Annotated in this window: 59 protein-coding genes, 1 pseudogene and 1 other annotated feature (2 of these 61 only partly in view); of the genes and pseudogenes, 41 read left to right on the forward strand and 19 right to left on the reverse strand. The window is 56.3% G+C overall.

The features are described 5' to 3' along the window. The 3 genes in view from NLX71_RS06890 to NLX71_RS06900 are tightly spaced (at most 44 nt apart) and all read left to right on the forward strand, a layout consistent with a single transcriptional unit that may run on beyond the window. Positions 1-1,209 carry the 3' portion of a sensor histidine kinase gene (locus tag NLX71_RS06890; RefSeq protein WP_254362752.1) on the forward strand. The gene continues 495 nt to the left of window position 1, outside the view, so only the last 1,209 of its 1,704 coding nucleotides appear in the window; the start codon falls outside the window, past its left edge; it ends in the stop codon at positions 1,207-1,209. 33 nt (positions 1,210-1,242) lie between these two features. Then, complete coding sequence (locus NLX71_RS06895; RefSeq protein ID WP_254362753.1) at positions 1,243-2,838, forward strand: response regulator; 1,596 nt, start codon at positions 1,243-1,245, stop codon at positions 2,836-2,838. A gap of 44 nt (positions 2,839-2,882) precedes the next feature. Then, positions 2,883-4,031 (forward strand): DUF2264 domain-containing protein, encoded by a 1,149-nt coding sequence (locus NLX71_RS06900; protein ID WP_309248924.1) that lies wholly within the window; start codon positions 2,883-2,885, stop codon positions 4,029-4,031. A gap of 107 nt (positions 4,032-4,138) precedes the next feature. Here NLX71_RS06900 and NLX71_RS06905 read toward each other — a convergent pair whose 3' ends face one another. The 5 genes from NLX71_RS06905 to NLX71_RS06925 all read right to left on the reverse strand — a co-directional run bounded on the left by NLX71_RS06905 (position 4,139) and on the right by NLX71_RS06925 (position 7,962). Further along, entirely contained in the window at positions 4,139-5,233 is a 1,095-nt protein-coding gene (locus tag NLX71_RS06905) for an acyltransferase family protein (RefSeq protein WP_254362754.1), read from the reverse strand. A 158-nt stretch (positions 5,234-5,391) separates the two neighbouring features. Next, positions 5,392-5,727, reverse strand: a complete 336-nt coding sequence (locus NLX71_RS06910; protein ID WP_254362755.1) for a L,D-transpeptidase — start codon at positions 5,725-5,727, stop codon at positions 5,392-5,394. Positions 5,728-6,161: 434 nt separating this feature from the next. Beyond that, on the reverse strand, positions 6,162-6,806 hold the full coding sequence (locus tag NLX71_RS06915) for a TVP38/TMEM64 family protein (protein ID WP_254362756.1): 645 nt from the start codon (positions 6,804-6,806) through the stop codon (positions 6,162-6,164). 24 nt (positions 6,807-6,830) lie between these two features. Continuing rightward, positions 6,831-6,968: a hypothetical protein gene (locus NLX71_RS06920; RefSeq protein ID WP_254362757.1), complete on the reverse strand. Its 138-nt coding sequence runs from the start codon at positions 6,966-6,968 to the stop codon at positions 6,831-6,833. Between the two features lie 43 nt (positions 6,969-7,011). Continuing rightward, positions 7,012-7,962: a helix-turn-helix transcriptional regulator gene (locus tag NLX71_RS06925; RefSeq protein ID WP_254362758.1), complete on the reverse strand. Its 951-nt coding sequence runs from the start codon at positions 7,960-7,962 to the stop codon at positions 7,012-7,014. A gap of 212 nt (positions 7,963-8,174) precedes the next feature. On the opposite strand from NLX71_RS06925, the gene modA reads away from it, so the two are divergent. Beyond that, on the forward strand, positions 8,175-9,029 hold the full coding sequence (gene modA, locus NLX71_RS06930; protein ID WP_254362759.1) for a molybdate ABC transporter substrate-binding protein: 855 nt from the start codon (positions 8,175-8,177) through the stop codon (positions 9,027-9,029). Positions 9,030-9,034: 5 nt separating this feature from the next. Further along, the gene (modB, locus tag NLX71_RS06935; RefSeq protein ID WP_254362760.1) at positions 9,035-9,700 is read left to right on the forward strand and encodes a molybdate ABC transporter permease subunit; all 666 of its coding nucleotides are present in this window, start codon (positions 9,035-9,037) and stop codon (positions 9,698-9,700) included. Positions 9,701-9,743: 43 nt separating this feature from the next. Here modB and NLX71_RS06940 read toward each other — a convergent pair whose 3' ends face one another. Further along, a complete protein-coding gene (locus NLX71_RS06940; protein WP_254362761.1) occupies positions 9,744-10,298 on the reverse strand; it encodes a DoxX family protein in 555 nt (184 codons plus the stop codon). Between the two features lie 647 nt (positions 10,299-10,945). On the opposite strand from NLX71_RS06940, the gene NLX71_RS06945 reads away from it, so the two are divergent. The 4 genes from NLX71_RS06945 to NLX71_RS06960 all read left to right on the forward strand — a co-directional run bounded on the left by NLX71_RS06945 (position 10,946) and on the right by NLX71_RS06960 (position 12,676). After that, a complete protein-coding gene (locus tag NLX71_RS06945) occupies positions 10,946-11,047 on the forward strand; it encodes a YjcZ family sporulation protein (protein ID WP_254362762.1) in 102 nt (33 codons plus the stop codon). Positions 11,048-11,231: 184 nt separating this feature from the next. After that, positions 11,232-11,426 carry a hypothetical protein gene (locus tag NLX71_RS06950; protein ID WP_254362763.1) on the forward strand — a complete coding sequence of 65 codons (195 nt, stop codon included), beginning with the start codon at positions 11,232-11,234 and terminating at the stop codon, positions 11,424-11,426. Positions 11,427-11,450: 24 nt separating this feature from the next. Further along, complete coding sequence (locus tag NLX71_RS06955) at positions 11,451-12,269, forward strand: ferric iron reductase (RefSeq protein WP_254362764.1); 819 nt, start codon at positions 11,451-11,453, stop codon at positions 12,267-12,269. 86 nt (positions 12,270-12,355) lie between these two features. Further along, a complete protein-coding gene (locus tag NLX71_RS06960; protein WP_254362765.1) occupies positions 12,356-12,676 on the forward strand; it encodes a DUF2325 domain-containing protein in 321 nt (106 codons plus the stop codon). Positions 12,677-12,736: 60 nt separating this feature from the next. On the opposite strand, the gene NLX71_RS06965 is transcribed toward NLX71_RS06960, so the two are convergent. Next, positions 12,737-13,423 carry a FadR/GntR family transcriptional regulator gene (locus tag NLX71_RS06965; protein ID WP_254362766.1) on the reverse strand — a complete coding sequence of 229 codons (687 nt, stop codon included), beginning with the start codon at positions 13,421-13,423 and terminating at the stop codon, positions 12,737-12,739. Continuing rightward, positions 13,420-13,806, reverse strand: a complete 387-nt coding sequence (locus tag NLX71_RS06970) for a DUF2500 domain-containing protein (RefSeq protein WP_254362767.1) — start codon at positions 13,804-13,806, stop codon at positions 13,420-13,422. The genes NLX71_RS06965 and NLX71_RS06970 overlap by 4 nt, the downstream gene beginning before the upstream one ends. Positions 13,807-14,019: 213 nt before the next feature. Between NLX71_RS06970 and NLX71_RS06975 the strand changes: the two genes are divergently transcribed. The 3 genes from NLX71_RS06975 to NLX71_RS06985 all read left to right on the forward strand — a co-directional run bounded on the left by NLX71_RS06975 (position 14,020) and on the right by NLX71_RS06985 (position 18,996). Further along, positions 14,020-15,546 (forward strand): FAD-binding oxidoreductase, encoded by a 1,527-nt coding sequence (locus NLX71_RS06975; protein ID WP_254362768.1) that lies wholly within the window; start codon positions 14,020-14,022, stop codon positions 15,544-15,546. A gap of 3 nt (positions 15,547-15,549) precedes the next feature. Next, positions 15,550-16,923: a (Fe-S)-binding protein gene (locus NLX71_RS06980; RefSeq protein WP_254362769.1), complete on the forward strand. Its 1,374-nt coding sequence runs from the start codon at positions 15,550-15,552 to the stop codon at positions 16,921-16,923. 378 nt (positions 16,924-17,301) lie between these two features. Beyond that, positions 17,302-18,996 (forward strand): methyl-accepting chemotaxis protein, encoded by a 1,695-nt coding sequence (locus tag NLX71_RS06985; protein ID WP_254362770.1) that lies wholly within the window; start codon positions 17,302-17,304, stop codon positions 18,994-18,996. 93 nt (positions 18,997-19,089) lie between these two features. Here NLX71_RS06985 and NLX71_RS06990 read toward each other — a convergent pair whose 3' ends face one another. The 4 genes from NLX71_RS06990 to NLX71_RS07000 all read right to left on the reverse strand — a co-directional run bounded on the left by NLX71_RS06990 (position 19,090) and on the right by NLX71_RS07000 (position 22,505). Continuing rightward, positions 19,090-20,832, reverse strand: coding sequence for a HAMP domain-containing methyl-accepting chemotaxis protein (locus NLX71_RS06990; protein WP_254362771.1), 1,743 nt, complete (start codon positions 20,830-20,832; stop codon positions 19,090-19,092). Between the two features lie 332 nt (positions 20,833-21,164). Next, entirely contained in the window at positions 21,165-21,290 is a 126-nt protein-coding gene (locus NLX71_RS27000; protein ID WP_375377897.1) for an Imm53 family immunity protein, read from the reverse strand. Positions 21,291-21,423: 133 nt separating this feature from the next. Further along, entirely contained in the window at positions 21,424-21,651 is a 228-nt protein-coding gene (locus tag NLX71_RS06995; RefSeq protein WP_254362772.1) for a hypothetical protein, read from the reverse strand. 476 nt (positions 21,652-22,127) lie between these two features. Beyond that, a complete protein-coding gene (locus tag NLX71_RS07000) occupies positions 22,128-22,505 on the reverse strand; it encodes a cytidine deaminase family protein (RefSeq protein ID WP_254362773.1) in 378 nt (125 codons plus the stop codon). A gap of 640 nt (positions 22,506-23,145) precedes the next feature. Between NLX71_RS07000 and NLX71_RS07005 the strand changes: the two genes are divergently transcribed. The 7 genes from NLX71_RS07005 to NLX71_RS07035 all read left to right on the forward strand — a co-directional run bounded on the left by NLX71_RS07005 (position 23,146) and on the right by NLX71_RS07035 (position 28,632). Continuing rightward, the gene (locus NLX71_RS07005; protein ID WP_254362774.1) at positions 23,146-23,781 is read left to right on the forward strand and encodes a stalk domain-containing protein; all 636 of its coding nucleotides are present in this window, start codon (positions 23,146-23,148) and stop codon (positions 23,779-23,781) included. Between the two features lie 191 nt (positions 23,782-23,972). After that, positions 23,973-24,554, forward strand: a complete 582-nt coding sequence (locus tag NLX71_RS07010) for a spore coat protein (protein WP_254362775.1) — start codon at positions 23,973-23,975, stop codon at positions 24,552-24,554. A gap of 169 nt (positions 24,555-24,723) precedes the next feature. Next, the gene (locus NLX71_RS07015) at positions 24,724-25,086 is read left to right on the forward strand and encodes a response regulator (RefSeq protein WP_254362776.1); all 363 of its coding nucleotides are present in this window, start codon (positions 24,724-24,726) and stop codon (positions 25,084-25,086) included. Positions 25,087-25,280: 194 nt separating this feature from the next. Further along, the gene (locus NLX71_RS07020; RefSeq protein ID WP_254362777.1) at positions 25,281-25,679 is read left to right on the forward strand and encodes a hypothetical protein; all 399 of its coding nucleotides are present in this window, start codon (positions 25,281-25,283) and stop codon (positions 25,677-25,679) included. Positions 25,680-25,739: 60 nt separating this feature from the next. Beyond that, positions 25,740-26,660, forward strand: coding sequence for an alpha/beta fold hydrolase (locus tag NLX71_RS07025; protein WP_254362778.1), 921 nt, complete (start codon positions 25,740-25,742; stop codon positions 26,658-26,660). Positions 26,661-26,770: 110 nt separating this feature from the next. Beyond that, positions 26,771-27,784, forward strand: a complete 1,014-nt coding sequence (locus tag NLX71_RS07030; RefSeq protein WP_254362779.1) for a phosphotransferase family protein — start codon at positions 26,771-26,773, stop codon at positions 27,782-27,784. A 137-nt stretch (positions 27,785-27,921) separates the two neighbouring features. After that, positions 27,922-28,632 (forward strand): HD domain-containing protein, encoded by a 711-nt coding sequence (locus tag NLX71_RS07035; RefSeq protein ID WP_254362780.1) that lies wholly within the window; start codon positions 27,922-27,924, stop codon positions 28,630-28,632. Positions 28,633-28,638: 6 nt separating this feature from the next. On the opposite strand, the gene NLX71_RS07040 is transcribed toward NLX71_RS07035, so the two are convergent. From NLX71_RS07040 to NLX71_RS07065, 6 genes are all read right to left on the reverse strand, one after another. Next, entirely contained in the window at positions 28,639-29,811 is a 1,173-nt protein-coding gene (locus NLX71_RS07040) for an aminotransferase class I/II-fold pyridoxal phosphate-dependent enzyme (protein WP_254362781.1), read from the reverse strand. Positions 29,812-29,878: 67 nt separating this feature from the next. Beyond that, positions 29,879-30,101: a binding site (T-box leader), on the reverse strand. A gap of 97 nt (positions 30,102-30,198) precedes the next feature. Further along, entirely contained in the window at positions 30,199-30,813 is a 615-nt protein-coding gene (locus NLX71_RS07045) for an ABC transporter ATP-binding protein (RefSeq protein ID WP_254362782.1), read from the reverse strand. Then, complete coding sequence (locus NLX71_RS07050; protein ID WP_254362901.1) at positions 30,803-31,744, reverse strand: ABC transporter ATP-binding protein; 942 nt, start codon at positions 31,742-31,744, stop codon at positions 30,803-30,805. The genes NLX71_RS07045 and NLX71_RS07050 overlap by 11 nt, the downstream gene beginning before the upstream one ends. A 58-nt stretch (positions 31,745-31,802) precedes the next feature. Beyond that, positions 31,803-32,672 (reverse strand): ABC transporter permease, encoded by an 870-nt coding sequence (locus NLX71_RS07055; RefSeq protein ID WP_254362783.1) that lies wholly within the window; start codon positions 32,670-32,672, stop codon positions 31,803-31,805. After that, entirely contained in the window at positions 32,669-33,655 is a 987-nt protein-coding gene (locus tag NLX71_RS07060; protein WP_375377898.1) for an ABC transporter permease, read from the reverse strand. Before NLX71_RS07060 ends, NLX71_RS07055 begins: the two co-directional genes overlap by 4 nt. 25 nt (positions 33,656-33,680) lie before the next feature. Next, positions 33,681-35,276 (reverse strand): ABC transporter substrate-binding protein, encoded by a 1,596-nt coding sequence (locus tag NLX71_RS07065; RefSeq protein ID WP_302058115.1) that lies wholly within the window; start codon positions 35,274-35,276, stop codon positions 33,681-33,683. A 276-nt stretch (positions 35,277-35,552) separates the two neighbouring features. Here NLX71_RS07065 and NLX71_RS07070 point away from each other — a divergent pair, with 276 nt between their 5' ends. From NLX71_RS07070 to NLX71_RS07170, 21 genes and pseudogenes are all read left to right on the forward strand, one after another. Continuing rightward, a complete protein-coding gene (locus tag NLX71_RS07070) occupies positions 35,553-35,876 on the forward strand; it encodes a metal-sensitive transcriptional regulator (protein ID WP_254362786.1) in 324 nt (107 codons plus the stop codon). A 13-nt stretch (positions 35,877-35,889) separates the two neighbouring features. After that, positions 35,890-36,090 (forward strand): copper ion binding protein, encoded by a 201-nt coding sequence (locus tag NLX71_RS07075; RefSeq protein WP_010493235.1) that lies wholly within the window; start codon positions 35,890-35,892, stop codon positions 36,088-36,090. A 100-nt stretch (positions 36,091-36,190) separates the two neighbouring features. Continuing rightward, positions 36,191-38,434: a heavy metal translocating P-type ATPase gene (locus NLX71_RS07080; protein WP_254362787.1), complete on the forward strand. Its 2,244-nt coding sequence runs from the start codon at positions 36,191-36,193 to the stop codon at positions 38,432-38,434. A 230-nt stretch (positions 38,435-38,664) separates the two neighbouring features. Next, positions 38,665-39,390 carry a response regulator transcription factor gene (locus NLX71_RS07085; protein WP_254362788.1) on the forward strand — a complete coding sequence of 242 codons (726 nt, stop codon included), beginning with the start codon at positions 38,665-38,667 and terminating at the stop codon, positions 39,388-39,390. Continuing rightward, entirely contained in the window at positions 39,387-40,457 is a 1,071-nt protein-coding gene (locus NLX71_RS07090) for a sensor histidine kinase (protein WP_254362789.1), read from the forward strand. The genes NLX71_RS07085 and NLX71_RS07090 overlap by 4 nt, the downstream gene beginning before the upstream one ends. Before the next feature lie 87 nt (positions 40,458-40,544). Beyond that, positions 40,545-41,402, forward strand: coding sequence for a hypothetical protein (locus NLX71_RS07095; protein ID WP_254362790.1), 858 nt, complete (start codon positions 40,545-40,547; stop codon positions 41,400-41,402). A gap of 456 nt (positions 41,403-41,858) precedes the next feature. Further along, complete coding sequence (locus tag NLX71_RS07100; protein ID WP_254362791.1) at positions 41,859-42,665, forward strand: ABC transporter permease; 807 nt, start codon at positions 41,859-41,861, stop codon at positions 42,663-42,665. Positions 42,666-42,668: 3 nt separating this feature from the next. Then, a complete protein-coding gene (locus NLX71_RS07105; RefSeq protein ID WP_254362792.1) occupies positions 42,669-43,478 on the forward strand; it encodes an ABC transporter permease in 810 nt (269 codons plus the stop codon). A gap of 152 nt (positions 43,479-43,630) precedes the next feature. Beyond that, complete coding sequence (locus NLX71_RS07110; RefSeq protein WP_254362793.1) at positions 43,631-44,749, forward strand: radical SAM/SPASM domain-containing protein; 1,119 nt, start codon at positions 43,631-43,633, stop codon at positions 44,747-44,749. Positions 44,750-44,770: 21 nt separating this feature from the next. Next, entirely contained in the window at positions 44,771-45,766 is a 996-nt protein-coding gene (locus NLX71_RS07115) for a Gfo/Idh/MocA family protein (RefSeq protein ID WP_254362794.1), read from the forward strand. A gap of 47 nt (positions 45,767-45,813) precedes the next feature. Beyond that, positions 45,814-46,089, forward strand: a complete 276-nt coding sequence (locus NLX71_RS07120; RefSeq protein WP_254362795.1) for an acyl carrier protein — start codon at positions 45,814-45,816, stop codon at positions 46,087-46,089. Positions 46,090-46,146: 57 nt separating this feature from the next. Further along, positions 46,147-47,319, forward strand: coding sequence for a radical SAM protein (locus NLX71_RS07125; protein WP_254362796.1), 1,173 nt, complete (start codon positions 46,147-46,149; stop codon positions 47,317-47,319). 38 nt (positions 47,320-47,357) lie between these two features. Further along, positions 47,358-48,341 carry a 3-oxoacyl-[acyl-carrier-protein] synthase III C-terminal domain-containing protein gene (locus NLX71_RS07130; RefSeq protein ID WP_254362797.1) on the forward strand — a complete coding sequence of 328 codons (984 nt, stop codon included), beginning with the start codon at positions 47,358-47,360 and terminating at the stop codon, positions 48,339-48,341. Beyond that, positions 48,338-49,342 carry a hypothetical protein gene (locus NLX71_RS07135; protein WP_254362798.1) on the forward strand — a complete coding sequence of 335 codons (1,005 nt, stop codon included), beginning with the start codon at positions 48,338-48,340 and terminating at the stop codon, positions 49,340-49,342. The genes NLX71_RS07130 and NLX71_RS07135 overlap by 4 nt, the downstream gene beginning before the upstream one ends. Positions 49,343-49,638: 296 nt before the next feature. Further along, complete coding sequence (locus NLX71_RS07140; RefSeq protein WP_254362799.1) at positions 49,639-50,631, forward strand: ABC transporter substrate-binding protein; 993 nt, start codon at positions 49,639-49,641, stop codon at positions 50,629-50,631. A 66-nt stretch (positions 50,632-50,697) separates the two neighbouring features. After that, positions 50,698-51,708 (forward strand): FecCD family ABC transporter permease, encoded by a 1,011-nt coding sequence (locus NLX71_RS07145; RefSeq protein ID WP_254362800.1) that lies wholly within the window; start codon positions 50,698-50,700, stop codon positions 51,706-51,708. Beyond that, entirely contained in the window at positions 51,705-52,745 is a 1,041-nt protein-coding gene (locus NLX71_RS07150) for a FecCD family ABC transporter permease (RefSeq protein ID WP_254362801.1), read from the forward strand. Before NLX71_RS07145 ends, NLX71_RS07150 begins: the two co-directional genes overlap by 4 nt. Beyond that, the gene (locus NLX71_RS07155; protein ID WP_254362802.1) at positions 52,742-53,620 is read left to right on the forward strand and encodes an ABC transporter ATP-binding protein; all 879 of its coding nucleotides are present in this window, start codon (positions 52,742-52,744) and stop codon (positions 53,618-53,620) included. The genes NLX71_RS07150 and NLX71_RS07155 overlap by 4 nt, the downstream gene beginning before the upstream one ends. Then, positions 53,601-54,182 (forward strand): nitroreductase family protein, encoded by a 582-nt coding sequence (locus tag NLX71_RS07160; RefSeq protein WP_254362803.1) that lies wholly within the window; start codon positions 53,601-53,603, stop codon positions 54,180-54,182. The genes NLX71_RS07155 and NLX71_RS07160 overlap by 20 nt, the downstream gene beginning before the upstream one ends. A 95-nt stretch (positions 54,183-54,277) precedes the next feature. After that, complete coding sequence (locus NLX71_RS07165) at positions 54,278-55,819, forward strand: helix-turn-helix domain-containing protein (RefSeq protein WP_254362804.1); 1,542 nt, start codon at positions 54,278-54,280, stop codon at positions 55,817-55,819. A 50-nt stretch (positions 55,820-55,869) separates the two neighbouring features. Then, positions 55,870-56,076 (forward strand): annotated as a pseudogene (locus NLX71_RS07170) (sigma factor-like helix-turn-helix DNA-binding protein); the annotation flags it as partial. A gap of 9 nt (positions 56,077-56,085) precedes the next feature. On the opposite strand, the gene NLX71_RS27005 reads toward NLX71_RS07170, so the two are convergent. Beyond that, positions 56,086-56,232 carry an S-layer homology domain-containing protein gene (locus tag NLX71_RS27005; protein ID WP_375377899.1) on the reverse strand — a complete coding sequence of 49 codons (147 nt, stop codon included), beginning with the start codon at positions 56,230-56,232 and terminating at the stop codon, positions 56,086-56,088. A 148-nt stretch (positions 56,233-56,380) separates the two neighbouring features. Here NLX71_RS27005 and NLX71_RS07175 point away from each other — a divergent pair, with 148 nt between their 5' ends. After that, positions 56,381-56,480, forward strand: partial view of a hypothetical protein gene (locus tag NLX71_RS07175; protein WP_254362805.1) — the 5' end (the start) only. 356 nt of this gene lie beyond the right edge of the window; 100 of the gene's 456 nt are visible here — the first part of the coding sequence; it begins with the start codon at positions 56,381-56,383; its stop codon lies beyond the right edge, outside the window.

Consider the following 56,480-nt stretch of genomic DNA (forward strand, 5'->3'; position numbering starts at 1 on the left):
AGCCGCGTCCAAACCGAAGGAGGCAAGGGGGAGCCGATTTATTACGCGGCCAGGGTCATCCGGGACCCGGCGGACAACGCTTATTTGGCTACGCTCTACATCGGCATTACGAATCCGTACTTCGAGAAGCTGTTCCGGCAGGCGGCCTCCGGCGCTTTTGCGCTATACGACGAGGAAGGTGGGCTAATCGCGGGGGACGCTTCCGTCCTGTTCGGCGGCGGAAGCGCGTCCGACCAAACGCTGCGGAGCGAAGCGGCGCTGTCCAAGACCGGCTGGAAAATGATCTACGAGACGCCCGATCAAGAAGTGGCCGGGCAAATTTATAAAATCTTTTATATCGCGCTGCTGTTCGTTATTCCGTTCTTTGCGCTGTTCTTTATTGTGTCGCTGCTGCTGGCCAAACGGCTGCACCGGCCGATTCGGAAGCTGGACTTCATGGCGAAGCAGTTCAGCCAAGGAAACCGGCTGATCCGGTTTCAGGGCAAGGGCAAGGACGAGATTGCGCAGCTCGGACAGACGTGGAACCGGATGCTCGACGAGATCAACCAGCTCATTACGAACATTGAGCAGGAGCAGGAGCAAAAGCGTGTCATCGAGCTGCAGGCGCTGTTCGCGCAAATCCGGCCGCATTTTTTGATCAATACGCTCAATTCGATCAAATGCAGTCTGATTCTGGACGGCGACCGTCGGCACAGCCGCCAGATTGATGCGCTGATGAGTCTGCTTCGGGCGTACATGAAGGTGAACGAGCCGACCTCCTTGGCCGCGGAATGCAAGCTGCTCGAGCATTATATGGACATTATGCGGTTGCGCAGCGAGCTTCACGTCGAGCTGAAGATCGCATTAGCTCCCGAGACGGCCGAATTCGAGGTGCCGAAGCTGCTGCTGCAGCCGATCGTCGAGAATGCGCTGCTGCACGGGTTCGCCGAGAAGCTGGACGATGCAAGAATCGACATTGACGCCGAGCGGCTGAACTCGCGTCTCGAGATCCGGGTGACGGATAACGGCGAGGGGATGCCGGACGAAGACCGGGAGGCGCTGAACCGGATGCTGGAGGGGCCCGAGACGGACAAGCCGCAGACGTACCGGCGGGTCGGACTGATCAACGTGCTCCAGCGGCTTCGGCTGACATACGGACCGGATGCGACGATGAAGCTTCGGGCGAACCCGTCCGGGGGCTTAACCGTTATTTTGAATATGCGGGCCTGACGAGCGACTATGGACAATGGGAGAGGATTAGTCATGTACAAAGTCCTGATCATCGACGACGATGTGCCGATGCTGAAATATTTGAAGCAGCTGGTCGATTGGAACGCGCTCGACCTGCAGATCGTCGCGGATACGTACTCCAGCGTCAAGGCGCTGCGGCTATTCGATGAGCTCCGGCCGGACCTCGTCGTCTCGGATATCGGTCTGCCGCAGATGGACGGGCTGGAGCTGGCTTCGGAAATGCGGCGGCGGCGGCCGGAGGTGCGGGTCATATTTCTAACTTGCCATGAAGACTTCCACTATGCGCAGAAGGCGCTCAAGCTGAGCGTCGACGACTACCTGATCAAGGACGAGCTGACGGCCGAGCAGTTAACGCAAAGCTTGGAGAAATCCGTGAGGCTTCTTCGCGCGGCGAAAGCGCAAACGGAGCAGCTGACGTACCGCGAGGATTGGAGCCGGCATGCCAATGTGCTGCGGGATTCATTTTTCAGGCAGCTGCTGCGCGGCGGAGAAGCCGCTTACCTGACCGATTCTGCCGGACGGCTCGGCCTCGTCTGGGATCAGCCGTCGTTTTTGCTGGCGCTCGGCTATGTATCGTATTACGACGTGCTCTCGCGCTACGCGCACAAGGACCTGCCGCTCATCCGTTACGGCATCGCGAATATTGCGACCGAGCTGGCGGGCGAGTACGAAGGCATCACGACCTTCAACGACGGCGAAGGGTTGGCCGTGCTGTTCAATTACCGGCCATCCTTGAAGTGGAATGCACAGGAGCATTTGCTGGCATTTCTAGCGAAGCTTCAGGCTAAATGCAAAGAATTTCTCGGCGTAGGCACGACGTTCTTCGTCAGCTCGGGTGCGGACAAGCTGGCGGTTATGGAGATTGGCGCGGCTCATCGCCGCATGGCGGCAGAGCGCTACACCGCTTTCTACACGGGGCATCCGGTGACCGTGCTGCCCGCGGCGGGCCTGCCGCAAGCGTACCATCCGGGAGCCGGGGGGTTCGAGCAGGAGTACGCCGAATTGTCGCAGGCGGTTCGGGATCATGACGAGGCGCTGCTGGAGAAAGCGCTGGCGGATATCCGGCGGTCGGCACTGCAACTGAAGCCGGAACCGACGTCGTTCGTGCATCAGTGCGCGGACAGGCTGCGGCTCGTCGAGCTTCAGTACCGGGCGTTCAGCGGCGAGACGCTGTACGCCTGCCTTCAGCAGACGCTGACGCTCGGCGACGCGCTCGGGCTGACGGGGTTGAAGATACGGCAGATTATGAACAGCCGACGGCTCGGGGAGCCGCAGACGAGCAAGGAGCCGAAGCTGCAGACGATCGATCAGTACATCGCGCAGCATTTGGCGGAGACGATCACCTCGATCGATATTGCGACGCATTTGTACTTGAACCCGAGCTATTTTTCAAGGTACTTTAAGAAGCTCTCCGGCGAAAATTTCACGGACTACGTCCACCGGTACAAGATGAAGATCGCCGCCGATCTGCTGGAGAAGACGAAGGATTCCATCGAGGTCGTCGCGCTGCGCTGCGGCTATTCGGACCGGACGTACTTCTCCAAGGTGTTCAAAAAATACATCGGCGTCACGCCCGGGGAGTACAAGTCGAGGTCCGGCATGATGTAGCGGGGCGCTTGCGAAACAACCATCAAACGAGAGGAAGATCAAACGTGACGACTCATGCCGATGACCGAGACTACTGGCTGCAAACGATGCAGCGCATCGCGAAGCCGGTGCTCGAAGCGCTGTCGCAGCGCAAGCTGAAAGAGCGGATGACGGTGGAGGCGAAGCTGGACGACCGTGAGCTGTACACGTATCTGGAAGCATACGGCCGGCTGCTCGCAGGCATTGCGCCGTGGCTGGAACACGGCCCGAGGACGGGAGCGGAAGGAGAGCTGCGCCGCGAATACGTCCGGCTGGCACAGCTGGCGATGGATGCGGCGACCGATCCGCAGTCGCCGGACCGGATGAACTTCTCCAAGGGCTACCAGCCGATTGTGGATGCGGCCTTTCTGGCCCATGCGATTTTGCGGGCGCCGACGGCATTGTGGAGCGGGCTGGACGACTGCGTCAAGGCGAACGTGAAGGAAGCGCTGCGTGCGACCCGTTCCCGGAAGCCGTGGTTCAACAACTGGCTGCTGTTCGCGGCCATGATCGAAGCGGCGCTCTGCGTCATCGGCGACGACACGTGGGACCCGATGCGGATCGATTACGCGCTGAAGCAGCATGAGCAGTGGTATCTCGGCGACGGCATGTACGGCGACGGACCTCAGTACCATGCGGATTACTACAACAGCTTCGTCATTCAACCGATGCTGCTCGATCTCCTGGATACGGTCGGCGACCGCTATCCCGAATGGGCGAGCCTGCGGGAGCGCGTCCAGCGGAGGGCGGTGCGTTACGCCGCCATACTGGAACGGTCCATTTCGCCGGAAGGAACGTTTCCCGTCGTCGGGCGTTCGCTCGCTTACCGCTTCGGCGCGTTCCAACTGCTGGCCCAGATGGCACTGCGGGAGCAGCTGCCAGACGATGTCGCGCCGGCCCAAGTGCGCTGCGCGCTGACCGCGGTCATGCGCCGCATGATCGAAGCGCCGGGCACGTTCGATGCGGACGGCTGGCTGACGATCGGCTTCTGCGGGCATCAGCCGGAGATCGGAGAGCCGTACATTTCCACCGGCAGCTTGTACTTGTGCGCCACCGTTTTCCTGCCGCTCGGGCTTTCGGTGGACCGCCCGTTCTGGCAGGGTGAAGCGGCGGACTGGACGTCGCGCAAAGCATGGTCGGGCGGGTATACCCCGGCAGACCATGCGCTGGAATAAACTCGGCTGTCGCCGGGAGCCGTTCCAAGCGTGGCCGCAACAACCTAAAAAAGCCGTATTCCATAAGGAGGGGCTCCCCTCCTCTTATGGAATACGGCTTTTCGAGTCTACGTGGCGCGCGAATAGGCTTCCTGGGTTTTGCGCTTCCGTGCTTGCACGGCTTTTTTGGTCAGCGCGTTCAGCGGTCTTTCGACCCAACGGTACACCGTAAGGCAGAGGAGCAGTCCCGACAGGAAGCAAAGCGTGACCGTCAGCGCTGGACCGATCCGTTCCACCGCATGCGCGGCCCGCGCCAGCTTGAAGGTGACCGACATCATCGGCAGACTGGCGAGCAGGATCGAATATGAGGCGTTCCCGCACAGCGCGAGCGGCTTAAGCCAGCGGTACGCCGGACCTTTCCACGTCGTTACCCCGATCAACACCAACGCCGATCCGAGCGTATGCAGCAGATCCGTGTAGTGCAGACCGCTCTCCTCAAACCGCAGCACCCAGAGAATCGCGTAGACGGCGGCGCCTCCCGCGATCCACCATAGGCTGCGGCCGAGCTGGTGTTTGCGGACGAGATAGGCGACGAGCATGCCGGAGAAAAACTCCAAGTGCGCCTCGTTAAACAAAAATTGCCCCAGCAATCCCTCTTTCACCTGAATCCATCCGATGGCATGGAGGGCAATGATCGTCAGCCACCCCGAGTAAATCGCGGCGACGGTTTTTTCTTTCAAGAGAAATCCCAGGGAGAACATCAGATAAAACCACACGACGTACGTCAGCGACCAAGCGACGCCCAGAATGGGCGCTTGAGCCTGCGGCCACAGCAGCATCGATTTGAAAATGACCGCGGGATCACGCTCATAGCCGAAGCCGAACGATGGCATCAGAAAATATATCGGGACGATGACGGCCATGATGACCCAGTATAACGGATAAATGCGGTAGAACCGTTTCAGCAGAAACGTTCTGAACAGCTCCGTCCTTCCGAATTGTTCGCGGTACAGCGTGAACATTAAATAACCGGTCAAAGCGAAAAAAAACGTATACGCCCCTGAGCGTCCCATTTCGCTGATCCGGAGGTAATTGTATCCGAAATAATGCTGGCCCGTTTGCGAAGCGTGAAATAGCATGACCAGCAGAACGGCAACGCCGCGGGCCGCTTGAATATAAAAAAAATTGTGTTTCCGCTCCATTCCGCCCAGCCTTTCATGCATAGAATGCCTGCTTTTGTATAGCATTATGGCAGACAAGTATGAAGAAATCATGACATGAACCTGAATGCAAGCTGAAAATGGTTCGGACAAGAGAGGATAACTTTTAAAGCGGTAAGCAAAATCTTACTGGGCGGGGAAGTTCCTGCCATGTACGGCAGCTACCGACGGATCGTGACCCGCGTGCCGATGGGGACAAGGCGGGCAAGCGCCAGCACGTCCTCGTTGTACATGCGGATGCACCCATGGGAGACGGCGTGACCGATGGACGAAGGGTTATTCGTACCGTGGATGCCGTAATGCGGGCGAGACAGTCCCATCCAGAAGGCGCCGAACGGCCCGCCCGGATGGGGCGCCTTGTTGATAATCCTGTACTCGCCCACGGGCGACTGTGTCAGTATTTTGCCGATAGCGATCGGATACGAACGGATCACGCGGCTGCCTTCCAGCAGATGAAGCATCCGCTGTGACAAATCGACGATAATGCGGTATGGCATGGGGAGCAGCTCCTTCGCAGAAGTTTCGCAAATATGCTACTACCATATGCACGGGAGCCTATCGGGGCGACGAAAAGAAAGCCCTTACCTTTAGGCATGGGATGAATCGGCTTGGGATAAGGGCTGTCTTTAGACACTCGTCCGCGGACACGTTCCGCATCGGCAACATCGGGGATGTGCATGCGGATGATATCGGGCGGCTGCTGGAGGCGGTCGGGCGCAACCGGTGTGGTTGAACTGGCGAAGAATTTTCGTATCAACAGGATGTGGATTGAACAAAGGTCTAAACAAGATAGGAGGGAACTAAGCTGTCGAATCAACGACGTGAATAGCATCAGCAGCATGGCCGATCTGGAGAAAGTTTGCGATTAAACGGTTTGCGGCCGTCCCCCCCAAGGGGGAGGGTATGGCCTCTGGCGCGTTCCGCGGGGAATTCATCCGCTTCCCCGCCCGTCGCCGTCCAGACCTCGTTGCTCCTCTTTGGCCGCAGCCACTCTTGTAAAATGCGCCTCGATTTTTTTGCTGAGAAACAGCGAACCCCCGATAAACAACACCACATAGAGCAGCTGAAACGGCTCACGGACGAATCGCTCCAGATCGTGCCCGATGTACGAGACAGTGAAGATCATGATCGCTTTGCCGGCAGCTACAGCGATCAGAAACGTATGCAAGCGCATGCGCGCGGCCGCAGCCGCCATATTGACAAGCACAAACGGACCGACCGGAAACACGCTCAGCAGAAACACATAGCTGAACCCGTTGTGGCGGACCCACCGCATGCTTTTTTCGACTTTGGGCTTGCGCTTCCACCGCTCGAAGTATGGATGGTCGGCCGCTTTGCGAATGATGAGGAAGGTCGTCAGGCAGCCGGTGATCATGCCGATCCACGAATATAGAAAGCCGAGCCATAAGCCGTATACCGCCGCATTGACTCCGACGATAACTAGCGTAGGCAGCGGAGGAACGAACGACTTGGCGAACGTGAGCAGGATGCCGGGCAGCGGCCCCAGGGAACGGTATTGCTCCAGCCAATGCTTGATGTTGTCCTCTGTCAAATGCTGGATGATTGAAAAATCCATGCTGATGCGATCACCCGAGTCCAGTTAGATTTTGTGCCAAGCGTAGCCGCTCAGCCATCGTTCTTGTTCTTCATAAAGATCGTAACGCAGTCTCGGATAGAAGGGAAGGCAGGCCACAATAATGACACAGATGGCGGTCATGATCCATACCCATTTTTTCAAATCCCCCCCTGTCCTGTCGGGCAGCGTGTACGGAAAGCGGGCGTCACGTTTCCAGTAAAACCTTGCCCGTTTCGGTCAAGTCGTATCCGCCGATGGAGCGCAGCTCGCCGAGAAAGACGTCCGATTGCAGGATACGCCGGACCGCTTCGATCCATTCGCGGTTATCCGGCTTTTTCAGCATTACGAGATCGTAACGTTCCCGGATCAGCGGGATAAAATCAACGCCTCCGACGATGCTCGCCGCTTTCTCGATCCCGACCCCGACATCGGCCTCGCCCGCAGCGACTTTACCGGCTACGCCCATATGGCTGGATTCCTCCGCCTCATAGCCGGCAATGCGGCCCGGAGCGATGCCGTGCAGTCGAAGCTGCTCGTCCAGCAGCACACGTGCGCCGGAGCCTTTCTCCCGGTTGGCGATACGCAGGCCGGGCTGTGCGAGATCATCCCAGCTCCGCAGTCCTTTCGGATTGCCCCGCGGCACATAAAGCCCTGCATTCCGGGTAACCAGATGCACGACGATATACGAAAAGCCGACCAGCAGCTTGCGGATATACGGAATATTGTATTCCCCGGTATCGCCATCCAGCAGATGCGTGCTCACGATATCCGATTCGCCGCGGTACATCGAGATCAGGCTGTCCAAGCTGCCGACATACGAGCGGAGCGGGCGGACGCCGGGCGCTTGCTTCTCCAGATGCTTGGCTAACATGTCGAGGCTGATATCCTGCCCTGTGATGACGAGCGGACGGCTGCCCGAAAAAAAAACGGCCTCCGGTCTTGAGGAACCGGACGACGCCGGAGCGGCTGCGGGCGGTATACGGCCTTCGCGGGTTTTGGCTTTATAGGCTTCCAGATCCGCGGCGTCGATACGCATTTGCTTGCCGACGCGATAGGCGGGAAGCTCGCCCTTTTTGATCAAGTCGTACACCGTCAGCTTGGATATTTTCAAAAGCTTCGCGATTTCTTCAGTTGTATAGGAAACGTCGTTGGTCATGACGCTGAAACCTCCCGTCTTGCATTCGTCTTCGCAGGCATCGCCGGTCTTGCTCCCGGCTTGGACACGAAGTCGTCACGTCTATCATACGATGGAAGCGGTAACGATTCAAACCGCTGTTTACAGGCTTCCTTTTTTTCGCTTATAATGAGTTTCGAACTAATTATAGCTAGTTATATCTAAACATAATTAAATAGATAGGAGAGGGTATTATGCGCAAAATCATTGCTTCTTGTTTATTCCTGCTGCTTGCTTTATCTCTAGCCATCGGGCTAACAGGCTGTGGCGGAGCCAAGCCGACTCCGGCAGACGCGCCGAAAGCCGGGCAAGAGAAGAGCCAGGCCAGCCAAGCTGCCCCCGCTGAGAAGGTGGAACTGACCGTATCCGCCGCGGCGAGCTTGACCGACGCGCTCAAGGAAATCCAGACCGCTTATGAAAGCAAGAACGCCAACATCAAGCTGAACTTCAACTTCGGGGCTTCCGGCGCACTGCAGCAGCAGATCGAGCAGGGCGCTCCTGCCGACGTGTTCCTGTCCGCCGCCGCCAAAAATATGAAGGCGCTGGTGGACAAGCAGCTTGTCGATGCGGCGCAGCAGAAAAGCCTGCTCGTCAACGAGCTTGTCGTCGTCGTACCGGAAGGCGGCAAAGCGCAGGTCGGCACGGTGGGCGATTTGGCGAAGCCGGAAGTGAAGCACGTGGCCATCGGGGAGCCGGAATCCGTACCGGCGGGCGGTTATGCCAAGGAAGCGCTGACGAACGCGAAGCAGTGGGACGCTTTGCAGCCGAAGCTCGTCATGGCGAAAGACGTGCGGCAGGTGCTGACCTACGTCGAATCGGGCAACGCGGAAGCGGGCTTCGTCTACAAGACGGATGCGCTCACGTCCAAGAAGGTCAAGATCGCCTTCAACGTCGATCCGAAAACCTACAAGCCGGTCGAATATCCGGCCGGTATCGTCAAAGCGACGAAGCATGCCAAAGAAGCCGAAGCCTTCTACACGTACCTGCAGAGTAAAGAGGCGGCGGACGTGTTCGCGAAGTACGGCTTCGCCGTTCCTGCCGGGAAGTAGCCGGCATGCCTGGCCTCGATTGGAACGCTTTTCTGTCGCCGGTCCTGCTGTCGGTCAAAGTATCGCTGTTTGCTAGCGCGCTGGTGTTCCTCCTCGGGATCGCTGCGGCATGGGGCTTGTCCCGCCGTGCGTTTCCGGGCAAAACGCTGCTGGAAACCGCGCTGATGCTGCCGCTGGTGCTTCCTCCGACCGTGATCGGCTTCATCCTGCTGGTGCTTCTTGGCAAGAAGAGCTGGTTCGGCCGCTGGCTCGAAGAATGGTTTACGGCCCCGCTCATCTTTACTTGGTGGGCCGCCGTCATCGCCTCAGTCGTGGTCGCCTTTCCGCTCGTGTACCAAACGATGAAGGTCGGCTTCGCTTCGGTCGACCGCAACCTGGAGGACGCCGCGCGCTCCGCGGGCGCAGGCGAGTGGCAGGTGCTCCGCTTCATTACGCTGCCGCTGGCCTGGCGCTCCCTCGCTACGGCTTACATTCTGGGCTTCGCCCGGGCGCTCGGCGAATTCGGGGCGACACTGATGATCGCCGGCAACATCTCGGGCAAGACGCAGACGGTTCCGACCGCGATCTATATGGCGGTGGAATCCGGCCGCATGACGCTCGCCTGGTGGTGGACCGGCTCGATCATCGTCATTTCGTTTATGATGATGCTGATTGTGAATAAAAAAAAGTAAGACCACGGAATCTATCCGTGGTCTTCTCTATTGTATGCTTGCGTTACACGCCCATGGGGGCACGGGTGCCGCCGGTGGTTTTGTTGGGATCGTGACCGTCCCCGCCTTTGTTCATCTTACGGAACGCTTTGCGGAGGTAAGGCAACACGTAGTAGTCGCCGCCGAATTTGCCGGCGTTAGCTCCTGCGGCCAAGACGATGAAGCCAAGGAGCACCAGCCAAGGGTTCGTGCTTACGGTTCCGGCGAACAGAAACATGAAGTTCATCATTAATCCGAAGAAGGCGGCCGCTGCCGTCAGCGTCCCGAGAATTAGGCCGAGGCCGACGAGAAACTCACCGAGCGGGATCAGGAAGTTGATCAGCTTCGCGTTAGGTAAAGCGAAGTTTTGCAGGAACGCCGTGAAGGTCGGGTACATCAATTCGTTTGTGGCTTTGTCCATTGCCGGTTTGGCAATAGCGCCCTTCAGGAAGCCGGTGGCGTCGAACCCGCCGGTTAGTTTGTGGAACCCGGCCATAAGCCACGTCCATCCGACGTATACGCGTAATATGAGCAGCAAGCCGGCAGCATACACGTTTTCTCTTAACCATTTCATAATCATCATAATCGCTCCCTTTGTTCTCGATTTGTGTCTAAATTTTGACACATTCATTTTTTTCATTATTGCACATCGCTAAAGAGATGAAGAGGGATAAATTACCATCATTAAGGGATAATATCCATTTAAACTTATAGGATTAAAAGGATCATCTTTGAAATCATTCGACTTTTTTCCAAGACTCGTGAAAATATTCACAAACTTCTACAAGAAAAAATGTTCGCCTGCTTTCCAATAAGGTAAAACTATCTTTTCATACAAGATCGGTTGCTATAGCAGTGTCGGCGGTTGGATCGGGAACGAAGCACCGTGTTCATATCGCATGTTCCTTTCCTTTGATTGATGTCGGGATTTGTTTCCTCCCTACGCCTTTACTATAGCATGTCCGAGAGAAAATTGGTGTGAAAAAAATCACAAAGTCAGTCGAAAAATGGTTGATCCTGTTGTTTCGGTGTTATTATTGTCGAGGATTCGACATGTGCTTCCGGATTCTTTTCGCATTTAAAGTGCTGTAACCTGCCAAAAGAATGGGTTCGTCTCCTTAAATGATCCTCCTCACTCGTCCATACCGATTATTCGTCTTCTGCATACATTGATATTACGAATATCCGATTTGGGGAGTATGGCGGGTATTCAATTTTGTCGAAGGAGTGATCAATGTGGGTGGTTTCGGCGGTTTCACATCGACAGGCGTCATCCTGGTTCTGTTCATTCTGCTTGTGATTGTCAGCTGCAGCGCCTTGTTCATCTGAGCTTCACACGTGAAAACAACGGCAAGCCGGGCGCCTGTGAGGGCCCGGCTCTTTCCAATTGAAGCGGGCTATGAACATTAGGAGAAAAGTGGTAACCCATTGACAACGAGAATGATAACCATTATCATTTGTATTATGCATGTTATTGAGAATCATTATCATATAATAAAAGGAGGAGCCGTCCGTGGGTTTGCTGTATGAGCTGATCAGGCAAAGGAACCTTAGCCTGGCAGGCAGCATTGCGGACCGTTCGATTCCTGTCAGACCACAGTCGCAGCCGGAAGAGCTGGTACGGTTCATACATACAGAGGATATCGGTTCAAATGTTGGAAGACGGAAAGGCTCAGGGGACTTCGCAAGAGCGCCCGAGCGCCAATAACCGAAACGGGAAGGGAGAGCGGCAATGGGGCAGGCAAGGAATGAAGCGCTGGCGGAGCAAGGTCTCGGCGAACTGGAGGCGCAGTTTTTTTTCATACGGGAGCTTCCCGACGAAGGGGAATTATCGGTCAAGCTGTCGCAGCTGTTCGAATGTCGGCATGTGGACATGCTTCTGACGAATTACGGCAAATATATCCGCGCGTTGGATGAGCAAGCGCCAGCCACTTATTTTAGCAGCTGGCTCGGAACCCTGTGCGCGGCGCAGCAGCATATGATCAGCCGGCATGATGCGGCGTTCGATTTTTCGCCGGGCAATCTGACAGCCAATTTGTATCTGAAGGAAGGCCGCCCGATGTTCGGGTTCCGGCTGCATGATGCCAGAACGTTGTCGGTGCCTGAGGGGGACCGGACCGAGTGGAGGCGTCAAGTGCTCTCCGCTTTATACGGAGAGACGCTTCGGCCGCTGCTTGCATCGCTGGCGCAAGCGGCAGGGCTCGATGCGGGGCAATTGTGGGGGCAGATCGCGACCCGGATGTACTATGCGCGGGATATGGCTGTTGCCCAAGCGGACAGCGAAGAGCTTCGGGCTAAGCTGACGGAGGACTTTCAGGCGCTGCTGTCGGACTTGCCGCCGGACGTATTCGGCCGGCCGCGGCATCCGCTCGATGTGAAGTTCCGCTACGTCGACGACCCGCGCAAGCCCGGAGAGCAGCTGCGGATGAAAGTCAGCTGCTGCCTCGCTTACAAGACGGATACGGATCACGGATATTGCTATACCTGTCCGCGGATGAGCAGTGCCGAGCGCGAGGAACGGAAGCTCAAGCTGCTCGCGGGCGCGAAATAACGAGAATCGAAGGCATACGCGATAAAAATACATGCACGGAAGGCTCTCTCAGGAGATAGCCCGTTAACGAAAAGGAGGCTCGAAACATGCCGTCGATTTTGGTCGTAGGAGCGGATCATTTGGGCAATATGCCCGATCATCTGGCGAATATCGGTTTTGACGAAGTGGTGCATATGTCCGGACGTAAATGCCAAATGGTGAAGAAGGGGATTCCGGAAAAGGTGGATGCGGTGCTTGTGTTGACGGATTACGTCAATCACAATTTGACCAAAGCCATCAAGCAGCAAGCGAAGGAACAGGATGTGCCGATTTATTATGCGAAGCGTTCGTGGTGCTCGGTGCAGAAGGCGCTCTGCTCCTGCGCGGAAGACTGTGAATGGTTGAAAAAGGGCGGAGCCGCCCATTAAACGAGGAAAGCCCGCCGGAATATGCCGGCGGGCTTTTTCGGTATGAGCAGCTGTGCGTCGTCAGGCTTCGTAGGTTAAACGGCGGAGCATCTGCTCCACCTTGCGCAAGTGGGAGGCGACGCGTTCCCGGGCAAGGGCTGCGTTCTGCAGCAGGACCGCGTCGATGATGGCCCGGTGCTCTTCGGAGAGCCGGGCCGTCTGGCTCTGCTCCGCAAACAGCCACAGTCGGCGGCTTTCCCGCATCGTCGGACCCATGGTCAGGAAAAGCGTCTCCAGCGTGCGTACGAGCAGCTCGTTGCCGGACGCTCCGGCCAGCTTCAGGTGAAACCGGATATCGCATTGCTCCAGCTTGTCCTCGTCGGTCAGGGAAGCCATCTCGGCGAGGATTCCGTCCAGTTCGTTCAGATGGTCGTTGCTGCGGCGCGCCGCGGCCAGTGCCGCGCCTTCGGTTTCCAGAATGAAGCGCAGCTCAAGCCATTGCCGGAGCTGCTCCACGTTCCCGATCTCGGGCGCTTCGATCTGAAGCGGGCCGCTATTGCGGAGCACGAACGTTCCGCCGCCGTGGCGGACGTCTACCCAGCCGTGCGCTTTGAGCGACATGAGCGCTTCCCGGATCGTGGAGCGGCCGACGCCAAACTTCACGGCAAGCTGCTCGACCGAGTCGATGCGGGAACCGACCGGCCAGACGCCCTGCTCGATTTGCTCGCGAAGGGCGTCGGCGACGATTTCATAGCCTTTGCGGATCATGAATGCTCTTCCTTTCTCATGCGGACAAAATCAATGAAGCGGGTGCCCTGATACGTCAGCTCGCCGAAGTCCCCTTCGACCAGCAGTCCGTATTGGGGACCTTTTAAAGGAAGCTCAACCCGCCCGCCGTCCTCGAATTCGAAGGTCGCGAAATATTTCGTTAACGCGCTCGAATCCCCGGACCCGCCCGACACGCGTTTGGCGACGACCCGGCCGGGGACGGTAAGACGCTCGGACGCATTGTTGGCAGACCAGACGGAGACGGAATAGAAAATTCCGTACAAGACGGCGCCTACGATCAGAACCAGAATAAGCACAAAGAAGAAGATGAAAAAAGGCGGAGGCCCGTCGAAAGGGCTCCATGAAGATGGAAAAAAATCCATGGCATTCCCTCCAGTAGAGACGTATACCAAAATAATACGGCCGCTTATGCAGGACGCGGCAGCGTGCAAGATTTCCCTTATTGTACCATGCTTACCCGGGTGAATCATATCGGCTTGCGGAAAGTCTTTAGCATTGACGGAGGAAGCCGGGTCCTTTTATAATAAAGTCATCAGATGACCTGACTAATTCAGGGACATACGGGAGGGATGGCTTTGCTGGCTGCAACGGTTTGTCAAGAATTAAGAAGCATTGTCGGGGACGCTTGGTTCCGCAACGATACCGAAACACTCGTTTCGTACAGCTACGATGCTACGCCACTGTATCAATCGATGCCGGACGGCGTTATTTTCCCGGCTTCGACGGAAGAAGTGTCGGCGGTGATGCGCGTCTGCGCCCGGCACCGGATTCCGGTGGTCACCCGCGGGGCCGGCAGCAATCTGTGCGCGGGCGTCGTGCCGCTGCACGGCGGGCTGATCATGGTTATGACGCGGATGAACCGGCTTGTGGAGATCGATCAGGACAACCTGACGGCGACGTTCCAGACTGGTCTGAATACAAAGCGCTTTCATACGGCCGTCGAGGAGACAGGGCTGTTTTATCCGCCGGACCCGAGCAGCATGATCATCTGCACGATGGGCGGCAACATCGCCTTGGGCGCAGGCGGGCTGCGCGGACTCAAGTACGGCACGACCAAGGATTACGTCATCGGGCTTGAAGCGGTGCTGGCGAGCGGGGAAGTGCTGCGGACGGGAGGCAAGCTCGTGAAGGATGTCGCGGGCTACGACTTGACGAGGCTGCTCGTAGGGTCCGGGGGCACGCTGGCGATTTTGACGGAAGCGACGGTTAAGCTTGTGCCGAAGCCGGCGTACCGGCGGGCGATGATCGCGGTTTTCGCCGATTTGCCTGCGGCGGCGCGGACGGTGTCGCAGATTATTGCGAACCGGATTACGCCTTGTACGCTTGAGTTTATGGACCAGGCGACGATCGAGGTGGTGGAGGCGTTTGCCAAAATCGGCCTTCCGGTCGATGCACAGGCGATCCTGGCGATCGAGCAGGACGGCGACGAGGCGCAGGTAGAGAAGGATCTGCAGCTGATCGAGACGATCTGCAAACGCGAAGGGGCGATCCAGGTGAAGGTGGCCGAGACTCCGGAGGAAGGGGCCAAAGTGATGGAAGCCCGGCGCAGCGCGCTGGCGGCGCTCTCACGGCTGCGGCCGACAACCATTCTTGAGGACGCGACAGTGCCGCGCTCGAAGATTGCCGATATGGTGCTGGAGGTACAGCGCATTGCGGCAAAGCACAACGTGCGGATCTGTACGTTCGGCCATGCGGGAGACGGCAACTTGCATCCGACGGCGATGACCGATGCGCGGGATACGGAAGAGATTCACCGGGTGGAGCTCGCGTTCGAGGAGATTTTCGACGCGGCGATCCGGCTCGGAGGCACGATCACCGGGGAGCACGGCGTCGGGCATGTCAAAGCGCCGTATCTCGAATGGAAGGTCGGCGCGTCCGGCATCAGCCTGATGAAGCGGCTGAAGCATGCGTTCGACCCGGACGACTTGCTCAATCCCGGCAAGCTGTTCGCAGAGACGCGCAAGCGTATTGTGTTTAAGTCGGAGCCGGGAACTGAAACGAGCGGAAGCGCGGGACAGGAGCAAGCCGACGCCGGGGAAACGGGTTCGCCCGGCGCCCCGCTTGAGGACGGCCGCGGGCCGTCGACGAAAGGCGGTGCGTGACGCATGAGCGCGGAGATCAAACAATTGACCGAGAAGCTGCAGCTTACGCTCGATCCCGATCAGCTTACCAACTGTATGCGCTGCGGCTTTTGCCAGACGGCTTGTCCGACGTTTCAGGAGACGGGGCTGGAGGCGGCGTCGCCGCGGGGCCGGATCGCATTGATGAAGGCCGTCTATGACGGAAAAATGGAGCCGGACGCGGCGTTCCGCTCGCAGATGGACCTGTGTCTCGGCTGCCGCGCTTGCGAGCCGGCCTGCCCGTCGGATGTCAAGTACGGTCAGCTCATCGAACAGGCCCGCGAGTCGATCGCGGCGGTAACCGCCGAGCGATGGCCGGTACGGACGGTGAAGCGGCTGTTCATGGAGCGGCTGTTTCCGCATCACGACCGGATGCGGCTGCTCGGCTCGTCGCTGAAGCTGTACCAGACGAGCGGTTTGCAGAAGCTGGCGCGCGGGCTTGGCGTCATGAAGCTGTTCCCGACTCATATGCGCGAGATGGAAGCGGTGCTGCCGCAAGCGGCCGGCGACGGCGTCATCCGCCGTTGGGAGAAGCTCGGCCTGCCTGCCCGCTGGGAACAGGGGGAAGGCGGACAATCGCTGCTCGTGATCCCGGCCGAAGGCGAACGTCTCGGGCGGGTCGGGATGTTCCGCGGCTGCATCATGGATGTGCTGTTCACGGAGACGAACGTGAACACGATCAAGCTGCTGCGCTTGGCGGGCTACGAGGTCGTTGTCCCGGCCTCGCAGACATGCTGCGGCGCGCTGCACAACCATGCCGGCGAACGGGAGAGCGCCCGCCGTCTGGCCCGGACCAACATCGCCGCCTTCGACGCGGCCCGCGTCGATGCGGTCGTCAGCAACGCTGGCGGCTGCGGCGCCACCTTGAAGGAAGTGGATCACCTCCTTCACGGCGATCCGGGAGAGGCGGGGGCCCGCCGGTTTGCCTCGCAGGTCCGCGACGTGTCGGAGCTGCTCGCCGAAGGGCGTCCGCTGCCGCTGAAGCCGCTCAGGCAAGGGGAGGAACAGGTCACGGTCACGTACCAGGACTCGTGTCATCTGCGCAACGTGATGCGCGTCGCCTCGGCCCCGCGGCAGCTTATCCGGACCGTGCCCGGCGCGAAGCTGCAGGAGCTGCCGGACGCCGACCGCTGCTGCGGCTCCGCCGGAATCTACAATTTGACGCAGCCGGAAATGTCCGCCAGCGTGCTCGACCATAAGATGGAGCAGGTGGAGCACACCCGGGCGCACGTCATTCTGACGGCGAATCCGGGCTGTCTGCTTCAGATGAAATGGGGCGTTCACCGCCACGGGAAAGACAAGACGATGCAAGCGATGCATCTGGTCGATTTTCTCGCCGAATCGGCGGGGCAGAGTTAGTCCGCAGCGTCACCCGACAGCCGGCATATCCTTTAAGGATATGCCGGTTTGTCGTGCCGCCGTCGCAAGGAAGCTGCGAATCGGAACTCCCGCAGCTACGGAGCTTCCACGCTCTATGACTGGACGTTCGCGAAACTTCAACGGAATACTGCGCCTGCTCTCCAAGTAAGGCAGAAGCTTGCCTTTTACGCCTCCTTTTCCTGCAACGAACTCCTCTCCGGGCTGGCTTATTTATGCATAGACATATAAGCCGCTCCCCAATCCCGCACTCCTGATCGACGGCTATTGTAAAATTTTGCGTGTCAAATTTTTGTCTAAAATTGTCGATAAATATGTTGAAAAATGTCGAATAATATCAGGACTTCAGGGGGACTGCGGATGAAGATTTCAAGCTGGTTAAAGGTAATGGGCGCAATTTTATTAGTATTATCGCTGCTCAACTGGTTCAGTGTCAGCAAGCTGGAGAGCGGGATCGCTCAGGAACGGCTGTCGGTACAACGGCAGGCGCAGTTCAAGCAGCTCGGCTTTGACTTGAAGAACGCCTCCGATTACTTGACCGAAGAGATGAGAAGATATGTCCAGTTCGGGGACAAGCGGCACTACGACAATTATTGGAAAGAGGTCAACGAGACCAAGTCGCGCGATAAGGTCGTCGAACAATTGAAAGCGCTTGAAGCGCCGCAGGAAGAGCTGGATTTGATCGAGAAAGCGAAGACCAGCTCCGACACCTTGATCAAAACCGAAGAAGCCGCCATGAAGGCGGTGGAGGAGAAAAATTTCGACAGTGCCCGGAAGCTGATGTTCGGCGAACAATACGATGCGAGCAAGAAAGAAATTATGGGCTATATCGAGCAGTTTCAGACCAAGATGAACACCCGGGCACAGCAGGAAGCGGACGCGGCCCGTCAGACGGCTACCGCCATGATGAGCTTCGCCGTGATCCTGCTGGTGGTGACATTCTTGACCTTGTTCGGCATTTTTATCTTGATCTCTATCAAGCTGCGGCCTTTAAAAACGGTGAATGAGAAAATTGCCGAGCTGGCCAGCAACGGCGGCGATCTGACGGCCAGGCTGACCTCGAATACGAAGGACGAGATCGGCGAAATCGCACGCTCGCTTAACCGGATGCTGGACAGCCTGCACGGCATGATCAAGGAGATTACCGGCACCTCCGAGAAAGTATGGGAGACGTCGGAGAAGCTGATTGCCAATACGAAGCAGACCTCTGCCGCAACCGAAGAAATCGGCAAGCGGATGGCGGTGATCGAGCAGGGGGCCGTCATTTCGGTGCAGAACACGCTGGACGGATCGCGGGCCATCGAAGAAATGGCCAAGGGCGTGCAGCGGGTGGCCGAATCGGCTACCGAGCTGTCCGAGGCCGCCGTGGATACGGAGAAAGAAGCTGTGGACGGCTTCGGACATATGGAGCAGGCCCAACGGCAAATGGATCAGATCGACGAGTCCGTTACCAAATCCGCTCAGATCGTGGCCAAGCTGGACGAACGCTCATCCGACATCGGGCAAATTGCCGATACGATCGCCACGTTGTCCAACCAAACGAATCTGCTTGCGCTCAACGCTTCGATCGAAGCGGCCCGGGCGGGCGAGCATGGCCGGGGCTTCGCGGTCGTGGCGGCGGAAATCCGCAAGCTGGCGGAAGGCTCCGCAGCCTCGGCAGGCCGAATCGCCGAGCTGCTCCAGGAAATTCGCAGCGATTCGACAGAAACGGTCAAAGCGATGCAGCAGGTAAGCGAAGAGGTAGCATTGGGCAGCCACAAGGTGCGAGCTGCCAGCGATTCGTTCCAAAAAATATTGCAGGCCACCAAGGAGGTCTCCGCCCAAATCCAAGAGGTTTCGGCCATTTCTGAGGAGATGGCGGCAGGCTCGGAGGAAATCGCCGCCTCCGTCTCCGATATGGCCGATGTCGCCAGAGAATCCTTGGACGGCGTACAGATCGTCAACGACAAAACCCAAGCGCAAACCGCTTTGGTGCAGGAGGTCTCCTCCTTGTCCGAAGGACTGAGCCGGGAGGCGGAAAATCTGGAGACGCTGGTCCGCAAGTTTAACATATAAGCATGAAACATCGTGCGAAATGGAAAAGGGAGGAAGTCCGCGGCTAAAATGCTGCAGGGACTTCCTCCCTTTTTTTGGACGCTTGGAGCGACCTTACAATTTGAACCGATTGACCAGTTCGGACAAATCCTGCGCCGTGCGGCTTAACGATTCCGCGGACGAAGCGATTTCTTCGGCAGATGCGAGCTGTTCTTCGGTTGTAGCGGCAATCGTCTGCGTCGACTCGGCGGCATGTCTGGCAATTTGGCTCATCTCCGAAGCGGAAGCGGACACCTGCTCCGAGCCTGCCGCCATTTCTTGGACTGCCGCGGCCACTTCCTGAATTTTGCCGGATACGTCATTTGCGGTGCGGGTGATTTGCTGGAACGCGTCATCCGCCTCGGTAACGGCTTGGAGCCCGACTCGCACCTCCGACAAGCTGCGGTTCATCGTGAGTACCGCTTTGGACGTATCGGTTTGAATCTGCGTGATGATGTCCGAAATGCTTTGGACGGCTTCGCCGGACTGCTGGGCAAGCTTCTTCACCTCGTTCGCGACGACGGCGAAGCCTTGCCCATGCTCTCCCGCTCTTGCCGCCTCGATGGAAGCGTTGAGCGCCAGCAGACCGGTTTGCGAAGCGATGTCGTTGATGATCTGCAGAATGCTGCCGACGTTCACGGAATGCGTCTCCAGCGTCTGGATATCGGCGCTTGCGTGCCCGACGGATTCGCTCAGGGCGTTCATTCTGCTTCTCGCCGCTTGAATGGCATCATTGCCATGCTGCGCTTGAATGGCGGATTCTTGAGACAGCTCGGATACGTCCGACGTCGTTTCGGCGATACGTTGAATGCCTGCAGCCATCTCTTCCATCGCTCTTCCGGTTTCGTCCGACCGCATCAGCTGACTTTCCGCACCGGAGGCCATCTCTTGGATGGAGAGCGTAACGGTTTTGGTCGCTGTCGTATTTTGCTCTGAGCTGGCTTGCAGCTCCTCGGACGAAGCGGCAACCGTCGTGGATGCCTCTTGGATTTGTATTACGTTCATTTTTAGTTGGGATACCATTTCGTTCAGGGAAACGACCAGACTTCCGATCTCGTCCTTTTGCTTGACCGCGAGCGGTTCGACCGTCAAGTCGCCGCCGGACACCCGGTGCAGCGTTTCGGATACGAGCTTCACGGGCCTGGATATGATGCGGATCATCACGATGACTAAGGCGATTCCGATCACGACCGAAATGGCGATCATCCCGGTCGTAAGCCCGATATTACTTTGGTAGATTTGTCTGCTTTCCTGCGTCGACTTCTTAGCGCCGTCGTTATTGATTTTGATCATTTTATTCAGCAGCTTCTGCATTTCATCGTATATTTGTTGGGATTGCACCATCAATGCCGTGAGTTCTTTTTCCTGCTTCCCTGCGCCTCGAACCAGGTCGATTTGCTTGCCTAACGCTAAGGTGCGGTCAAAAACTTCTTTATAACTGTTCCATTTTGCCCGAAGCTGCTCCGTATTGATGCGATCTTCGTCGTTGGCGTACGGGTCGCCGTATGAATTCAATTGCTTATCGATCTCTGCAAACGTGGTAGCGGCTTCCTGGGTGTATTGTTGTTTTTGTGAGACATCTGGATTGCTTAAAATTTCATATTGCAGAACAAGAACGTGTTCTGTCAAATAATTGACATTGTTGGCAATTCCCACTCCTGAAAGCCAAATGCTGGAGATTTCCTCCGTCTTGGATTGCATCTTTGCCCCCCGACCCAGTGAGGTGAGGCCGAGGCCGGCCAGCAGCAAGATCAGGAGCAGAAAAGACAAGAACAGCTTTCTCCCGACCGATAACATAAAGCGATGTTTACCCATCATGTTTCTCCCCTTTGTTGTGGTTATCTCCTTTTATCGACAAAATCCGATAAAATCGTTAGGTATCTTCCGGGTAAATTTTTGGCTGCTAAAATGAATTGGAAACATATGGTGTCTATGCGATTTTGTGCTACACTGTAATCGAAAGGGATGATTGTCCAGTGAAAATAAAGTTTTAGACTGAGCAGCTTGATTTAACAGGATTTATGAGGTCAAAAATCGTCAGCTTTCAAATATTAAGTATTAGACTGGCACAAGAAATCAAACAGCGGCGGACCAAGACTGAAAAATAAAGTCTTAGACTGCCGCTGTTGTCGTTCAACTATCGTTCTCCGTTAGTTCAATTCCACCCAGTTTTTAAAAATGGCTATAATCTCCTCCAAATTAGAAGGACCACCAGACCCTTTAAATGAACCCTTGTCTAGCCTACATTGAATCCAATCTTTGAACCGAATCGGAATTGTCTTTCGTTAGCATAGCCATTAGCATTCAAACGACGGGAATGTGAATTTGGAAAGTTGAGCATGAAATGTACCTTCCCATGACTCCCATTGTTGTAACGATACCTGTCCAACAATTTGTAACCCCGAGGGTTCAACTGAAGCATATAAGTAGTTTTGATGACAACCCTTCCTCGCCAAACCACATAGGACAATGAGTCTCTTTAAGGAGATATTGCGGTAATACTGAATACACTTGCTTAAGTTGTTCCCATGTCCCATCACTAAACTCATGGAAATTTAAGCAATACACTCTATCTATAAAAACTATGCTTTGTTCGTTTGTTGCAAGCTCATTATTATCATAAAAACAAATATCCATTAGTCGCTCCTCCTTACTAAGACTGTCTTCTGAAGAATAATTTCAACACACTTAGCGCAATGGAACTGTCGCTTAGATCCCCAGAAGCCTCACGAGGAAAAATGTTTATATGTAAATCGAACTCAATCAATTTCATGAACTATAACATGTTTAATATTCGTGCTCAAATTCTGTAGTTCTGCTCTTGTAAAAGTGGGATATAAGAGAACGTTCTCAAGATCCTCTAGCGCAAACCATTGATAGATCAATTTGTATGGTTGCCCAACCTCTTTGCCGAAGATAATCTTCTCTTTCTCAAATACACTGCTATTCTTGTCCACACATAAATGAATCAAGAAGTAAAAACCCATTTCGTGATATTTTTGATTTTCATGTTCAAAAAAGGTTTCTGCAACCCAAAGTAGTCTTTCCGTTCGTACTTCCATGCAGCACGATCAGCGGGTATCCGTCGCCACGGGTTTCGTAGTATAGATGTCTCATCGCCAATCATATGGCAACAGTTCTTTCAGTGTAACAATCAGCCCATTTTCTACCATAACTTCTGTCTTTAAATTATCATCGTGTATTTGACTTATAAATTCTCTGCACCGTCCACATGGCGGCATAATATTCCCATCACTCCCGATTGCAATCATCTTTAATACTCTATTTTCACCTTGCGTTATCATGGTTGCAGCGGCAGCATGTTCTGCACAAAAACCCATAGAGCAAGCCGTATCGATGCAAACCCCTGTATATATTTTTCCACTTTCAGAAAGGATTGCTGCTCCAACTCCCCCTGCACTTGCATATTCCGATAGCTTTCGTGAATATATTACACTTTTTGCCTTCATGTAGAGTTCATCAAATGTCATTTTGATCCGCCCCTCACTTTTTAATTTTTGAAGAAGACTAAAGGAATGCTTAATCTCCACCAAAGCATTCGATAAAACTCGGCGCCAAATCGTTTCTTAAAAGTATTTGTTGATTTTTTCTGTGCGGGAGAAATCCTTGCTTTTTTACATCTTCGGCAAGCTGCCCCGGATTTTTAAAGCGCTCAAAAAAGGGAAGCGCATATTCGTTTATTTGTTGAGTTATTTCTGCAATGACTCGTTCCCGCTCCGAATAGGCATCAACACTATACAGCGGCCAATCATCGGCTCTTTTTGTTAATCGGGCTAACGAGGTGGAAAACACAACATTCGATAAGAGGCTCAGCTATCCGCTGACAGGTGTATACAAAAATTTCTCTTGGCTTAGTACCTTTGTCAAATTCTCTTTTTTCCAGACTTACTCACTCTCCAATGTAGTATAAACTTGCTAAAAAGCTTGCCCTTGATCCGGTCCCCGCTTGCTACAATGGCGTACTCGCCGCCCCTTTCCCAAACGGAAGAAGTTCTTTCTCCATAAGCTCACCCTCTCGATGAACAATTTTGTAATCTTTTTACATGCTAACCTTGTCTTAACCCTAGTATAATGAATAGGACCACAATAACGAATCCAAGGGAGGTACCCATGAAAAAATTTATACTTGGACTGCTCTGCGGAGCCGTGCTTGCCGCGTCTACCGCCGTTTACGCTTCGGACGAGATCCGGGCGACGCTGTTTCCCGTAAAGCTGCAATTTAATGGAGAGGCTCGCGATACGGGCTCTCGGTTCGCGATTTTGAATTATGACGGTCATACATATGTACCGCTTCGCTTCATGGCCGAAAACTTGGGGGCCGGGGCTGCTTATGACAATGAAGCCCGTACCGTCTCGGTCGTTTCCGAGCCAAAGAGCGCCAGCGACGCACAGAAAAAAATATGGGCGGCAACGTACCGCCTCGAACGCGGTATGGAAGCCAAGGACGTGAAGAGCGTGTTGGGCGAACCGTCTTTCCTGACGCTGATCGACAGCTCCAAGCAGCAGTTGTGGCGCTACGACTTCGGGGCATCAGCCGGCTACAGAAGCGGTGGTCTTAGCGCCGACGCCGACGGCTTGCGCCGCGGCGACTTGGAGGGGCAGTTGTTCATTCGTTGGAACGCAAGCGCACAAGTCGACCGATACGAGCTGTGGACAGTGAAGAAAGCCGCGGACGGCTCTCGTAACGTCTCCACCTTCACCGTATACCCCGACGGCTCCACAAGCGGGTCCGCCGTCGCAAATTAGGCTGGAAGCCGGTTCCTTCGGGGCCGGCTTATTTTTGCGCGGTGGGAGAGACATCGAATACATTAGACGCAGGGTGAATGCTGTTGGTTGCTGGCGTATGCAAAATTTTGGATATGTGGCGCGTATTTGTTTCCAATCCTTGGACATACTATCGGTGTTCCGAAATATCCATTCCAGTTCAGGAGGTTTTTATGCACACGCAGCAACGTTTTGCCGCCCATGAATTTCTGGAAACCCAAGAGGCGGTCCGTACGAAAGGGGCGCACATCGAACTGTACGGTGTTCTGTTCTCGATGGCGCAGGATACGCATTTGAAAGATATTTTGTTCAATCAGCAGCGACGGATGCTGGAAGGCTACGATTACGGCATCGGCCTGCTGAAAGGCAGAGGCATCGCCATGACGCCGCATACGCCGGAGCTGCGCATTTACGAAAGACCGCAAGCCGGACTGCAGCAGCCATCCATGCCGGCGCCGAATCCGAACGCTACGCAGTTGTCCGATGTGTCCATCGCGACCATTGCGCTGAATCTTCATAAAACCGGCTCGGCCGTCGCCATGCTGTGGGCCTGCGAATGCGTAGATCCGCAAATTCGCCAGTACCATGCGACCTCGGCGAACATCTGCCAGGAAATGGCTTGGGAGCTGTTCCAGTACATGAACTACAAGGGCTTCTACCAAGCCCCGCAGCTAGCCGACCATACGATGCGTACTATGATTCAGGCCGTACAGCCTGCGGAGCCGCAGCAGCCTTACCAGACGCATTTTCAATAACAGTTTCCACTGCTTTCGGAAGCCGGGCGTTCTCTTGTTCAGGAGAACCCCGGCTTTTTGGCGCTTGATTATTTGATCGGAAAAACCTTCCTTAACCTAACAGTTTCTTAACAAAGCTCTGTCATAATTAAGGATACAACATCACCTTAGACGGTTGGGGGTTTTGCCTATGGCTAAAGTAATGGTAGTCGATGACGCCGCTTTCATGCGGATGATGCTGCGAACGATGCTGATGGAGGAAGGACACGAAGTGGTGGCGGAAGCGACGAACGGCATGGAGGCGGTTAACGTTTATTTATCCGCCCGGCCCGATCTGGTCACGATGGATATTACGATGCCCGAGCTGGACGGGGTTGGAGCGGTCAAAGAAATCCGCAAGCACGACCCGGACGCGAAGATCATCATGTGCTCCGCCATGGGCCAAAAGGGCATGGTGCTGGAAGCCATTACGGCTGGAGCGAAGGATTTTATCGTCAAGCCGTTTCAAAAAGACCGCGTCATCGAGTCGGTCAACAAGGTGCTCGGCTTGTAAACACGCCCGGCGGCAGCAGGGTTACCGACTGCCGTATTCGTAACGGGCTGGAATCCCATTCCCTTTTTGTAAATGAAAACCGGTCATTTTCGCCGTAGGGCGGAACGGCCGGTTTTTGTGCAAGCGGAGCAACCTTTTCGCGGTTCGTCAGGTCTAATGGATAGAAGTTACATAATTGGCGGGAGGATGGACCGGTGGCAACGATCGTATGGCATAAACCGAGCGGGCGGAAATATCTTTTTCTGGGCCCGGGATTCGGCGCTTACAAAGCGCAAAGAGCGAGTGTGCTTGGAGGCAATTGGTTTCCGCACGAGGAATCGGGCGAAATCATGGTGGCGGCGGTGTGCGACGGGAACGGAAGCATCCGCTGGTTTCCGTCGGAAGAGCTGCAAGTGCTTGAAATCGACGGCAAGCCCGTGAGCAGTTGGTTCGAGAGCTTGGCCGATCCGGACGCACTGCTGCCGTTAGACAAAGACGATCCATGCGGCGCGGAAGCGGGAGCCGTTGAGCAATGCCCGGCCTGTTTGACACGTGTGCGGGCGGAAGAGCGGGAATGTCCGTCCTGCGGACTTACGTTAATCATGGAATCGTGAGCATCCGGGATAGAAAACAGCGGTAGGAACGGGAGTGCATCTTTTGCGAAGGGGAGGGGCATGCTAGGAATTGCATTTACTTCCAATTTGGAAAAGAAAGGCGGTGAAGCGGTCGTGCCCTTCGCCAAGATTAACGGAACGACGCTGTACTACAAAGTGAAAGGCTCCGGCGTTCCGATCGTGTTCATTCATCCTCCGATGCTGACGAGCAGCAATTTTGCGGACCAGATGGAGCAGCTTTCGAGCAGGTACCAGATTATTGCGTTCGATATTCGCGGCCACGGACAGAGCGGGCAGTCCTCGGAGCAGCTTACATACACCCTACTGGCGGAAGACATTTGCGGATTGCTCGACCATTTGGAGCTGAAAAAAGCCTATTTATGCGGGTATTCGACCGGCGGGTCGGTCGCGCTGGAAGCGCTGCTCCGCTATCCCGACCGGTTCTACGGGGCGATTCTGATCAGCGGTATGTCGGAGCTGAGCGACTGGTACCGGCGCAGCGAGGCTTGGGCGGCGGTCGGGCTAATGGGGCTTCGTGCCAAACGGATTGTCGCGGCGGTCATCGCTTGGGGCAACTCGAACAAATGGAAGACGTTCCGGCGTCTTTACCGCACGGCCAAGGAAGGACATCTGCGGAACGTGAACGACTACTTCAAGTGCAGCCTGACGTACAACTGCACGGAGAAGCTGGGGCAGATTCAAACGCCTATCCTGCTCCTCTACGGGGAGAAAGATAAAGAATTTCACCGGTATGCCCATATCCTCCACCGCAGACTGCGCGACAGCACATTGCATTTCTTACCCAAGGTCGGCCATCAGCTTCCGACCAAATCGGCGTCGTTGTTGAATGCGTTAATCCGCCAATGGATCGACGAGCGTCATCCTTGGAAGACGGCGGACAAATCCCGGCAGCCGGCGCCGTCCTTGCCCGCGTTTCTCCCGCCGGATGTGCCGCAGATTGAAGAGACGACAGAGGTGTAGGTGTCCGGCTCGACGATTCGCGCAGGGGGACATGTGCGTTAAGCGCCGAACGGCGAACAACTAAGCGCTCTAAAACGATGACGTTAAACAAGGGAGAGGGGATAGGAAAAGTGGATGTGCAGCTCGCTGAAAAACAAGTGGAGACGTGGGCAAAAGCCAGCGCACGTTCGTTAGGGTTCAAAGGGGCGAAGATCGAAGCGAAGTATATTTGGAATCCGGGAGGATTTGTCAACCAGTCCTATCGCTTATCTGATGGCGAAACGGTTCGGCATCTAAAGCTCGCGCAAGAATATAGAGCCCCGCTTCTGCAGCAGTGGGCCAGGTTGAGCGGGTATTTGACCAGCCATTATCATGCGCCGCGGCTTTTCGAAGAGGTGACTCAAGAAATCATTCCCGGTTATTCGTACGGTTTAGTGTTCGATTATATTCAAGGAACCCCGCTAAGCTCTTGTTCCGATCCAACAGCCGTTGTTGAAAACGTCCTGAAAGCATTGAACCGGCTGCATGCGGATCAAGAGTTCAAGAAGGGAGTCGAAGCCCACACCCGCTCGTATTCGGAAGCGTTTGCCGAGGAGTACATTGTCCGATTCGAGGAGGATCTGGAGACGATCAGGTCTGAACGCCATTTGCTTGACTTCGTGTCAGACGACGCCTTGGATTGGTTTGATTCGGAAGTAAGGACCTTAAAGCGGCTTGTATATCAACTGCCTTCTTTTCAAATGAAAGCTAGGGATACCGTACATAACGATCTAAACTGGCACAACGTATTAGTGGAAGGAGACGGAAGTTATTGGATTATAGACTGGGATGATTTAACCGTGAATGGAGATGCTGCCATGGATTATTCCGTCTTCCTTTGGCCGCTCCACCGCTCCAAGGATTGGCCGTTTTGGGAAAAGCGACTCCGCGATTTGGAAGGCGGTGAACCATTCGAACGGATGGAGGTTTATTTCAGGGCGAAGCTGCTTGACGACGTGATCGATGTTCTTGCCGATTACATTGAAGCGGAGAAGCTGCCCGAGGTGAAGGAACGAACGCAGCAAGAGGCAAAAGAAACGCACCTTCGCGCTTACCCCGAATATCTTGGGCGATATGCCAAGGTGCCGGGGAAATTGCAAGGATGAACCCCGCAGCGTTCCTGATCTTGCCAAATGTATTGCGCCCGGCGGGAATCACTCTGATTGCCACCTTCTTTGCGTGCCGCTCCGAGGCGTAGTACAATGGCGAGACGATACAGAACTCGGAGAGGATGACTACGCTTATGGACCCGATCAAACGAGAAAAGCTGCTGGAGCAGGCGGCCGTTTATGTGAGAGCCGAACTGGAACGAGACAGCAGCGGCCACGACTGGTGGCATATTGTCCGAGTGACCCGCACAGCCAAGCGGCTGGCGGCGGTCGAACGCGCGGACGCGTTCATCTGCGAGCTGGCGGCTCTGCTGCACGACGTAGCCGACGAAAAGCTGAACCCGAGCAAGGAAGCCGGACTGCAAAAGGTGGAGAACTGGCTCGCCGAAGCGGGAACGGACGAAGCGGACCGCACCCATGTCATGGACATCATTTCGACGATGTCCTATGGAGGAGGACACGGCCAGCCGATGCGTACCGCCGAAGGCCGGATTGTGCAGGACGCGGACCGCCTTGATGCGATCGGCGCGATCGGGATCGCCCGCGTGTTCGCCTACGGCGGTTGGAAGGGCCGACCGATGCACGACCCGGAGCTGCCGGTTCGCGAGCATATGACGCCGGAGGAATACCGCAGCCATCCGGGAACGGCGGTCAACCACTTTTACGAGAAGCTGCTGAAGCTCAAGGATTTGATGAACACGGACGCCGCCCGCGCCTTGGCGGAGGAGCGGCACCGCTTTATGGAGCGGTATTTGGAGCAGTTTTATAACGAATGGGACGCGGTAGACGCGGCGTTTGATCCCGCCGGGGAGACGGCTTCTCCGACCGGGACAACGTCCCGCTGATCCGGTTCACTCGAATTGCTTCAGGAAGCGGCCCATCCGCTCGATCGCCTCGGTCAAATTTTCCACCGAAGACGCATAAGAACAGCGGATATGGCCTTCCCCGGCGAAACCGAGAGCGTTGCCGGGCACGACCGCAACCTTCGTCTCCTCCAGCAGCCGCCAGGCGAACGTCTCGGAGGAAAGGCCCGTGTGCCGGATCGACGGGAAGGCGTAGAAGGCTCCCCGGGGCTCGAAGCAGGGCAGGCCGATCTCTTGGAAGCCCTTCAGCACGAGCCGCCGCCGCTGATTGTACGAGTTGACCATCTCCTTCATTTCCTCCGTCCCGTTCCGGAGCGCTTCGATAGCCGCTTTTTGCACCGTGATGGGCGCGCAGATCATCGTGTATTGATGGATTTTCGTCATCGCGGCGATGACTTCGGGATGTCCGCAAGCGTATCCGAGCCGCCAGCCCGTCATGGCGTACGCCTTGGAGAAGCCGTTCAGCAAAATCGTCCGGTCCCGCATCCCCGGCAACGACGCAAAGCACGTATGCTCGCCCTCGTAAGTCAGCTTGTCGTATACCTCGTCGGAAATGACGATCAAGTTATGCTTTTCCACGACTTTGGCAATGTCGAGCAGATCTTCCCGGGGCATCGTCGCGCCGGTCGGATTGTTCGGATAGTTGAACAGCAGCGCCTTGGTTCGCGGCGTGATCGCAGCTTCCACCAGTGCGGCGGTCAGCCGGAAATCGTTGTCTGCCGTCGTGGTCAGCGGAACCGGCACGCCGCCTGCCATCGTGACGCATGGCCCGTACGATACGTAGCACGGCTCGGCGATCAGTACTTCGTCTCCCGTGTGGACGATAGCGCGCAAAGCAAGATCGACCGCTTCACTAACTCCGACCGTAATCAGCACCTCGCTGCGGGGCTCGTAGCGCACGCCGTAAAACCCGTGCAGATGAGCGGCAATTTCCTCCCGCAGCTCCAGCAAGCCTGCGTTGGACGTGTACATCGTGTATCCTTGCCTCAAAGACTGAATCCCCGTTTCCCGGATCGCCCAAGGCGTCACAAAGTCGGGCTCTCCGACGCCGAGCGAAATAATGCCGGTCATCTCCGATGCGAGATCGAAAAACCGCCGGATGCCGGACGGCGGCATATCCCGGATGACGGGGGAGAGTCGTTCGGACCAATTCAAAGTCATAACCATTCACCAGCTTTTCATGGATTTGTTCGTGCACATTTGCAAATAAAAAAGCCCCCGTCCCCAAAAAAGGGACGAGAGCTATGCTCACGCGGTACCACCCTCGTTGACTCCACTACATGCGAAGTCCACTCGGTCCTATAACGGCGGAACACCGGCCAACTCCTACAGCTGCAAGCTTCAGAGGGCGACTCCAGGGTGGCTTTCGGCAGGGTTTCTTTCCCGGGCTCGCACCTTCCCCGGGTCGCTTGGAAATACACCGTGCTTACTTTCCCCATCGTTGTCTTTCACGAAAATAATTAACAGTACTATAGCACGGGTTGTTTTCGGCTGTCAATCGTCTCTTCGGGCAAGCTTCACCGCGACAGCACATTGACCATCCAAAGCTCAGTCCGCGCCCGTAAGCTCGTTCCAATTCACGACGTCGGTGCAGAGATGCCGGATCAAGCCCGGCTCGTGGCTGACGACGAGCACGCCGAGCTGCCGTTGCCGTGCGATCACGAGCACGGCCTGCCATATTTGCGCCTGCGTGATCGCGTCGAGCATCGTCGTCATTTCGTCGGCGATGAGAAACCGCGTTTGCGGCCCGAGCGCCCGCGCGACGCAGAACCGCTGCAGCTCGCCGCCGGACAATTCGCCGGGGCGGCGGCGGAGCCATTCCTGCTCGATGCCCAGCGCCTCCAAGAGCGCCGGATCGGGCGCTCCGCCTTCGCGCAGGACGCGGTGCATCGGCCACTTCGGATTCACCGCCTTCTCCGGGTGCTGGAAGACGAGCTGCACCGGGTGGTAGCCGCTGCGCGGGAGGAGATTGCCGCCTAAAGTAATGCGCCCTTCCGGCGGCTCCTCATACCCGGCCAGCAGCCGGCCGAGCGTCGTCTTGCCGCAGCCGCTCGGACCGACGAGTCCGGTCAATTCCCCCGGCGTTAGCGTCAGATCGACACCCCGGAACAGCCAAACGTCCCGGCCGCGCCGGTACCCAAGACCTCGCGCTTCAAGTCGCATGGATGCACCTCACCGTCCCGCCGCGCAGCTCCCGCATCTCCGGCCGTTCGCGGCTGCAATCCGGGCCGGCCGCGGCGCAGCGCGGCGCGAACAAGCAGCCCGGCGGCAGCGCGGACGGATGCGGCTGGACGCCGGGAATCGGCGTGAAGCCGTTCTGCGGCAGCGCCTGCCAGAGCGCCCGGCTGTACGGATGGCGCAGCCGCGCTCCGTCGCCGGAGAAGTCGGCGGCGGGCGACGTTTCGACCGTCGTCCCGGCATAAAAGACGGCGACGTTGTCCGCGAAGGGAAGCACCGACTCGATGTCGTGAGTGATGAGCAGCACGGCGCAGCCTTCGTCCGCCAGCTCGCGGAAGCGGCTTAGCGTTTCCCGCACCGCCGCGGGGTCGAGGCCGGGCGTCGGCTCATCGGCAATGACAAGCCGCGGGCCGCCGACCGTCGCCGTCGAGACGAGCACCCGCCGCGCCATGCCGCCCGACAGCTGGAACGGGAACAGCCGCTCGGTCCCGGAGGCGAGACGGTAGCGGTCGAAGATGCGGCGGACTGCGGCGACCGCATCGCCCTCGCGGACCGAGCTCCGCACTTGGTCGCCTACCCGCATCAGCGGGTCGAGGAAATTGACCGATTGCGGCACCAGCGCAATCTCCTTGCCGCGCAGCGCCTCCTGCCGGGCAGGGGTCAGCGGTTCGCCCTCGTACCGCAGCGTCCCGGAGACGGCCGCATTGTCCGGCAGGATGCCGAGGATCGCGTGGGCAAGCAGGCTTTTGCCGGAGCCGCTCGATCCGACGACCGCGAGCAGCTCGCCCTGTCCGATCGTGAGATGCAGGCTGCGGATGACCTCGACTGTGGACTGCCGCAGTCCGCGGTCGTACCGCGTGAAAGCAACGGACAAATCGTTCACTTCAAGTACGGGCACATGAATAGGTTCAGGCATAGATTCAGGCACGTTTCGCCAAGCCTCCTCTTTTGGTCATGCTGCGGGGTCGGATGCTTCAATTCTGCGGATTCCGCGGATCGAGCAGCAGACGCAGACTCTCCCCGGCCCGGTCGAACGCCCGGACGACGATCAGCAGGCAGAGGCCGGGGAAGACGGCCAGCCACCACATGCCGGTCGACAAATAGCGCATCGACTCGGACAAAATAATGCCGATCGCTGGCTGGTGTGGCGACAAGCCCAGGCCGATAAACGTCACGCCTGCTTCATGCAGAATGGCATGCGGGAACAAAAGCAGCAGCCCGACGAGCAGCTGCGGCAGCAGGTGGGGCAGCATATGCCGCGTCGCCACTTGCCAGCGGGACTGTCCGAGCCGCCGCGAAATTTGCACGAATTCGGCGCTACGCAGCTGTAGTACTTCCGCACGAATGACCCGCGCCAAGCTCGGCCAGTGTGTCAAGGCGATGCCGATCACGATGCCGCGCATGCCTCCGCCACAGACGAACGCGATCAGAATGAGCGTGACGAGATGCGGCACGCTCAGAAACAAGTCGATCAGCCAAGCGACGATCCGGTCGGCCGTCCGGCCCATCGTCGCGGCAATCAGCCCGAGCGAAGCCGCAATGACGACGCTGGAAAGGGCACCGATCAAGCCTACCTGTACGCTTAATGCAAGGCCTTTGAGGGTGCGGGTAAACATATCTCGCCCAAGCCAGTCGGTGCCGAACGGATGCTGCAGTGACGGCGGCAGATTGCGCCATTCCAGCCGGGTGGACAGATTGTCTGGGCTGAGCAGCAGCCCGATGAACAGGGTTCCCAGAATCAGCACGGCCGCGCCGATCGCCGCAAGCAGCGCCCGATGCCTCCGGCCAAGCCGGGCACGCGGCCGCAAGCGTTCCGTATCGTTGATCGTCCGTAGATTACTCATAGCGCCCGTCCCTCCCGGATTCGCGGATCGACCAAGCGGTAGAGCAAATCCGCGATCAGATTGCCGGTGAACACGAACAGGGCGCTGAACAGCACGATGCCGAGCAGCAGCGGAACGTCGCCCCGCAGCCCTGCTTCGACGGTGGCCTGTCCGAGGCCGGGATAAGAAAATACCTGCTCGGCCAAGACGGCCCCGCCGAATAGCTCGCTGAACGCGGTGAACTGGAGCGACAAGGCGGGCAGCGCGATATTGCGCAGGCCGTGCCGCCGGAACAGCCGGAAGCCGCGCTCGCCGCGGGCCCGGGCGAACAGCACGTAGTCGCTGCCCAGCACGTCGAGCAGCTTTTGCCTCGTATGCAGCGCGATATTCGAGATGCCGACGACGCTTAAGGTCAGCGCGGGCAGAATTATATGCTGCACCCGGTCGCTCCACGTGACCTCCTGCGCCAGCACCCCGGCAGGGACGCCCAGCGCGACCGGAAACCAGCCCAGCCACACCCCGAACAGCAGAAGCAGCAGCAGGCCCATCCAGAACGCGGGCGTGGAGGCCAGCGTATAGCAGTACCATTGGATCAGCCGGTCGATCCACGTATCTTTCTTCATCGCGGCCAAGCTGCCTGCCGCAAAGCCGAGCAGGCCGGACAGCAGCCAAGCGGCGATCATTAGCGCCAGCGAACCGGCGAACCGCTCGCCGATCACCTCCGCCACCGGCCGGCGGTAAATCATGGAGGTGCCAAGGTCGCCTTGCAGTAGAGCGGCTCCCCAATTCGCGAAGCGTTCGGCCGGGGGCTTGTCGAGTCCCCAATGCTCGGCGATCTGCTGCCGCTGCTCCGGGCTCACCCGCGTCATGTCGGCCCCGACGTAGGCTTGAATCGGATCGATGGGGGAGGCGCTGACGAGCACGAAGGAAATCGCGCTGATCGCCGCCAGCAATGTGACCAGCCGGACCGCTTTCAAGCCTAAAAACGTAAGCAAGCTGCGCATCATCTCATAACCTCATTTTCCGGGCCTAGTACATCCAATTCCATTCTTCGATATTGTCCGTAACCGGCCAGCCGTGGCCGTGCGGATGAATGCGCTGCTTCCCGATATTCAGCTTGTCCTTGACCAAATACAGATGGTCGATGTTAACCAGCCACGCCCATGGCGCGTCGCCCTGCGCGCTGACGCCAGTCGTGCCGTCCCATTGGGCTTTTTTCCAAAATTCCCAGGCGTCCTCTTCCTTCGTGGCCCGGAGCGCCTTGTCCATCCAGGCGTCAACCGCCGGATTGCTGTAATACCCGTTGTTGTAATATTCGATGCCGCGGTATTTGCTGCTGTACACGTTGTACATTTCGAGCGGATCGTTGCTACCCCAGCCCATCATGACAGCGCTGGAATGCATCAGCTTCTTGATATCGTCCCAGCTCTTGCCTTCGACGCTCACTTGAATGCCGACCGGCTTCAGCATGTCGGCCACGGCCAGTGCCAGCGATTGCCGCGTTACGTCGCCCGGAGGGTAGATGAGCGGAAATTGCGCTTTGAGCGCTCCCTTCTCCAAGATGCCGTCGCCGTCGGCGTCTTTCCAGCCCGCATCGGCGAGCAGCTTCTTCGCGCCTTCGACATCGGCGTCGGGGGTGACTGTCTGCGGATTCCACCAGGGCAGCCGGTCGTTGATGGTGTAGGCCGGCGTGCCGTGGCCTTCCAGCACGCCTTGGACCAGCGCTTTGCGGTCGATTGCCGTGTTGACGGCTTTGCGGATCGCGATATCGGCCGTCACATCGTTGCCGATGGGATTGCCGTCCTTCGTAGTAAGCCCGGAACGGGTATAAGGGAACACGATGCCGCGGTTGTCCACGGTATGTACGGCTTCGACCCGCATCCCGGCGACCGGCTGCTTGCTGAAGGCGGCGGGGATGTAGGCGGCGTCCACTTTTCCGGCTTTGGCGGCGGCATAAGCGGCATCCTCGTTCAGGAACAGAAACGTCAGCTTTTTGAAAAACGGCTTCGGCCCGTAATAATCGGGATTCGCCTCGACGATCACCTGCTGGCCCCGGTCCCACTGCACAAGCTTGTACGGCCCGGACCCGACCGGCTTCTGGGCATAGTCTTTGCCGTGGGCGTGCTTCGGCACGATGCCTGTCTGGACGAGCAGCGTCAGGAACGTCGATTGCGGCTCCTTGAGCGTAAACTTGACCGTGGCGGCATCCGCGGCTTCGACGCTCTTCATATTCGTGAGATCGATAATGGAGCCGTTTTTGGACGCCGCTTCGAACGTATACTGCACATCGGCGGCTGTCACCGGCTTGCCGTCGGAAAACTTCGCGTCGCTCCGCAGCTTGACGGTCCATACCGTTCCGTCACCGCTCACCTCGTAGCCGGTTGCCAGATCGTTTACAAGTTTCATTTCGGCATTCCGCTTCAGCAGTGTGCTCTGAAACAGCGGCGAGCCGTACCGTCCCCAGCCGGTCGTCGGATCGAAACCGGCCTCCGGCTCGGAGCCGACGGCCAGGATCAGCCCGTCCTTGGCGGCGGCAACCGGGGGTTCTTCTTTTTTAGCGGTCGGGGTGGTGCATCCGGTTAAGATAAGGCCAAAAATAATTCCCCATAAGATCACCCTGAACATTGCAGGCTTGTTCACGTTTCTCAACTCCAAATCCGTAGTTATCTTACTCGTCCTTTTCCATCGTGTTACGATTTAAAAATATTGTAGCACACGCTATAGGGGGAGTCACTACACGAACGGACAAAAAAGCCGGCCGGACCCGGCGCTCAGGCGTCGTTTAGAATCGCTTGGAAAATGGAAAACTAAAGCCAGACAGTTGCATGAAAAAAATGCAATTCATCCGTTGACATAGGGTAGGTGGGTATAGTAATATAAAGCCAAGAGGAGGGAAGGCAATTGGAAAACAATACGGAGGCGGAACATTGCTGCTCCACGGACAGCGAGCGAAAAAGCCATCATTCCGATAAAGTTAAAGCCAATCTCGTCACCCGGTTGAACCGCATCGAAGGCCAGATCCGGGGCGTGAAGGGCATGATCGAGAAAGACACGTATTGCGACGACGTCCTTAACCAGATCGCCGCGATCCAATCGGCGCTGAACGGCGTCGGCAAGCTGCTGCTCGAAGGCCATATGAAGTCCTGCGTCATCGAGCGCATTCAAGCGGGCGAGCACGAAGTCGTCGATGAATTGCTTACCACCATCCAAAAATTAATGAAATAAGGAGCGATCCCCTATGCAAACCATTACGTTGAAAGTCGAAGGCATGTCCTGCAATCATTGCGTCAATTCCATTGAAGGGGCTTTGAAGAACATCGGCGCGACCGGCAAGGTCGACTTGGCCGCGAAATCCGTTCAAGTGCAGTACGAAGAGTCGAAAACGAATCCGGATGCGATCAAAGCTGCGATTGAAGATCAAGGCTACGACGTGGTTTAATCCGGGTTTCACCGGTTTTGCCGAGGCGCGGCTCCGGCCGCTCCCTTTTTTTGATTAAAATATACCCCATACGGGTATATTGGAGAAGAGGTGCTTAGCGATGGAACAGCGATTGGAACAACAACAGCAGCCGGATCAGCAGCAAGCCTCGCTTGCTATTACGGGCATGACCTGCGCAGCCTGCGCGAACCGGATCGAGAAGGGCTTGAACAAGCTCCCCGGCGTCGGGAAAGCGACGGTGAATTTTGCGCTGGAGACGGCCCACGTCGAATACGCCGGGCAGGCGGTATCGGTGGACGAGATGATCCGGAAGGTCGAGCAGCTCGGCTATAAAGCGGGGCTGAAGGAGGAACGGAAGGACGACGGCGACCACCGGCAAAAAGAAATTGCCGCGCATCGCACGAAGCTGATTTTCTCCGCTATTCTTTCGTTCCCGCTGCTGTGGGCGATGGTCAGCCACTTTTCGTTCACCTCGTGGATTTACTTGCCGGACGCGCTGATGAATCCGTGGGTGCAGCTTGCGCTTGCGACGCCGGTGCAGTTCATCATCGGCTTGCCGTTCTATACCGGCGCTTACAAAGCGCTGCGCAACAAGAGCTCGAACATGGATGTGCTCGTCGCGCTGGGTACGTCGGCGGCTTATTTTTACAGCCTGTACCTGACGCTGGAATGGGCCGCGGCAGGCTCTCCGTCGCACCATGGCATGCCTTCCATGTATTACGAGACGAGCGCCGTGCTGATCACGTTGATCGTGATGGGCAAATGGTTCGAAGCGCTGGCGAAGGGCCGCTCCTCGGAAGCGATCAAGAAGCTGATGGGCCTGCAGGCCAAAACGGCGCTTGTCGTCCGTGACGGCGTCGAGCTGAACGTGCCGGTGGAAGAGGTGCTGGCCGGAGACGTCGTGCTGGTGAAGCCGGGCGAGAAAATTCCGGTTGACGGCCTTGTCCTCGACGGCATGTCGGCGGTCGACGAATCGATGTTGACCGGCGAAAGCATCCCGGTCGAGAAAAAGCCGGGCGACGCCGTCATCGGCGCTACCGTCAACCGGAACGGCAGTCTGCGGGTCAAAGCGACGAAGGTCGGCAAAGAAACGGCGTTGGCGCAAATTGTCCGGGTCGTCGAAGACGCGCAAGGCTCGAAGGCCCCGATTCAGCGGGTAGCCGACCGGATCTCCGGCATCTTCGTGCCGATCGTCGTCGGGATTGCGGTGCTTACGTTCTTGATCTGGTATTTTGCGGTTGTTCCGGGCGAATTCGCCAATGCGCTAGAGAAAGCGATCGCCGTCCTCGTCATTGCATGCCCTTGTGCGCTGGGGCTCGCGACGCCGACCTCCATCATGGCCGGATCGGGCCGCGCGGCGGAGTTCGGGATTTTGTTCAAGGGCGGAGAGCATCTGGAATCGATGCACCGGATCGATACGATTGTGCTGGATAAAACCGGCACCGTCACCAAAGGGAAGCCGGAGCTGACCGATGTAAGCATCGAAGCTGCGGACGAAGCGACGGTTCTGCGCCTAGTTGCTTCCGCCGAGAAGCAATCCGAGCACCCGCTGGCGGAAGCGATTGTGGAAGGTATCCGCTCGAAAGGCATCGCGTTCTCCGAAGCGGAACGGTTCGAGGCGATTCCGGGCTACGGCATCGCCGCCGTTGTCGAAGGCCGCGAGGTGCTGGTCGGCACCCGCAAGCTGCTGCGGCGCGAAGGGATCGAATTCGCGCAGGCCGAGGGTGTCATGGAGCGGCTGGAATCCGAGGGCAAAACCGCGATGCTGATCGCCGTGGACCGGCAGTATGCCGGTATGGTTGCGGTAGCGGACGCGGTCAAAGAAACGTCGCAAGAAGCGATTGCCCGCTTGAAGCAGGAAGGCATCGAGGTCATCATGATCACCGGCGACAACCGCCGGACAGCGGAGGCGATCGCCCGCCAGGTAGGCATCGACCGCGTGCTGGCCGAGGTGCTGCCGGAAGGGAAGGCCGCCGAGGTGAAGAAGCTGCAGGCGGAAGGGCGCAAGGTCGCCATGGTCGGCGACGGCATCAACGATGCGCCGGCGCTTGCGACGGCCGACGTCGGCATCGCCGTCGGCACGGGGACGGACATCGCCATTGAAGCGGCTGACGTGACGCTCATGCAGGGCGATCTCATCCGCTTGCCGGACGCCGCGGCGATGAGCCGGAAAACGATGGCGAACATCAAGCAAAACTTGTTCTGGGCGCTGGCGTACAACACGCTCGGCATTCCGATCGCTGCGCTGGGCTTCCTTGCCCCGTGGGTGGCGGGAGCCGCGATGGCGCTGAGCTCGGTATCGGTGGTGCTCAATGCGCTCCGATTACAGAAGGTGAAGCTCTAAAAGTCCGGTGAATAACGAGCGGAGCAACGGAAAGCATTCTGTAGAAACGAAGGTGGTCGCCTTTGTTTCCGGATTTCAACCTCAAGAGGGGTTGTGTCATGTGGAAATCCGGGAACAACAGCGATCGGAAGAATGCTTTGGTTGCGCAGCGGCCTGTTATTCACCGGACTTTCAAGCAGAGCGGAAGGCGGGTGCCCGGTTGCCGGGCGCCCTTCTTTCGGTGAATACGGATGTCGGAGAGGAGTTGCAAGGCCGCGGTGAACAAAACGATTCTCATGGTCGACGACGAAGCGAAAATCAGGGATGTCGTCACTTCTTATCTGCAAAAGGACGGGTACCGCACGCTAGAGTCCGCCAGCGGCTCGGAAGCGTTGGACGTGCTGGAGCGGGAGGCGGTCGATCTCGTCATTTTGGACCTGATGCTGCCCGATATGTCCGGCGAGGAGGTATGCCGGCGTCTCCGGCAAAGGTCTTCGCTGCCGGTCCTGATGCTGACGGCCAAGGTATCCGAGAACGACCGGGTGACCGGGCTGTCCATCGGCGCGGACGACTACGTGCTGAAGCCGTTCAGTCCGCGGGAGGTGGCCGCCCGGGTCCGGGCGATCCTGCGCCGCACGCAGGACGACGCTTTGCTGGCGGACCGGATGGCGTTCGGCGACGGCGAGCTGGTTATCCTCACGTTAAAGCGCGAAGTTTACAAGCAGGGCGATCCGGTCGCTCTGACGCCCAACGAATACAAGCTGCTGCTCACGCTTGCCCGCCACCCGGAGCGCTGCTTCACGAGAGACGAGCTGATCGAGAAGGTGCTCGGCTTCGACTTCGAAGGCGACGAGCGGACGATCGATCAACACGTCAAAAACCTGCGGCAGAAGATCGAGCCGGTTCCGAAAGCGCCGAGATATATTGTAACGGTGTACGGCGCAGGCTACCGGTTTGCCGGAGGAGTTTTGCCGTGAGAGGGCTGTATGCCAGATTTGCGCTCGTGTTTATCGGACTGGCGTGCGGGATTCTGATCATGGCGCTTTTGGTGCTGCTTGTGCAGGCGCACCGCCATTTTATGATGTACCAGCAGCAGGCGGCGGCGGGCGCGGATATGGTGGCGTTCAATGCGCATCTGGAACAGGCGATTGTCCAGTCGGTCGTCTGGATTGCCGCCGGAGGTATCGTCTTGGCGGCCTTGGCCGGTTTGTACGCGGCGAAGCGGATGGCTGCGCCGCTCATGGCGATGAAAGCGATGGCCGTCCGCATGGCCGGGGGCGAGCTGGAAGCCCGTACGGAGGTTCGCGGGAACGACGAGCTCGCCGATTTGGCGCAAGCGATAAACGAGCTGGCCGCGCAGTTGGAGAAGCAGGAGCGCCTGCGGAAGACGATGACCGCCGACGTTGCCCATGAGCTTCGCACCCCGCTGGCTACCTTGAAGAGCCATATGGAAGCGATGGTGGACGGCGTTTGGGAGCCGACGCAGGTCCGGCTTGCGGCTTGTCACGAGGAGGTCGAGCGGCTGAGTCATCTGGTCGGCGATTTGGAGCAGCTGACGCAGATGGACTCCCCTCAATTTCGGCTTCGCCTGCAGATGGAAGACTTGTCAGCCATCGCCGCTCAGAGTGTGGAGACCGTCAAAGCCGCTTTTGCACAAAAAAAGGTCGCCCTCCGGTTCGCGGCCCCGGCCCAACCGGTGCTGGTCCAAGCAGATCGGCGGCGAATCGGGCAAATTTTGGCCAATGTGCTCAGCAACGCATGGAAGTACACGCCCTCCGGAGGCCAGGTCGAGGTGACGGTGGAGCAGGCCGCTGGCGAGGCGCGGGTTGTCGTCACGGATACCGGGATCGGCATTTCCGCCGAGGAACTGCCTTATGTGTTCGAGCGGTTCTACCGCACGGACAAATCGCGGAACCGAACCACGGGGGGAAGCGGCATCGGGCTGACTATTGCCCGGAGGCTGACGGAAGCGCACGGCGGACGCCTAGAAATCGACAGCGAGTTGGGCCAGGGGACGGAGGTGCGGATTTGTTTTCCGGGATAAAGCTTGGGGGCGGGGGGATGATCTTCACAAGATCTTCAAAAGTTCCCCTTACACTAAAAACAACCGAGAGAAAACAGGAGGGTGTTTATGAAAAAAACAGCCATAGCGACATTGCTGGGTACGGCGCTGCTTCTAAGCGCATGCGGTCAGCAGGGGAAAGAAGCTTCGGCCCCGAAGGAAGCCGCGAAGGAAGCACCGAAGGAAGCCGCCGGACACGGCAATCACGGAGGCGGGGCGTCCGAAGCGCCGAAGAGCGCCGAGGTCGTCGCGTCCTTCAAGCTGATGCCGGAGAAGCCGCAGGCACAAAAGGATGCCCCGCTTACGATTCAGATTACGGACAAAAACAACAAGCCGGTGGAAAACTTCGACATTACGCACGAGAAGAAGCTTCACTTGATCGTCGTCAGCAAAGACCTGTCGTTCTTTAACCACATTCATCCCGATTATAAGGGTGGAGGCCGGTTCGACATCACGACGCAGTTTCCGGGCGGCGGCGACTATAAGCTGATTGCGGACTTCGTGCCGACAGGTCAAGGCGCGGCAACGAAGACGGCGTGGATCAGCGTACAGGGCAAAGCGCCCGCAGCCGTGGCGATCGAGCCCGAGTCCAAGCTGGTCAAAACGGTGGACGGCAAAGAAGTCACGCTTGCGATCGACAACCTGAAGGCGGGAATGGACGCGAACCTGACCTTTACGATTCGCGACGCCGCTTCGAAGCAGCCGGTGACGAATCTTCAGCCTTATCTCGGAGCGGTGGGGCATGTCGTTATTTTGAGCGACGATGCCGAGCAGTATCTGCACGTTCATCCGATGGATGAGAAGGCCTCCGGGCCGGACGCCAAATTTATGACGAAATTCCCGAAAAGCGGCATATACAAGCTGTGGGGCCAGTTCCAGCACGAAGGCAAAGTGTTCACCGTTCCTTTTGTCGTGAAAGTGCCTTAAGCGGGAATGCGGCCAGACCAAAGACCGATTCGCAAAAGCCGAATCGGTCTTATTCTTTATAAGGCGGCTCCTACCGGCCTTACCGACAGGCTGCGACATCATATTACATCGTTTGCTGTCTGTCGATAACAGCTATCGTCGTTCTCGCCAAACGCTTGGGTGACAAATGATCCCGACGCACTATGGACAAAGTACCCAGCTTTTAAATACAATGAATGAAAGCAATGGGTTATTTTTACAGGTTATATGGTAATTCGCTCTGGAAATTAGGTAATTTTTTCCTACCGTAAATTTGTCAAGTGCTTTAAGTATGGCAAGATGACGAATGCGCGGTCTTTTGTGGAAAAAATTGTTGATTCGCAAAAATTTTGACGAAAGCCGCAACTCCCCACCATTCACAAAACGGAGGATCGACGGCCGAAGACGGTATCGTCGGACTCCGCGAGAGGTAGCGCCATGGCTCATCGCAAGTATGTCGTCGCGTTCCGCATCGGTTTCCAAAGCTCGCTGGAATACCGCTTTAATTTTTTCCTCTCTCTGTTCAGCGCGGTATTTCCGATCGTCGTGCAATATTATATATGGACGGCGGTGTACGCGAGCGCCGGAGAGAGCGGCTTGTTCGGCTATTCCTATCAAGAGATGATCATGTATACGATCATTGCCGCCGTCGTCTCCAAGCTGGTAATTACGAATATGGAGCACGCCATCGCCGAAGATATCAAAAGCGGCGGATTGAATAAATATATGGTCAAGCCGATTGCGTATTTTGGCTTCCGCATCTGCTCGTTTATCGGGCAGCGATTGATCTATGTGACGATTTCCCTGTTCGTCATTCTGGCTTTAACCTTCGCATTGAACTCGTTCTATAACCAGCATACCGGACTTGAACGATTGCTGGCTTTTTTCCTCTCTCTGTGCCTGTCTGTCATTCTTAGCTTTCTAATTTCGTACGCTCTGTGTGCGTGCGCCTTCTGGTTATCGGAAATTTCCTACTTTTTCGTTGTCACCAGCCTGCTGGTTAATATCATGAGCGGCGGCATGTTTCCGCTTGAAATATTCGGCGAAGGGCTGCAGCAGCTGTTTCGTTTCCTGCCCTTCCACTACATGGTTTACTTCCCTGTCAACGTTTTGAATGGAAAAATAACGGGCGATCTGATTTGGCAAGGCATTGCCGGACAAGGTCTATGGATCGGTGTGATGCTGATCGTCTGCCATCTGGTCTGGAAGCGTGGGATGAAACGGTACTTGGGGCTAGGAGGCTGAGCTTTGAACTTCGTTACCGAACTGCGACGACATCTGCACATCCTGGCGTTATTCGCCAAAAACTCGGTCATTTCCCAGATGGAATACCGCTTTAATTTCATAACGGGCATATTCGTGGAGGCGGCGTTCCTGATGTCCAAGCTGCTCTATGTGATCGTCGTGTACAAAACGAATGTGCGGATCAACGGGCTGTCGCCCGATACGATTCTGATGTTTATGGGAACGCATTTATGGCTGACGGGCATTTACATGGGTTTGTTCTTTAACAATTTCCTGCGTCTCAGCGATCATGTCCGCACGGGCAGTCTCGATCTGATGATAGTCAAGCCGATGTCGCTGCAATTTCTTGTGTCCTTGCGGTATATCGAGGTCGGGATGCCGATTCCGAATATGATAGCGGGGACCATCATGATCGCGATCGGCTGGAGCGCCGCGGGCATTCCGCTTACACTGCTCCATGTCGCCGGATTTGTGGCCTTTCTGCTAGCCGCGACCGTCCTCACGTACTGCATTATGATCATTCCTTCGCTGCTCTCGTTCTGGTTCGTGAATACGTCGGCCGCCAGCGGAATTTCGTACTCCGTATGGGATTCCAACAATATGCCCGCATCCATGTACAACAAGTGGATACAGCGAATAGGGACGTTTGTCGTTCCGGTGTTTTTGATTACGAACTTCGCCCCGATGTTTGTGCTCGGCAAGCTGTCTGCCGCCGAATTGGCCTGGGGCGCGCTGGCCCCGGTTGTCTGCTTCCTGCTGGTCCGCTTCCTGTGGAAGCGGGCGCTGAGCGTGTACAGCAGCTCGAGCTTGTAGCGGAGCATTCGTCCGAAGCGGCCAATGACGATAAGGGAGGTGATGCGGTCCGGAGCAAGCGCAGGCGGGAAGGCTCCGCAGATGAGGCGATCTTAGGCTGAATCGACAGGTCCTATACCAACCATGACTTGAAAATTGGAGGAGGTTAGACGATGTCCGTACAACTTCGCAACGACACGGCTTCAACGATTTCACCGCTCTTGAGTACGTCGGCGCCCCGGTGGATTTGGTTGCAGCTTCTGGAGGCCTGTAATCTAAGGTGCAAAATGTGCTACGAATGGGGCGATAACGGCGCCTACAAGGAACGAACGATGCTGACGCAGCTGGATATTCATGTGGTTAAGCAAATTATCGAGGATTGCAGCCCAGTCAAGCCGTATTACGATCTGTTTGGCGGAGAGCCTCTGATGTATCCGCAAATCGACGAGGTTCTGGCTGCATTAAAATATTACGGAAGCCAAGTCGCCTTCCCGACCAATGGAACGCTGCTGGAAAAGCACGCGGAGATGATTATCGAGAACGAGCCGCATCGCGTTTGGGTGTCGATGGACGGTCCGGAGGAGATTAACGACCAGCAGCGCGGCAAGGGCGTATTCAAGAGAGCGATCCGCGGCATTGAGAAGCTTCATGCGCTCCGGGAGGAGAAGGGCAAGGAGTTTCCGAAGATCGGCACGATCTTCATCATTACCCCGCTAACGTACATGCATGTGGAAGAGCTTTTCTTCAAAAGCATGGATATTACGAAGCTGGATCATATCAGTTTGGAGTTTCAGTCGTTTATTACGCCTGAAGATCACGTAAATTACCGCAATATTTTGAAGAATAATTTTGATCTGGACACGAATGCGGCCGTTTCCAAGGGCTTCGTTCGCGAATTATCCGAGTTTAGCGAGATGGATGCAAAGGAAATCGCCCGCCAAGTGCGCAACATCGAGGAGTACTGCAAGGAGAAAGGGGTTTATTTCAACGCCTATCCGCAGAACATGACCGAGGAGACGGTTGAGCTGTACTTTAGCGGAAACAGCCACAAGCTGTCGCATGCCAAGAAGCGCTGCGAGTTCCCTTGGCTCAGCACGGAGATCAATGCGAGAGGCGACGTGACTTCCTGTCATGCCTTCTATGACTTGACGCTCGGCAACGTAAACGAGCAGCGGCTGGTCGATATCTGGAATGGACCGAAGTATAAGCAATACCGCAATTATTTGAAAAAAAATTCATTCCCGATCTGTCAGGCCTGCTGTCTGAACTTCAAGACGAAGACGGAAAAATAAAGGAAGCACGAGGTTGTGCCTATGAGAAAGAAACGAATCGGCGTGCTCGGCTGCGCTCACATCCTCGACCGGGCGCTGTTCACACCCCTTAAGAGCCTCGAACACCTCGGCGTTTACGCCATTGCGAGCCGGACGAAGTCCAAAGTCGAGTCCTATGCGGACAAGTACGGCATTCCGCACGCGTTCGGCAGCTACGAGGAGCTGCTGGCCTGCGAGGAGGTTGACTTCGTCTATATCGCGCTCAGCAACGAGCTGCATGCGGAATGGGCGATTCGGGCGCTGCAGGCGGGGAAGCCGGTGCTGGTGGAGAAGCAGATCTGTCTGAACACGGAGGAGCTTCGGCAGTTGATGGACGGGCAGGCGGCGTCTGGCTTGCCCGTGCTGGAAGGCCTGATGGTACAGCACCATCCTTGGCAGAGCGAGATTAAGCGGATGATCGACCGCAACGCATACGGCAGCCTCTTGCAGGTAAGCTCGCAAATCTCGGTTCCGTTCCAGGACCCGGAGCGGCAAAACTATCGCAGCTTCCCGGAACGAGGCGGCGGCGCTTTCTATGATTTCGGCTGCTATTGGCTGCAATTCCTGCAAGCGGCGCTGGGGCTGGAGCCGTCGATCTGCGATGCGGAATCGGATTTTGCGGGACCGGGCGGCTGCGATTGGACGTTCCGAGCGGCGCTGGACTACGCGGACGGGGTGCGCGCCGAGCTTGTCGCCTCCTTCGAGCTGCCGGCGGCTTCCCGGCATACGCTTGAATTTGAGCGTGCCGTTGTGACCGTGGACGATTTTTTTCGCGCCAGCATGGGAACGTACCGCATTGCGATTCGCATCCGGGATAAGCAGACCGGGGCGGTAGAGAAGCTGGCCTTCGATCCGCAAAATTATTTCGTGAATCAATTGGCGTTTTTCAGCGATGTGCTGGATGAGATAACAAGCAATGTGCCGATCGTTCAATCGTACGAGCGCATGGCGATGCACGAGCGGCTGCTGACGCTGGCGAGGGCGAAGCTGCCCGGATAACCGCTGGCCTCAGGCTAACCGCTGACTTAGATGAGGAGGGGTTTATTATGGCGATGCAAACCGTGATGAAAATATTGAGTGAAATCAAGGAGTCTCCGGAGCTGCTGTCCACGCTAAAGCCGGAGACGGATATCGTTAACGAGGTAGGACTCGATTCGTTGCAAATGATCAATTTCGTGCTGGCCATTGAAGATGCTTTCGATGTGGAAATCGACTTTGATCATTTCCAGCTTGAACACCTGAACTCCATTCAAGCTTTCGTCGCTTTCTTGGAGAGCGTGAGAGCGGATGTTTCGAACGGGGCAAGCGGCCAGACGGCTTAGCAGCCCGTTGTCGATGAATCATGAAAAACCGTTCGCCGAAAGATGGGAGGGCCGCTCATGCAACCGAAAACGAAAGTTACCTTTGACGGAAACACGTTTCATAATATGAAGCGGACGATTCGCAACATGTCCGTGACCAGCAAAGCGCTGCGGCGCGACCCGACGTTCGCGCTGGATATTCCCGAGGACATCGGTATCAAGCTGAACAACGGCTGTAATCTGCGCTGCAAGCATTGCTTCGAATGGGCGAGCGACGGCTTTCATCACGATATGGCCAAGGAGATGAAGAGTCAGGAGATCGAGTTTTCCCTGCTCGAACGCCTGCTGGAGCAAACGCGCCAGCGGAAATCCCGTTTGTTCCTTTGGGGCGGCGAACCGCTGTATTACAGCAAGTTTGACGAATTGGCCGACTTGCTGGAACGCGATCCCCGTAATACGACCGTTTGTACCAATGCGCTGCTCGTGGAGCAGAAGCTGGATTCCGTGCTGAAAATATCGAAGGATATGACGCTGCTCATCAGCTTGGACGGCTTTGAAGCGGAGAACGACGCCATTCGCGGGAGGGGCACGTACCAGAAAGTCGTCCAAACGGTGAAGCTGCTGCTGGACCTGCAACGAACTGGCGAGTATCAGGGCCGCATTTCGCTCAGCCTGACCATTAGCGATGCGATGGTTACGAAGCTGTACGATTTCATGGAATACTTCGAAGACCTCGGCGTCGATACGGTCTACTTCGTGTTTCCCTGGTATATCCCAAGCGAGATTGCAGTAAAGATGGACGACTACTATACGCAGTATTTCCCTTGGCTGGAAGCGGCGCAGCAGCAGCAGCGGTATAGCTGGCATTCCTTCACCTTCCGCGTCTCGGAATCGAATATCGAGCCGCTCGTCGCCGAGATTGACCGGATCAACGGGCGGGTGTGGGACAGCCGAATCCGGTTTCAGCCAGCGCTGGAGCGGGACGAGATCAGAGACTTCATTCTTGGCTCCGAGAAGCCGGCGATGAAGCGGGAGCAATGCCTTGCCATTGCCAACCGGGTGGATGTGATGCCGGACGGGAAGGTCAACCCGTGCAAGTTTTTCCCCGAGTTTACGCTCGGCGACTTGAACGGGACGGAGCTGAAGGACGTGTATCATAGCGAAAGCTTCCGTCGGCACCGGGAGACGCTCGGTCGCGGATTGACGCCGATCTGTTCGCGATGCGTGCTGCTCTATAACTACGGCAGATAAATCCCGCAACCAAGCGGCGACAGGAAAGAGGGCTGCGGATGATGCAAGGGCGGTTTCATATGGATGACTTCTCCGTCTATCGGCCCGAGCTGACGGTACCGATGGCGGACATCATTTCAAACGCGGTACATTGCGGGTACCCCCTTAAACACGATGAGGCTTATTACCGGGAGCGGGGGTTCGAGACCGTTGCGGTCGAAAGACGCCTGTCGATGGAGGAAATGGCGGAGCGGGCACTTGAGCCTGTAGCGGAGCGTTGCAGGCGGGAAGGCATCGAGATCGGGGAAATCTGGTTTGCGCATACGTCACAGGTAGCTTGGCATGAATGCAATCTGTTCAAAACGATGCTGCTGCGCTGGGGCTGGGAGCATGTTCCCTTGTACCCGGTCGAGGAGCATTCCTGCTCGACGTTCCACTGGTTTCTGCGCATGGCCGCCTATCCGTTGGCCCGTGATCCGGACAAAGCGGTGCTGTTCGCGACCGCCGATCTCGGTATCCATCCGTTCTACTATATCAATGAGTTCGTCCTTAGCGGGGACAGCGCCAGCGCCTGCTTATTCCGCCGGGAATACGGCGATCATCAAACGCTTGCCGTAAAGTATAAAACGGCAGGCAAGGTCTACGATAACGATCCGTCTCGCCTGCGGCGGTTCCATGCGACTTTTTATATGAGTATTCGCAAGATGATGCTGGAGACGCTTCACGAAGCCGGGCTCACCTTTTCCGACATCCGTCTCGTCGTGTGCGGCAATACGACCCGGCAGGTTTGGGAGACGGTAGCCAGTTCGCTGCGGGTTTCGCCGGATATGTTTTACTACGCCACCTTGCGCGAGGTCGGGCATATTACGAATGGGGACATCCCTTACAATATTTGGCGCGCGTTAGCCGACGGGGCCTTGCTGCCGGGGGACTATTATTTGACGGTTACCATCGGCACAGCCGGAACGCTCGGCTGCGCCCTGCATCGGTATGTGCCGATGAATCGGCCCGGGATTCCGGCCAAGGAGGAAGGGGAGCCATGAGCGCGCAAGTTTTTCCGGAAGGCAAGAAGCTGTATATTAGCGGGCTTCGGTGCATCGTTCCGGAGGCGGAATGCTCCTTGGAGGCCTACTGCGCGGAGGCGGGACAGCCATGGGAAGATAGTCCGCCCAAATGGCTGTTCGCGCATGCGGGAATGTCCTCGCCTTGGCCGACCGTGGAGCCCGGTCCGCCGCATTCTTCGCTTCCCGCGGTACGGATTCCGGTGTTCGAAAAGCATCCCGTCGACTATTTGTGCGAGGAAGGGAAGCGCCGCTTCGGAGCGGACCGGAGGTTTGATCTGATCTGCTACTGCCACGAAACCGTGCAGCGTCCGCTGACGACCTTGCCGGGGTTCAAGCTGTGCGCCGAGTTCGGGCATCGTCATGTACTGCCGTTCGTGCTCGGACAGCTCGGAAGCCTCGCCTGTATTCGGGCGATCGACTGGTACAGGCGCATGCTGGAGGATGGAGAAGGGACGAACGGCTTGCTCTGCATTGCGGATCGAACGGAGTATCCGTTCAGCCGGACGCCTTGGACAGGCTCGATCAAGGGGGACGCTGCGGTGTTGTGCACGGTAGCAACCGAAGCGGGCGAGTACGAGGTAACGAAGTGCTGCATTCGGCCGTTCCTTCAAGCCGGACCGATGCGAACGTGGACGACGGCCGATTACGAACGGATGATGCTGGCGCTCGCCCGTCTAGCCGGGCAAGCGCTTCAGGAGATGAAGGCGGCGGGGAACGCGCCTGATCGGCTGGTGATTCAGAACGTGTCCGCTTCCTTCGTGGCGGCTGTCGGCGAGGCTGGGGAGCGCTGCGGGATTCCCGTTTATGTAAGGCAGACGCGGAAAGCGATTCATTTTTTGGGCAGCGATCCGTTCGTTACCTTGCAGGAGGCGGAGGACAGCGGCCAGCTTCGGGAGGGACAGTCGGTGCTGCTCCTGTTTGCCAGCGCCGATTTCGGCATCGGGCTGCTGACGCTTCGCAAGGCCGGGGAAGGCGGATAGCCTCTGAATTGTAGTCTATGCTAAGAATCGCGAAAAAGATCGCCTTCCCTGTGTGGTGGACGGCGGTCTTTTTTGCGATGCACATATTGACGCTGCTGTTTGGAACGTTTATTAAACTTTCCGTAAGATAAAATAAGTCATTAAAACGGATAAAATCCGATATGTACAAATATAAAACTTGCCCATTATAATGATAATGATTATTATTATCAATAGAATTCAGCATCCGCATTCCAAATAGAGATGACTTGCTCATCAACTGTGTTTGCCTTGCTGTACGAGGAGGAAGAAAGAAAATGAGATTTTTGCAATTGATGGTCGTTTTCATTTTTACGCTTGCGCTGACGGCATGCGGCACATCTTCAACCACGACGAACGGGAGCGCAAGCAGTTCTGCGACACCGGCTGCAACGGGCGCATCCACTACGGACACGGGCGAGAAAACGATCAAGCACGCCATGGGGACAGTTACGCTGAAGAAAAAACCGGAACGTGTCGTCGTTCTTTTTAATGGGATGACCGATATTACCGCGCATCTGGGCGTGAAACCGATAGGTTCGGTAGAGTCTTGGGAAGAAAAGCCTTGGTACAACTACCTTCGCGCCAAAATGGATGGGGTGAAGAATCTCGGGGAAGAAACACAGCCTAACGTTGAGGCGATCATCGCGCTCAAGCCGGATCTGATTATCGGCACGAAAGCCCGCCACGAGAAAATTTACCCGCAGCTTAGCAGTATCGCTCCAACGCTGATCACAGAAGAGATTTTCGATTGGAAAGCGAATCTGAAATATGCGGCCGATGCGCTGTATAAGAAAGAAGAAGGCGACAAGATCCTCGCTGATTGGGATAAGAAGGTAGCCGAATTCAAACAAAAAGCCGGCGATAAGCTCGGGAAGACCGAGGTATCGATCGTCCGCTTCGAAAGAGACGGCAGCGCGCGCTTCTATGCGACTGGATTTGCCGGCACCATTTTCAAAGAATTAGGCTTGGCGCGTCCGCAGGCGCAAATTCTTGAGCCGGGCAAAGCCGTCTTGAATCTGACGACGAAAGAGCAAATGTCGCAGCTGGATGGCGACTATATTTTTGACATTACAAGATTGAACGCAGCAGAACCGGCAGTTGAAAAATCGCAAAACGACTGGAAGGCGCACCCGCTCTGGAAAAACCTGAAGGGTGTCAAGAACGGTAAGTACTTTAAGGTTGACGCGATCACATGGAATCTGGCGGGCGGCTCGATGGCGGCGCAAGCCATGCTGGCGGACCTCTACAAATATCTCGACATTAAATAAGGAATTGGGTAAAGGAATGAGCGATGTGATCGTTCATTCCTTTATGAGCATAGGGAGAATCTCATGATGAACCATACAAAAACGGGCTTTTGGAGAGCCGTCTGGTTGTTGATTTTCGTGCTGATATTGCTCGGCTGCTTCGTCTCGAGCGTTCTGTTCGGCGCGACGCAGTATGAGTGGTCGACGGCGTGGTCGTCCATGTTTCACTATGACGAGAGTGTGAATGATCAAATTATTTTGCGTACGACGCGAGTGCCACGGGCCTGCATCGCTGCTGCCGTCGGGGCCAGCCTGGCCATTGCCGGCGTGCTGATGCAAACGCTCACTCGCAACCCGTTGGCTTCCCCAAGCGTACTCGGCGTGAATGCGGGAGCGTCCTTTTTGGTCGTGCTGGCGGCGGTTACGTTCTCCGTCTCATCCTTGCCGACACTGATGTGGATCGCTTTTATCGGGGCGGCGCTGGGCGCAGTCACGGTCTACATGCTGGGCTCCATCGGCAGAGACGGGCTGACGCCGCTTAAAATCGTGCTGGCCGGCTCGGCGATGACGGCGCTGTTTTCCTCTTTTACCCAAGCGGTTCTGGTACTCAATCAGCAGGGTATCGGCACGGTGCTCTTCTGGCTGACCGGCACGATCGCGGGCCGTTCTCCTGATTTTCTCATCACGGTGCTGCCATATATGGTGATTGCCTGGATTGCAGCTTGGCTGCTTTCCAAGGATATGAACTTGCTCCAGATGGGGGAGGAAACGGCCAAAGGCTTGGGGCAGAAAACCTTGCTCGTGAAGTCCCTGGCGGGAATTTTCATTATCGTGTTGGCGGGCTGCTCGGTATCCGTTGCGGGGCCGATTGGTTTTATCGGGATTGTCATCCCGCATATTTCGCGTTTTTTTGGCGGTATGGATCATCGCTGGGTCATCCCGTATTGCGGGGTGCTGGGTGCGATTTTACTGATGCTGGCTGATATCGGCGCGCGGTTTATCGCCATCCCGGAGGAAATGCCTGTGGGGGTCATGACGGCGGTCATCGGTGTTCCGTTTTTCATCTACATCGCGCGTAAGGGGCTGGCCAAAGCATGAAGTTGTATAACTCGGTTCGTTTTAGAGGCGGAGCCGTCTCTTTTTTGATACACCGGAAATCGGTTCGCATTACGCTTCTCCTGTTTGTAGCTTGTCTCGCTGTCGCGATTGTCAGCACGGGACTCGGGGAAATGGTGATTTCACCGCTTGACGTGATTCGTAGTGTATTTGGCATGGGTGCGGAAGAGCACGCGATGGTGATTCAAAAAATCCGGCTTCCACGCATCATCGTTGCTCTGCTGGTGGGTGCTTCGTTGGCAGCGGCAGGCGCGATTCTGCAAGGCATTATTCGAAATCCGTTATCCTCCCCGGATATTACGGGCGTAACCGGTGGGGCATCTGTCGGCGCGGTGACGTTCCTGACGTATTTTCTAGGTGTGCTCAGCATCCGTTGGTTGCCTGTCGCGGCGATGCTGGGGGCGGCGATCGTGTCGATTATTTTATATCTGTTGGCTTGGAAAAAGGGAGTCACCCCCATTCGGCTGGTCTTGGTCGGGATCGGTATGGCCGCCTTGATGTCGGCTGCGACTACGATGATGATCGTGTTCAGCCCGACGAATGATCCGGCACAAGTGTACTTGTGGCTGACCGGCTCCGTGTATGCATCGAACTGGGAAAATGTGCTCACCATACTCCCGTGGACTGTAATCTTGATTCCGCTCGCATTTATCATGGCCCGGCATGTCAATATCGGGCAGCTCGGTGACGATATCGCGTCCAGCGCCGGCAGCGCCGTCGAATGGAACCGCTTGATCTTGCTGTTCATCAGTGTAGCGCTAGCCGGATCGGCGGTATCCGTCGCAGGTGGCATCGGCTTTGTGGGGCTCATTGCACCTCATATGGCGCGGAAGCTGGTCGGTTCCAGCTTTGAAAATGTTCTGCCTGTTGCCGCTTTGCTAGGGGGGGCGGTTGTAATGCTGGCCGATCTTGTCGGGCGCACGCTCTTTCTTCCGCTTGATATACCGGTTGGGGTATTCACTTCCGCCATCGGCGCGCCTTTCTTTATTTATTTGTTGTATACCAAACGGAATTCATGAAAGGAGTAGTTGCTGTGCAAACCTTAGAGACCAAAGAGCTGCATTTGACCTACGGAGGGAAGAGTGTCATTGAAGGACTTAACCTTTCCATTCCAAAAGGAAAAATTACCGTATTCATCGGCGCCAACGGCTGCGGCAAATCAACGCTTCTGCGGTCGATGGCCCGCTTGTTGAAGCCTGCTAAGGGAGAAATTATTTTGGACGGCAAGCAAATTGCCGGCATTCCGACGAAGGACATTGCGAAGCGTTTGTCGATCCTGCCGCAGGGGCCGATCGCGCCGGAGGGTCTGACCGTTTTTCAACTGGTAAAACAGGGACGTTACCCGTATCAGCACTGGCTGAAGCAATGGTCGGAGGACGATGAGCGTTATGTGCAGGATGCGCTGCGTGTCACCAAGACGGCGGAGCTGGCCGATATGGCGGTGGATGCCTTGTCGGGCGGCCAACGGCAGCGGGCCTGGATTGCGATGACACTGGCACAGGGGACGCAGACGATTCTGCTGGATGAGCCGACAACGTATTTGGATATGGCGCATCAGGTGGATATTCTGGATTTGTTGTTTGAACTGAATGAAAAAGAACAGCGCACGATCGTCATGGTGCTGCATGATCTCAATCTGGCATGCCGCTATGCGCATCATCTGATTGCGGTGAAGGATAAAACCGTTTACGCCCAAGGCAAGCCGGAGGATGTGATTAATTCCGAGCTTGTTCGGCACGTTTTCGGCATGGAATGCGAGGTTTTGTCCGATCCGTTCTTCAGTACACCGCTTTGTATACCGAAAGGGAAAGGGCGGCAATCTGATCGGGCTACTAGGAACGTCACGATACCAAACATGAAAGAAGGTCAAAAAGATGAACATATCCTTATCTAACTCCCATCAAGCAGGTGCAATCGCCCAAGTGATCAAAGAAAGAAGAACGATCCGGCAATTCAAGAGCGACCCCGTGGCAGACGATTTGCTGCTGGACCTCCTGAATGTGGCGATCTGGGCGCCGAATCATGAGAACAGGCAGCCTTGGCGCTTTCTTTTGTATAAAGGGCAAGGGCGGGTGGCTTTGGCGGATGCCATGATTTCGACTTACGCAGCAGAAGAACGCGGGAAGTACGGGAAGCGCAAACGGGAATATTTCCTGGAGGTACCTGCCCATCTTGTGGTCGTGCTGAAGGAGGACGCGCGTCAAAAGCAATGGGACGAAGATTATGCAGCAACCTGTGCATTAATTCAAAATTTCCAGCTGGCTGCCTGGGAGCAGGGGCTAGGCGTGGTGTGGAAAACGAACCACTATAATTATGATCCGAAATTCCGTCGTGCGATCAGTATTCAGCCTGGGGAAAAAATCGTCGCCGTTCTCCATATCGGATATCCGGCAATCGTTCCTCCCGTACGGAAACGTACCCCTGCGGAAGAGTTGTTGACAATTATTGAGAAATAATCCTCTCCCAACCTTTTCAAGAGGAGAATGAGCGTTTATACTCAAATATATGATAATGATTCTCATTCTCTAACTTGCTAAGGGGGAAATTTGCTATGCTTCCGGCATCGGGACGCGCATACGCTTTCGTCTATTTGTCTTCCATCCGCAAGCGCCGATACCACGAACGGAACATCCTGCATGCAAAGCGGGTTCCGGGGAATCTGCTTTGCATCGCAGCGCAAGGGAAGGGGCACCTCTATACCGAGCATCACAATATTCCAATTAAGCCGGGACAATGCGTATGGTTGACCCCGGGTATGCATATCGAAATTTTGCAGGAGTCGGATGACCTGGAGGTTTATCTCCTTGGGGTTCGGGAGCTTGCCTTGGCTAAACGCAAGGGGGGCTGGAATCTGACGCCTGCTGATCCTGCACCCCCGGGCAGCTTGAAGTCCATCATGAGTAAGCCGATGTTGGAGGGCGTGAATCGGCTGTATGAGGACAGTAAGGAACGGGCGGTTACTGACCCCTGTATCCAGCAGCGTTTTCAGAGCCTGCTTCATGGGCTGAACGAGCAATTCACTGTTCATTGCGAGAGTGAGAATGCGAAGACAGGCATCGAACGAACGATTGGCTACATGCATAAGCATTATGGCGAAAAAATCAAGCTGGAAACCTTATCGGACCTCGCAGGGCTGACGCCGACCTCGTACTCGAGGGGCTTTAAAAAAGCGAAAAACATATCTCCGGTTGAATATTTAAACCAGATCCGTATCGATTCAGCCAAGCGCTTGCTGCAGCAGCCGGATTACTCGATCAAGGCAGCGGCCAGCGCCGTCGGCATGGGCAGTGAATTTTATTTCAGCCGGATGTTTAAGAAGGCGGTTGGCCTTTCACCCACGCTTTTTATGAAACGAAAACAAATAAAGATCGCCACCGCTTCCTGCTTCCGGTACAAAGACTGCTTGCAGTCCTTGGGGGTAGAGGATGCCTTCGAATTGGATTCTTTTTTGAGCAGGGACACAGAGGAAGATAAGCGCTTCGTAGAACTACAACTGGAACAAATGCGCGAATTCCGGCCGGATGTCATCGTCGTCGATGCAATGCACCATGTGCTTTATGAACGCTTAAAGCAGATTGCGCCTACCGTTGTCCTTCGCCTCACGATGGATTGGCGCTGGGGATTTATGCGGCTGGCCGAGTTGGTCGGCAGAGAAGCCGAGGCGCGGTATACGTGCCGCCAGTTGGAGGCTCGGGTGAAGGCTGCGAGGAAGCGGTTGGCGCAAACCATCGGCAGCAAAACGATCTCGCTGGTCCGGCTGCAGCACGGCAAAATCCGTGTGCAAGGGAGAATCGACCATCCAGTTAGCAATCTGCTGTACGCCGAGCTGGGACTGCAGCCGGGCAGCTTCGTTCCGACAAACCAAAGAATCAAGGATTTTACGGTGGAGAGCTTGACTCCCTTTGATACTGATTATTTGTTGGTGTATCAGGATTCCGAAGAGGATAGCGGCTTGCTCAAGGCAATTGCCTGGCAGGGAGCTAGCGAGATGGAGGCGAACCAGACGGTCCTTATTCCAAATTGGGTCAGCATGAGCTGGGCGCCATCCGGACAGCATCGGATCATCGACGAGCTGGAGCAGTGGAGAGTATAGCGATTGTTAGGGAGGAAAGTGCCTGGTGGGGCACTTTTTTTGCTGCAAAAGAGAAGGGGAACGAGATCACCTTGATTGATATCCTCGGTACCGAAGCCGACGATGTCGTGGATAAACGGGAAAAGGAAGTGGTCGTCGGGCGGTTTGGGCTGGAGTTTGCTGGTGAAGAGCGGACGCAGAGGGAGATTGCGAAGGAACTGGGGATATCGCGGTCGTATGTGTCGCGGATTGAGAAGCGGGCGCTCATGAAGCTGTAATGATATTCATCAGCTCATGCGGGGTTTCCAAATTGCTGCTACTTCAGCTCTCGTAATAAGCGCTTTTGGAGCCAATTCCGCGCCGTTTCTTCCCGATACGATACCCGCTTGAACACTGTCTGCAATGCTGCACGGAGGATATACTTTCTGAAACAGCTGCTTATATGTTACGGTCTGATGATTTGCTCACACTCTTTCGAGTGATTTTATCACGGGGTTTCACCCTTGAAAGTATACCTTGTTTTTGTAACTCTAAGGTGATATTATGAGTGCTAAAGGTTACATTATTGAGGGGGAGATCCATTTGGCATCTGAAGTAACACAGTTGGAAAAGGACAGGACAAAATTCATTAAAAGAAGCCTGATTGGTTTTGCAATATGGCAGCTGACCTATTTGATTCAGT

It is taken from the genome of Paenibacillus sp. MZ04-78.2 (assembly GCF_024213375.1).
Taxonomy (GTDB): domain Bacteria; phylum Bacillota; class Bacilli; order Paenibacillales; family NBRC-103111; genus Paenibacillus_G.

Bases quoted from the DNA above. Each gene is read 5' to 3' on its own strand.
- NLX71_RS06985 (WP_254362770.1), top strand. From the start codon at position 17,302: ATGAAGATTTCAAGCTGGTTAAAGGTAATGGGCGCAATTTTATTAGTA.
- NLX71_RS06995 (WP_254362772.1), bottom strand. From the start codon at position 21,651: ATGGATATTTGTTTTTATGATAATAATGAGCTTGCAACAAACGAACAA.
- NLX71_RS06955 (WP_254362764.1), top strand. From the start codon at position 11,451: ATGGGGCAGGCAAGGAATGAAGCGCTGGCGGAGCAAGGTCTCGGCGAA.
- NLX71_RS07050 (WP_254362901.1), bottom strand. From the start codon at position 31,744: ATGCCTGAACCTATTCATGTGCCCGTACTTGAAGTGAACGATTTGTCC.
- NLX71_RS07060 (WP_375377898.1), bottom strand. From the start codon at position 33,655: ATGCGCAGCTTGCTTACGTTTTTAGGCTTGAAAGCGGTCCGGCTGGTC.
- NLX71_RS07120 (WP_254362795.1), top strand. From the start codon at position 45,814: ATGGCGATGCAAACCGTGATGAAAATATTGAGTGAAATCAAGGAGTCT.
- modB (WP_254362760.1), top strand. From the start codon at position 9,035: ATGCCTGGCCTCGATTGGAACGCTTTTCTGTCGCCGGTCCTGCTGTCG.
- NLX71_RS07055 (WP_254362783.1), bottom strand. From the start codon at position 32,672: ATGAGTAATCTACGGACGATCAACGATACGGAACGCTTGCGGCCGCGT.
- NLX71_RS07165 (WP_254362804.1), top strand. From the start codon at position 54,278: ATGCTTCCGGCATCGGGACGCGCATACGCTTTCGTCTATTTGTCTTCC.
- NLX71_RS06965 (WP_254362766.1), bottom strand. From the start codon at position 13,423: ATGATCCGCAAAGGCTATGAAATCGTCGCCGACGCCCTTCGCGAGCAA.
- NLX71_RS07045 (WP_254362782.1), bottom strand. From the start codon at position 30,813: ATGCGACTTGAAGCGCGAGGTCTTGGGTACCGGCGCGGCCGGGACGTT.
- NLX71_RS06925 (WP_254362758.1), bottom strand. From the start codon at position 7,962: ATGACCAACGACGTTTCCTATACAACTGAAGAAATCGCGAAGCTTTTG.
- NLX71_RS07065 (WP_302058115.1), bottom strand. From the start codon at position 35,276: ATGTTCAGGGTGATCTTATGGGGAATTATTTTTGGCCTTATCTTAACC.
- NLX71_RS07115 (WP_254362794.1), top strand. From the start codon at position 44,771: ATGAGAAAGAAACGAATCGGCGTGCTCGGCTGCGCTCACATCCTCGAC.
- NLX71_RS07000 (WP_254362773.1), bottom strand. From the start codon at position 22,505: ATGACATTTGATGAACTCTACATGAAGGCAAAAAGTGTAATATATTCA.
- NLX71_RS06990 (WP_254362771.1), bottom strand. From the start codon at position 20,832: ATGATGGGTAAACATCGCTTTATGTTATCGGTCGGGAGAAAGCTGTTC.
- NLX71_RS07005 (WP_254362774.1), top strand. From the start codon at position 23,146: ATGAAAAAATTTATACTTGGACTGCTCTGCGGAGCCGTGCTTGCCGCG.
- NLX71_RS07135 (WP_254362798.1), top strand. From the start codon at position 48,338: ATGAGCGCGCAAGTTTTTCCGGAAGGCAAGAAGCTGTATATTAGCGGG.
- NLX71_RS06915 (WP_254362756.1), bottom strand. From the start codon at position 6,806: ATGGATTTTTCAATCATCCAGCATTTGACAGAGGACAACATCAAGCAT.
- NLX71_RS07085 (WP_254362788.1), top strand. From the start codon at position 38,665: ATGTCGGAGAGGAGTTGCAAGGCCGCGGTGAACAAAACGATTCTCATG.
- NLX71_RS07095 (WP_254362790.1), top strand. From the start codon at position 40,545: ATGAAAAAAACAGCCATAGCGACATTGCTGGGTACGGCGCTGCTTCTA.
- NLX71_RS07145 (WP_254362800.1), top strand. From the start codon at position 50,698: ATGAACCATACAAAAACGGGCTTTTGGAGAGCCGTCTGGTTGTTGATT.
- NLX71_RS07150 (WP_254362801.1), top strand. From the start codon at position 51,705: ATGAAGTTGTATAACTCGGTTCGTTTTAGAGGCGGAGCCGTCTCTTTT.
- NLX71_RS06910 (WP_254362755.1), bottom strand. From the start codon at position 5,727: ATGCCATACCGCATTATCGTCGATTTGTCACAGCGGATGCTTCATCTG.
- NLX71_RS07040 (WP_254362781.1), bottom strand. From the start codon at position 29,811: ATGACTTTGAATTGGTCCGAACGACTCTCCCCCGTCATCCGGGATATG.
- NLX71_RS07130 (WP_254362797.1), top strand. From the start codon at position 47,358: ATGATGCAAGGGCGGTTTCATATGGATGACTTCTCCGTCTATCGGCCC.
- NLX71_RS07125 (WP_254362796.1), top strand. From the start codon at position 46,147: ATGCAACCGAAAACGAAAGTTACCTTTGACGGAAACACGTTTCATAAT.
- NLX71_RS07015 (WP_254362776.1), top strand. From the start codon at position 24,724: ATGGCTAAAGTAATGGTAGTCGATGACGCCGCTTTCATGCGGATGATG.
- NLX71_RS07025 (WP_254362778.1), top strand. From the start codon at position 25,740: ATGCTAGGAATTGCATTTACTTCCAATTTGGAAAAGAAAGGCGGTGAA.
- modA (WP_254362759.1), top strand. From the start codon at position 8,175: ATGCGCAAAATCATTGCTTCTTGTTTATTCCTGCTGCTTGCTTTATCT.
- NLX71_RS07160 (WP_254362803.1), top strand. From the start codon at position 53,601: ATGAACATATCCTTATCTAACTCCCATCAAGCAGGTGCAATCGCCCAA.
- NLX71_RS06940 (WP_254362761.1), bottom strand. From the start codon at position 10,298: ATGATTATGAAATGGTTAAGAGAAAACGTGTATGCTGCCGGCTTGCTG.
- NLX71_RS07035 (WP_254362780.1), top strand. From the start codon at position 27,922: ATGGACCCGATCAAACGAGAAAAGCTGCTGGAGCAGGCGGCCGTTTAT.
- NLX71_RS06970 (WP_254362767.1), bottom strand. From the start codon at position 13,806: ATGGATTTTTTTCCATCTTCATGGAGCCCTTTCGACGGGCCTCCGCCT.
- NLX71_RS06895 (WP_254362753.1), top strand. From the start codon at position 1,243: ATGTACAAAGTCCTGATCATCGACGACGATGTGCCGATGCTGAAATAT.
- NLX71_RS07140 (WP_254362799.1), top strand. From the start codon at position 49,639: ATGAGATTTTTGCAATTGATGGTCGTTTTCATTTTTACGCTTGCGCTG.
- NLX71_RS07080 (WP_254362787.1), top strand. From the start codon at position 36,191: ATGGAACAGCGATTGGAACAACAACAGCAGCCGGATCAGCAGCAAGCC.
- NLX71_RS06905 (WP_254362754.1), bottom strand. From the start codon at position 5,233: ATGCATGAAAGGCTGGGCGGAATGGAGCGGAAACACAATTTTTTTTAT.
- NLX71_RS07010 (WP_254362775.1), top strand. From the start codon at position 23,973: ATGCACACGCAGCAACGTTTTGCCGCCCATGAATTTCTGGAAACCCAA.
- NLX71_RS06980 (WP_254362769.1), top strand. From the start codon at position 15,550: ATGAGCGCGGAGATCAAACAATTGACCGAGAAGCTGCAGCTTACGCTC.
- NLX71_RS07075 (WP_010493235.1), top strand. From the start codon at position 35,890: ATGCAAACCATTACGTTGAAAGTCGAAGGCATGTCCTGCAATCATTGC.
- NLX71_RS07110 (WP_254362793.1), top strand. From the start codon at position 43,631: ATGTCCGTACAACTTCGCAACGACACGGCTTCAACGATTTCACCGCTC.
- NLX71_RS07155 (WP_254362802.1), top strand. From the start codon at position 52,742: ATGAAAGGAGTAGTTGCTGTGCAAACCTTAGAGACCAAAGAGCTGCAT.
- NLX71_RS06960 (WP_254362765.1), top strand. From the start codon at position 12,356: ATGCCGTCGATTTTGGTCGTAGGAGCGGATCATTTGGGCAATATGCCC.
- NLX71_RS07100 (WP_254362791.1), top strand. From the start codon at position 41,859: ATGGCTCATCGCAAGTATGTCGTCGCGTTCCGCATCGGTTTCCAAAGC.